At 70.5% G+C, this 43,465-nt stretch carries 44 protein-coding genes and 1 pseudogene; 26 read left to right on the top strand and 19 right to left on the bottom strand.

The window, feature by feature from the left end; all coding sequences use genetic code 11:
* From QMK34_RS32655 to QMK34_RS32675, 5 genes and pseudogenes are all read left to right on the top strand, one after another.
* Positions 1-250, top strand: a pseudogene (locus QMK34_RS32655) (polyprenyl synthetase family protein); the annotation flags it as partial.
* 2 nt (positions 251-252) lie between these two features.
* Positions 253-1,731 (top strand): phytoene desaturase family protein, encoded by a 1,479-nt coding sequence (crtI, locus tag QMK34_RS32660; RefSeq protein WP_326418504.1) that lies wholly within the window; start codon positions 253-255, stop codon positions 1,729-1,731.
* Positions 1,728-2,657 (top strand): phytoene/squalene synthase family protein, encoded by a 930-nt coding sequence (locus QMK34_RS32665; RefSeq protein ID WP_326418505.1) that lies wholly within the window; start codon positions 1,728-1,730, stop codon positions 2,655-2,657. The genes crtI and QMK34_RS32665 overlap by 4 nt, the downstream gene beginning before the upstream one ends.
* The gene (locus tag QMK34_RS32670; protein WP_326418507.1) at positions 2,654-3,433 is read left to right on the top strand and encodes an LLM class F420-dependent oxidoreductase; all 780 of its coding nucleotides are present in this window, start codon (positions 2,654-2,656) and stop codon (positions 3,431-3,433) included. The genes QMK34_RS32665 and QMK34_RS32670 overlap by 4 nt, the downstream gene beginning before the upstream one ends.
* Positions 3,434-3,554: 121 nt before the next feature.
* Positions 3,555-3,959: a hypothetical protein gene (locus tag QMK34_RS32675; protein ID WP_326418508.1), complete on the top strand. Its 405-nt coding sequence runs from the start codon at positions 3,555-3,557 to the stop codon at positions 3,957-3,959.
* On the opposite strand, the gene QMK34_RS32680 is transcribed toward QMK34_RS32675, so the two are convergent.
* The gene (locus QMK34_RS32680; protein ID WP_326418509.1) at positions 3,928-4,296 is read right to left on the bottom strand and encodes an Rv2175c family DNA-binding protein; all 369 of its coding nucleotides are present in this window, start codon (positions 4,294-4,296) and stop codon (positions 3,928-3,930) included. The genes QMK34_RS32675 and QMK34_RS32680 overlap by 32 nt on opposite strands.
* A gap of 133 nt (positions 4,297-4,429) precedes the next feature.
* Between QMK34_RS32680 and QMK34_RS32685 the strand changes: the two genes are divergently transcribed.
* The 5 genes from QMK34_RS32685 to QMK34_RS32705 all read left to right on the top strand — a co-directional run bounded on the left by QMK34_RS32685 (position 4,430) and on the right by QMK34_RS32705 (position 10,605).
* Positions 4,430-6,445: a Stk1 family PASTA domain-containing Ser/Thr kinase gene (locus tag QMK34_RS32685; RefSeq protein ID WP_326418510.1), complete on the top strand. Its 2,016-nt coding sequence runs from the start codon at positions 4,430-4,432 to the stop codon at positions 6,443-6,445.
* On the top strand, positions 6,442-6,651 hold the full coding sequence (locus QMK34_RS32690) for a hypothetical protein (protein ID WP_326418511.1): 210 nt from the start codon (positions 6,442-6,444) through the stop codon (positions 6,649-6,651). Before QMK34_RS32685 ends, QMK34_RS32690 begins: the two co-directional genes overlap by 4 nt.
* 48 nt (positions 6,652-6,699) lie before the next feature.
* A complete protein-coding gene (locus QMK34_RS32695) occupies positions 6,700-8,211 on the top strand; it encodes an SPFH domain-containing protein (RefSeq protein ID WP_326418512.1) in 1,512 nt (503 codons plus the stop codon).
* Positions 8,212-8,421: 210 nt separating this feature from the next.
* On the top strand, positions 8,422-9,117 hold the full coding sequence (locus tag QMK34_RS32700) for a hypothetical protein (RefSeq protein ID WP_326418513.1): 696 nt from the start codon (positions 8,422-8,424) through the stop codon (positions 9,115-9,117).
* Positions 9,118-9,303: 186 nt separating this feature from the next.
* Positions 9,304-10,605: a wax ester/triacylglycerol synthase family O-acyltransferase gene (locus QMK34_RS32705; protein ID WP_326418514.1), complete on the top strand. Its 1,302-nt coding sequence runs from the start codon at positions 9,304-9,306 to the stop codon at positions 10,603-10,605.
* An 84-nt stretch (positions 10,606-10,689) separates the two neighbouring features.
* On the opposite strand, the gene QMK34_RS32710 is transcribed toward QMK34_RS32705, so the two are convergent.
* Positions 10,690-12,081 (bottom strand): class II 3-deoxy-7-phosphoheptulonate synthase, encoded by a 1,392-nt coding sequence (locus tag QMK34_RS32710; RefSeq protein WP_326418515.1) that lies wholly within the window; start codon positions 12,079-12,081, stop codon positions 10,690-10,692.
* Positions 12,082-12,351: 270 nt separating this feature from the next.
* Between QMK34_RS32710 and QMK34_RS32715 the strand changes: the two genes are divergently transcribed.
* Positions 12,352-13,032 carry a TetR/AcrR family transcriptional regulator gene (locus tag QMK34_RS32715; protein WP_326418516.1) on the top strand — a complete coding sequence of 227 codons (681 nt, stop codon included), beginning with the start codon at positions 12,352-12,354 and terminating at the stop codon, positions 13,030-13,032.
* Between the two features lie 47 nt (positions 13,033-13,079).
* Here QMK34_RS32715 and QMK34_RS32720 read toward each other — a convergent pair whose 3' ends face one another.
* Together QMK34_RS32720 and gltB are read right to left on the bottom strand one after the other, a co-directional pair.
* Positions 13,080-14,588, bottom strand: coding sequence for a glutamate synthase subunit beta (locus QMK34_RS32720; protein ID WP_326418517.1), 1,509 nt, complete (start codon positions 14,586-14,588; stop codon positions 13,080-13,082).
* Entirely contained in the window at positions 14,581-19,176 is a 4,596-nt protein-coding gene (gltB, locus tag QMK34_RS32725; protein WP_326418519.1) for a glutamate synthase large subunit, read from the bottom strand. Before gltB ends, QMK34_RS32720 begins: the two co-directional genes overlap by 8 nt.
* A 440-nt stretch (positions 19,177-19,616) precedes the next feature.
* Between gltB and QMK34_RS32730 the strand changes: the two genes are divergently transcribed.
* From QMK34_RS32730 to QMK34_RS32740, 3 genes are read left to right on the top strand one after another with little or no spacing between them, the layout of a single operon-like run.
* Entirely contained in the window at positions 19,617-20,006 is a 390-nt protein-coding gene (locus QMK34_RS32730; RefSeq protein WP_326418520.1) for a hypothetical protein, read from the top strand.
* A gap of 19 nt (positions 20,007-20,025) precedes the next feature.
* On the top strand, positions 20,026-21,009 hold the full coding sequence (locus QMK34_RS32735) for a WXG100 family type VII secretion target (RefSeq protein WP_326418521.1): 984 nt from the start codon (positions 20,026-20,028) through the stop codon (positions 21,007-21,009).
* A 10-nt stretch (positions 21,010-21,019) separates the two neighbouring features.
* Positions 21,020-21,688 (top strand): hypothetical protein, encoded by a 669-nt coding sequence (locus QMK34_RS32740; protein ID WP_326418523.1) that lies wholly within the window; start codon positions 21,020-21,022, stop codon positions 21,686-21,688.
* Positions 21,689-21,786: 98 nt separating this feature from the next.
* Here QMK34_RS32740 and lgt read toward each other — a convergent pair whose 3' ends face one another.
* A complete protein-coding gene (lgt, locus tag QMK34_RS32745) occupies positions 21,787-22,845 on the bottom strand; it encodes a prolipoprotein diacylglyceryl transferase (RefSeq protein WP_326418524.1) in 1,059 nt (352 codons plus the stop codon).
* A gap of 150 nt (positions 22,846-22,995) precedes the next feature.
* Between lgt and QMK34_RS32750 the strand changes: the two genes are divergently transcribed.
* Entirely contained in the window at positions 22,996-23,418 is a 423-nt protein-coding gene (locus QMK34_RS32750) for a VOC family protein (RefSeq protein ID WP_326418525.1), read from the top strand.
* A 42-nt stretch (positions 23,419-23,460) separates the two neighbouring features.
* On the opposite strand, the gene QMK34_RS32755 is transcribed toward QMK34_RS32750, so the two are convergent.
* The 3 genes from QMK34_RS32755 to QMK34_RS32765 all read right to left on the bottom strand — a co-directional run bounded on the left by QMK34_RS32755 (position 23,461) and on the right by QMK34_RS32765 (position 27,111).
* Positions 23,461-24,591 carry a M20 metallopeptidase family protein gene (locus QMK34_RS32755; protein WP_326418548.1) on the bottom strand — a complete coding sequence of 377 codons (1,131 nt, stop codon included), beginning with the start codon at positions 24,589-24,591 and terminating at the stop codon, positions 23,461-23,463.
* Positions 24,592-24,623: 32 nt separating this feature from the next.
* Complete coding sequence (locus QMK34_RS32760) at positions 24,624-25,760, bottom strand: amidohydrolase family protein (protein ID WP_326418526.1); 1,137 nt, start codon at positions 25,758-25,760, stop codon at positions 24,624-24,626.
* 97 nt (positions 25,761-25,857) lie between these two features.
* Positions 25,858-27,111 carry an APC family permease gene (locus QMK34_RS32765; RefSeq protein ID WP_326418527.1) on the bottom strand — a complete coding sequence of 418 codons (1,254 nt, stop codon included), beginning with the start codon at positions 27,109-27,111 and terminating at the stop codon, positions 25,858-25,860.
* Positions 27,112-27,337: 226 nt separating this feature from the next.
* Here QMK34_RS32765 and QMK34_RS32770 point away from each other — a divergent pair, with 226 nt between their 5' ends.
* Together QMK34_RS32770 and QMK34_RS32775 are read left to right on the top strand one after the other, a co-directional pair.
* A complete protein-coding gene (locus QMK34_RS32770; protein WP_326418528.1) occupies positions 27,338-28,714 on the top strand; it encodes a glutamine synthetase family protein in 1,377 nt (458 codons plus the stop codon).
* A gap of 61 nt (positions 28,715-28,775) precedes the next feature.
* Complete coding sequence (locus QMK34_RS32775) at positions 28,776-29,276, top strand: hypothetical protein (protein ID WP_326418529.1); 501 nt, start codon at positions 28,776-28,778, stop codon at positions 29,274-29,276.
* Between the two features lie 100 nt (positions 29,277-29,376).
* Here QMK34_RS32775 and QMK34_RS32780 read toward each other — a convergent pair whose 3' ends face one another.
* A complete protein-coding gene (locus tag QMK34_RS32780) occupies positions 29,377-30,033 on the bottom strand; it encodes a peptidoglycan recognition protein family protein (protein WP_326418549.1) in 657 nt (218 codons plus the stop codon).
* 138 nt (positions 30,034-30,171) lie between these two features.
* Here QMK34_RS32780 and QMK34_RS32785 point away from each other — a divergent pair, with 138 nt between their 5' ends.
* The gene (locus tag QMK34_RS32785) at positions 30,172-30,714 is read left to right on the top strand and encodes a dihydrofolate reductase family protein (RefSeq protein WP_326418530.1); all 543 of its coding nucleotides are present in this window, start codon (positions 30,172-30,174) and stop codon (positions 30,712-30,714) included.
* A gap of 58 nt (positions 30,715-30,772) precedes the next feature.
* Here QMK34_RS32785 and trpA read toward each other — a convergent pair whose 3' ends face one another.
* From trpA to QMK34_RS32810, 5 genes are all read right to left on the bottom strand, one after another.
* Positions 30,773-31,564 carry a tryptophan synthase subunit alpha gene (gene trpA, locus QMK34_RS32790; RefSeq protein ID WP_326418531.1) on the bottom strand — a complete coding sequence of 264 codons (792 nt, stop codon included), beginning with the start codon at positions 31,562-31,564 and terminating at the stop codon, positions 30,773-30,775.
* Positions 31,561-32,793, bottom strand: a complete 1,233-nt coding sequence (gene trpB, locus QMK34_RS32795) for a tryptophan synthase subunit beta (RefSeq protein WP_442785260.1) — start codon at positions 32,791-32,793, stop codon at positions 31,561-31,563. The genes trpA and trpB overlap by 4 nt, the downstream gene beginning before the upstream one ends.
* Complete coding sequence (trpC, locus tag QMK34_RS32800; RefSeq protein WP_326418532.1) at positions 32,790-33,599, bottom strand: indole-3-glycerol phosphate synthase TrpC; 810 nt, start codon at positions 33,597-33,599, stop codon at positions 32,790-32,792. Before trpC ends, trpB begins: the two co-directional genes overlap by 4 nt.
* A 154-nt stretch (positions 33,600-33,753) precedes the next feature.
* Positions 33,754-34,266, bottom strand: coding sequence for a Trp biosynthesis-associated membrane protein (locus QMK34_RS32805; RefSeq protein WP_326418552.1), 513 nt, complete (start codon positions 34,264-34,266; stop codon positions 33,754-33,756).
* Between the two features lie 52 nt (positions 34,267-34,318).
* Entirely contained in the window at positions 34,319-35,881 is a 1,563-nt protein-coding gene (locus tag QMK34_RS32810) for an anthranilate synthase component I (protein WP_326418533.1), read from the bottom strand.
* A gap of 98 nt (positions 35,882-35,979) precedes the next feature.
* Between QMK34_RS32810 and QMK34_RS32815 the strand changes: the two genes are divergently transcribed.
* The gene (locus QMK34_RS32815) at positions 35,980-36,585 is read left to right on the top strand and encodes a TetR/AcrR family transcriptional regulator (protein WP_326418535.1); all 606 of its coding nucleotides are present in this window, start codon (positions 35,980-35,982) and stop codon (positions 36,583-36,585) included.
* Here QMK34_RS32815 and QMK34_RS32820 read toward each other — a convergent pair.
* The 5 genes from QMK34_RS32820 to hisF are packed head-to-tail and all read right to left on the bottom strand — an operon-like array spanning position 36,561 to position 39,243.
* The gene (locus tag QMK34_RS32820; RefSeq protein ID WP_326418536.1) at positions 36,561-37,370 is read right to left on the bottom strand and encodes a DUF3592 domain-containing protein; all 810 of its coding nucleotides are present in this window, start codon (positions 37,368-37,370) and stop codon (positions 36,561-36,563) included. The genes QMK34_RS32815 and QMK34_RS32820 overlap by 25 nt on opposite strands.
* Positions 37,367-37,729: a DUF1304 domain-containing protein gene (locus QMK34_RS32825; RefSeq protein WP_326418537.1), complete on the bottom strand. Its 363-nt coding sequence runs from the start codon at positions 37,727-37,729 to the stop codon at positions 37,367-37,369. The genes QMK34_RS32820 and QMK34_RS32825 overlap by 4 nt, the downstream gene beginning before the upstream one ends.
* 10 nt (positions 37,730-37,739) lie before the next feature.
* The gene (gene hisI / locus QMK34_RS32830; protein ID WP_326418538.1) at positions 37,740-38,093 is read right to left on the bottom strand and encodes a phosphoribosyl-AMP cyclohydrolase; all 354 of its coding nucleotides are present in this window, start codon (positions 38,091-38,093) and stop codon (positions 37,740-37,742) included.
* Positions 38,090-38,473 carry a hypothetical protein gene (locus QMK34_RS32835; RefSeq protein WP_326418539.1) on the bottom strand — a complete coding sequence of 128 codons (384 nt, stop codon included), beginning with the start codon at positions 38,471-38,473 and terminating at the stop codon, positions 38,090-38,092. Before QMK34_RS32835 ends, hisI begins: the two co-directional genes overlap by 4 nt.
* Positions 38,470-39,243 carry an imidazole glycerol phosphate synthase subunit HisF gene (gene hisF / locus QMK34_RS32840; protein ID WP_326418540.1) on the bottom strand — a complete coding sequence of 258 codons (774 nt, stop codon included), beginning with the start codon at positions 39,241-39,243 and terminating at the stop codon, positions 38,470-38,472. The genes QMK34_RS32835 and hisF overlap by 4 nt, the downstream gene beginning before the upstream one ends.
* Positions 39,244-39,573: 330 nt before the next feature.
* On the opposite strand from hisF, the gene QMK34_RS32845 reads away from it, so the two are divergent.
* The 7 genes from QMK34_RS32845 to QMK34_RS32875 all read left to right on the top strand — a co-directional run.
* Positions 39,574-40,158 (top strand): TetR/AcrR family transcriptional regulator, encoded by a 585-nt coding sequence (locus tag QMK34_RS32845; protein ID WP_326418541.1) that lies wholly within the window; start codon positions 39,574-39,576, stop codon positions 40,156-40,158.
* Positions 40,159-40,363: 205 nt separating this feature from the next.
* Positions 40,364-40,534 carry a hypothetical protein gene (locus QMK34_RS32850; protein WP_326418542.1) on the top strand — a complete coding sequence of 57 codons (171 nt, stop codon included), beginning with the start codon at positions 40,364-40,366 and terminating at the stop codon, positions 40,532-40,534.
* A complete protein-coding gene (locus QMK34_RS32855) occupies positions 40,510-40,869 on the top strand; it encodes a hypothetical protein (protein WP_326418543.1) in 360 nt (119 codons plus the stop codon). Before QMK34_RS32850 ends, QMK34_RS32855 begins: the two co-directional genes overlap by 25 nt.
* Positions 40,860-41,309, top strand: a complete 450-nt coding sequence (locus tag QMK34_RS32860) for a phytase (RefSeq protein ID WP_326418544.1) — start codon at positions 40,860-40,862, stop codon at positions 41,307-41,309. The genes QMK34_RS32855 and QMK34_RS32860 overlap by 10 nt, the downstream gene beginning before the upstream one ends.
* 34 nt (positions 41,310-41,343) lie before the next feature.
* Positions 41,344-41,970, top strand: coding sequence for a hypothetical protein (locus QMK34_RS32865; RefSeq protein ID WP_326418545.1), 627 nt, complete (start codon positions 41,344-41,346; stop codon positions 41,968-41,970).
* 92 nt (positions 41,971-42,062) lie between these two features.
* Complete coding sequence (locus QMK34_RS32870; RefSeq protein ID WP_326418546.1) at positions 42,063-42,575, top strand: SigE family RNA polymerase sigma factor; 513 nt, start codon at positions 42,063-42,065, stop codon at positions 42,573-42,575.
* Positions 42,572-43,465 (top strand): hypothetical protein (locus QMK34_RS32875; protein WP_326418547.1); only part of this gene is annotated, 894 nt, incomplete at its 3' end. The genes QMK34_RS32870 and QMK34_RS32875, both read left to right, overlap by 4 nt.

The following is a 43,465-nucleotide window of genomic DNA, read 5'->3' on the forward strand; positions in this document are numbered from 1 at the left end:
GGCGGAGCAGGGCAAGGACGCCGCCGCCGCGGTCATCGCGGAGGCGATCGGCGACGCGGACCTGTCCGACCTCGCCGTGGGCACCGTCCGCGAGGCGCTCTCCGACGTCGGCGCGGTCGACGCCGTCGAGCTCCGCATCGTCGAGCTGACCGCCACCTCGATGGCCGCACTGGAGCGTGCGCACCTGGTGGGTTCCGCGACCGCCGCGCTCACGGAACTGGTGGTCAAGGCCACCCAGCGGACCTACTAGCCATGCGGACCGTCACCGGGCGCAGCGATCACGTGGTGGTGATCGGCGCCGGGCTCGCCGGGCTGTCGGCCACGCTGCACCTGCTCGGCGCGGGCCGCCGGGTGACCCTGCTGGAACAGGACGAGACCCCGGGCGGCCGGGCCGGGCAGCGGGACCTCGGCGGGCACACCGTCGACACCCGGGCCAGCGTCCTGACCATGCCCGAGCTGCTCGATGAGGCGTTCGCGGCGGTCGGCGAGTCGCTGGCGGGCAATCTGAAGCTCACCCGGCTCGACCCGGCGTACCGCGCGCATTTCGCCGACGGCAGCACGATCGCGGTGCACACCGAAGCGGCGGCCATGGAGGCCGAGATCCGGGCGGTCGCCGGGCCCGCCGAGGCGGACGGCTACCGCAGGCTGCGGCGCTGGCTGACCGAGCTGTACGAGGTGCAGAAGGACCGGTTCATCGGCGCCAACTTCGACTCGCCGCTCGACCTGGCCCGCCCGGAGCTGCTGCGGCTGCTGAAACTCGGCGGATTCGGCAGGCTCGGCCCGCGTATCGACGGTTTCCTGCGTGACGAGCGAGTCCGCCGCCTGTTCTCGTTCCAGTCGCTCTACGCCGGACTCGACCCGGCGCGCGCGATCGGCGCGTACGGCGTCATCTCGTACATGGACACCGTCGGCGGCGTCTACTACCCGGCGGGCGGCATGGGCGAGATCGCCCGCACGATGGCGGCCGCCGCGGGCCGGGCGGGCGCGGACGTCCGGTTCGGCACCGAGGCGGCGTGGCTCGAACGGGTGTCCTCGCGGGTCCACGCCGTGCGCACCCGCTCGGGTGAACGCATCCCGTGCGACGCGGTCGTGCTGGCGACCGAGCTGACGACCTCGTACCAGCTGCTCGGCGCCCGGCCCCGGCGTCCGCTGCCCCTGCGGTTCTCACCCTCGGCCGTGGTGCTGCACGGGCACGCCAAGCGCGACTGGCCGCTGCTGGACCACCACACGATCTTCTTCGGCGACGCCTGGCGGCGGACGTTCGCCGAGATCATCCGCGAGGGAAAGCTGATGAGCGACCCCTCCCTGCTCGTCACCAGGCCGACGGCGACCGAACCCGGTCTCGCCGCCACGGCGGGCACGCAGGTCATCTCCGTGCTCGCGCCGGCGCCGAACCTGCGCCGCGGGCCGATCGACTGGGGCCGGATCGGCGGCCGCTACCAGGACGAGCTGCTGCGGACGCTCGAAGCTCGCGGGCTCAGCGACTTCGGCGCCGAGTTCACCGTCGGCGAACGGATCACCCCGGCGGACTGGGCGGCGCGCGGGCTGGCCGCGGGCACCCCGTTCTCCCTGGCCCACACCTTCGCCCAGACCGGCCCGTTCCGGCCGGGGAACCTGGTGCGCGCCGCGGGGAACGCGGTCCTCGCGGGCTGCGGCACCACCCCCGGCGTTGGCATCCCGCCGGTGCTGATCTCGGGACGGCTCGCGGCGGCGAGGATCACCGGCCGATGAGCGACCGCGAACTGGACGCGGCGGGCATCACCGACCCCGCGCTGCGGGCCGCCTATGTGCGGTGCCGCCGGATCAACGCGCACCACGGCAGGACGTTCTTCCTCGCGACGAGGCTCCTGCCCGCCCACGCCCGCCCCGCCGCGCACGCCCTCTACGGCTTCGCCCGCGCAGCCGACGAACTGGTCGACAACCCCGAGCCCGGCACGGATCCGGCCGTCGCGCTGGACAAGGTCGGGGACCTCGTCGGCGAGGTCTTCGAGGGCCGCGCGCCCGCCGACCCGGTGCTGGCGGCGCTGGCCGACACGGTCAGGACGCACGCGCTCGAACGGTCGTTGTTCGACGACTTCCTGCGCTCGATGCGCATGGACCTGACGGTGACCCAGTACGCGACCTACGCCGAACTCGGCGAGTACATCCACGGCTCCGCGGCCGTGATCGGCCTTCAGCTGCTGCCGGTGTTCGGCACCGTGGTGCCGCGCGAAGAGGCCGCGCCGAGCGCGGCGGCGCTGGGCGAAGCCTTCCAGTTGACCAATTTCCTGCGCGATGTCGGGGAGGACCTCGACCGCGGGCGGCTGTACCTGCCGACCGCGGAACTGGCGGCGTTCGGGGTGGACCGCGAGCTGCTCACCTGGTCCCGCGCACGCGGCCTGCCCGATCGCCGGGTGCGCCGCGCGCTGGCCTTCGCGGTCAGCAGGACACGCGCGGTCTACCGTCGCGCTGACGCCGGAATCCCCTTGCTGCACAAGGGATCCCGGCCGTGTGTGCGCACCGCGAGCACGCTGTACGAGGGTATCCTTGACCAGATCGAGGCCCGGGGTTACGACATCCTGAACGACCGGGCGACGGTCCCCCGCCGACGTCGGCTGGCGGTCGCGCTGCCTGAGCTCGTGCGCGTGTGGGCGGGCGGGCATAGGCTCGGATCATGACGACTGCGAACAGGCCGATTCGGATCGGTGTGCAGATCCAGCCCCAGCACGCCGATTACGCCTCGATCCGCCGGACGGCTTCGGAAGCCGAAGACCTCGGCGTCGACATCGTGTTCAACTGGGACCACTTCTATCCGCTCTACGGCGAGCCCGAGGGCCAGCACTTCGAGTGCTGGACGATGCTCGGCGCCTGGGCGGAGTCCACTTCGCGCGTCGAGATCGGCGCGCTGGTGACCTGCAACAGCTACCGCAACCCCGAGCTGCTGGCCGACATGGCCCGCACGGTGGACCACATCAGCGGCGGCAGGCTGATCCTCGGCATCGGCTCCGGCTGGTTCGAGAAGGACTACGACGGGTACGGCTACGAGTTCGGCACCGCGGGCGGGCGGCTCGACGACCTCGCCGAGTCGCTCCCGCGCATCGAGTCGCGGCTGGCCAAGCTGAACCCGGCGCCGACCCGCAAGATCCCGGTCCTGATCGGCGGCGGCGGCGAGAAGAAGACGCTCCGCCTCGTGGCGAAGCACGCCGACATCTGGCACGGCTTCGGCGACCCGGAGGTCGTCGAGCGCAAGGTCGGCATCCTCGACTCGCACTGCAGGGAGATCGACCGCGACCCGGCCGAGATCGAGCGTTCGTGCGGCGTCCAGGGCGAGCCCGGCGAGCTCGGCCCCAAGCTCCTGGAGCTGGGCGTCTCGACGTTCACCGTCGGCATCGGCGGGCCCGACTACGACCTGAGCGCGGTCAAAGCCTGGACCGAATGGCGCGACAAGCAGTAACAGCAAGACCCTGAAGGCCACCATGACGGCGTTTAACGCCGTCATGGTGGCCTTCAGGGGCAGTCAAAGTGCTTTGCGGCGGTGAGCTGCGACGCGTTCCCGGGTCGCGCAGCGGGACGCCGTGCTCTCCCGCCGGACCTCGCCGCTCACCCCGGACGCGACCGTGTGCGCGAGCACCCTGTTACTGGCGGTGAGTTTCCTGGCCACCGCGGTGCTGCCGGGCGCGATGGTGCTGTTCGCGGCCACGGCCTTCGCGGGGCTCGGCGAGGGGCCGCAGCTGACGGCGTTGTTCACCATCCGGCACCGCGAAGCCCCGCCGGAGGTGCGGGCGCAGGTGTTCACTACCGCGGCGAGCGTGAAGGTCCTCGGGCTCGCGCTGGGTGCGGGGCTGGCCGGGCCGTTGACCGGCGTCTCGGTCTACGCCTGCCTTCTGGCGGCGACCGGCGCGCAGCTGCTCGCCGCGCTGATCTACCTGCTCTTCTCGATCAGCCGGGTCAGAACGCCATCGCCTGCGCGCGGCGCTTGACCTCGGTGCCGTGGCTGGTGCGCAGCGCGTGGACCGGGGTGCCGCCGGGCAGCGTCTCGTCCTCGGCGAACAGCCAGCGCAGCATCTCGGTGCGGGTGAAGCCGGAGTCGTCGAGCACGGTGATCGTGCCGGAGAGCCCCTTGAGCACGCCGTCCTTGACGAAGAACGCCTTCGGGACGTGCAGTTCGCCCTTGCGGCGGACGGCGATCAGCAGGCCGTCGCGCAGCATTTGCCGGACCTTGTTGGTCGAGGTCCCGAGCTCGTCCGCCACCTCCGAAAGGGAGAGGACGGGTACATCGGCATCAAGGACGTCGTCGGCGACAGGAAGACCACTCACAGGTGACACTGTGCCACATCCACCCCCCGCACCCAGCAGCGTCGCACCAAAGGCGTAACGAAAAACGGTCACTGGCACCCCGGACAGCAGGTCGCGTCCCAAGCGCATGGGCATATCCGTACGATCCCTACCTGTGACACGCACGGACACCAGCCTGGTCGGCACGCTGCTCGAGCGGCGGTACCGAGTCGACCGGCTGCTCGCGCGCGGTGGCATGTCCTCGGTCTACCGGGGCACCGACACGCGGCTCGATCGTCAGGTCGCCATCAAGATCATGGATCCGCGCTTCGCGGACGACCGTTCCTTCGTGGAGCGGTTCGAGCGCGAGGCCCGCTCCGCCGCCCGGCTGCACCACCCGCATGTGGTCGCCGTGCACGACCAGGGCTTCGACACCCCCGGTGGCGAGGAGTCCGGCCGTGCCTTCCTGGTGATGGAGCTCGTCGACGGCGGCACGCTGCGCGACCTGATGGACGAGCAGGGCCCGCTGGACATCGCGCTCGCGCTGAGCGTCGCCGAGCCGGTGCTCTCCGCCCTCGCCGCCGCCCACCACGCAGGCCTGGTGCACCGCGACGTCAAACCCGAGAACGTGCTGATCGGCCGCGGCGGCACGGTGGGCGCGGGCGGCGTGGTCAAGGTCGCCGACTTCGGCCTGGTCCGCGCGGTGGCCAGTGCCGGGACCACCAGTTCGAGCGTCATCCTCGGCACGGTCGCCTACCTCTCACCCGAACAGGTGACCACCGGCGAGACCGGCTCGAGCGGCGACGTCTACTCTGCCGGGATCCTGCTCTACGAGATGCTCACCGGCCGAGCGCCCTACACCGGGGACACCGCGCTTTCCGTCGCGTACCGCCACGTCAACGACGACGTCCCGCGCCCGAGCGAGCTGCGGCCGGGCGTCCCGCCCGCGCTCGACGAGCTGATCCTGCGGGCCACCCGCCGCGACGCCACGCTGCGCCCCGCCGACGCGGGGATCTTCCTGCAGGAGCTGAGCCGGGTGCGCACCGAGCTGGGCATCCCGCTGGTGGCGGTGCCCGTGCCGCCGCCACCGGACGTCGACGGCGAGTCCGACGTCGAACGCACGCTGCCCCGGATCCCGGTGGTCGAGCAGACCGCCCCGGTCTCCGGCCCGCGCGGCACGAGGGCGTTGACCAGGGCCGTTCCGCTCATGACGCCGCCGCAGCAGCAGCACAACCAGCAGCCGCCACGCCAGCAGCCGCCGACACCGCCTTCGGGCAACCAGGCCGCCGGGCAGCGGAAGCGCAAGCGGGTCATCGCGCTGGCGGTGGCCGGGGTGCTGATCCTCGGCGGGCTGATCGGCGCGCTCGCCTTCATCTTCACCGACAGCGCCACCACCGGCGCCTCGACCGTCCCGCAGCTCGCGGGGCTGAACCAGGCCGCGGCCGGTGACTCGCTGCGCCAGGTGAAGCTGACGCCGAAGTACGTCGAGGAGTACAGCAACACCGTCCAGGCCCACGTCGTCATCCGGAGCGACCCGGCGGCGGGCGCCTCGCTGCAGCCCGGCTCGACGGTGACGGTCCTGCTCTCCAAGGGCAAGCCCGTGGTGCCCGACATCCAGGTCGGCTCCCGGCCGGAGGACGCCGAAAAGGCCATCCAGGACGCTCAGCTCGTCCCCCAGCGCAGCGGCGAGGAGTACAGCGCCGACGCGCCGCAGGGGACCGTGCTGCGGGTCGATCCGAAGCCGGGCACCCAGGTGGACCTCAATTCGCCGGTGACGCTGGTGCTCTCGAAGGGGCCCGAACCGCTGCCGCCGGTGCCCGACGTCCGTGGCCAGCCGAAGGACCAGGCGTTCAACACCCTCAAGGCGGCCGGGTTCGAGCCGTTCCAGGCCGGCGAGGAGTTCGCCCAGGACGTCGAGGCCGGGAGCGTCACGCGGACGAGCCCCGAGGGCGGGGCCAAGGCGGGCACCAAGAAGGTCGGCGTGTTCGTCTCGAACGCCGTCACGGTGCCGGACGTGCGGTACAAGTCGTTCGACGACGCGGAGAAGATCCTCACCGACGCCGGGCTCAAGGCCGACCGGGACGGGCACGGACGCGGGCACGGCGGGTTCTCCTTCGTGCTGCAGCAGGATCCCGAGCCGGGGACGAAGGTCCAGAAGGACAGCAAGGTCAAGCTGAAGGGCGTCGGATGATCGGCAGCCGCGGCCGGGTCACCGGCGCGATCGGACCGGGCCTGATCGGCGAGGTACTGCTCAGCGTCCGCGGGGGCACCGAGGCTTTTTACGCCTATCCGCTGAACCCGGAAGAGAGCTTCCCGAGCGGCTCGCAGGTCCTCGTGGTCGATTTCGAATCGCCCCGTACGGTCTACGTCGAACGCTGGCAACCGCTCGGCGGCTAGCGGCGTATCAATGCTACAAGTTCATCGGATCGTGGGGGTAATGAGGGTATGAACATCCTGTGGATCGTCGGCGGCGTGGTGGTCGTCCTGATCTTCGTGTTCGTTCTGTTGCGGGTGCTCTACAAGGTGGCCGAGCCGAACGAGGCGCTGATCATCTCGGGCTGGGGCGTCCGGGTCGACCGCGCGGACACCGCGGACAGCCTCGGCTTCAAGATCATCACCGGTCGTGGCGTCAACGTCATCCCCGGTTTCCAGACCGCCCGGCGGCTTTCGCTGGACACGCGCGGGGTCAACCTGCAGGTTTCGTGCGTGACCAGGCAGGGCCTGCCGGTGACGGTGCGCGCCGTGGTCATCTACAAGGTCGGCGATGACTTCGCCTCGATCGCCAACGCCGCCCGCCGGTTCCTGGACCAGCAGAAGGGCATGAACGACACGATCCACGAGCTCTTCTCCGGGCACCTGCGCTCGATCGTCGGCGGGCTGACCATTGAGGAGATGATCCACAACCGCGACGCGCTCACCGGTGAGGTACGCCAGTCCTCGTCGACCGAGATGATCAAGCTCGGGCTGATCGTGGACTCGCTGCAGATCCAGGAGATCGACGACGAGTCGGGCTACATCCTGAACCTGGGCAAGCCGTACGCCGCCGCGATCGCCGCTTCGGCCAGGATCGCCGAGGCGCAGCGCGACCAGGAGGCCACCGAGGCCGAGCAGATCGCCGCCGCCAAGCGGGCGGGCGCGATGCGGGAAAGCCAGATCAAGCAGGCCGGGTACCAGGCCGAGGTCGACCAGGCCAAGGCGAAGGCCAGCCAGTCCGGCCCGCTGGCCGAGGCGACCGCGCGCCAGGAGGTCGTCGTCCAGGAGACCCGCGCCGCCGAGCTCGAGGCGGACTTGGCCGAGCAACGCCTGCAGTCCCAGGTCCGCAAGCCCGCGGACGCGAAGGCGTACGACACCCGTACGTCGGCGGACGCCGCCCGTGACGCCTCGATCGCGAAAGCCCAGGCCGAGGCGAAGGAGACCGAGCTGCGAGCCATGGCCGACGCGACCCGCGTCAAGACGGCCGCCGAGGCCGAGGCCCAGTCGACCAAGGCCCGCGCCGAGGCGAGTGCCGCCGCGACCAGGGCCACCGGTGAGGCCGAAGCGGCCTCGGCGAAGGCGCGTGGTCTCGCGGAGGCCGAGGCCGCCAGGGCGAAGGGTCTGGCCGAGGCGGAGTCCGCCAAGGCGAAGGGCCTCGCGGAGGCGGACGCGATCAAGGCGAGGGCGCTGGCGCTCGCCGAGAACACCGAAGCCGTCGTCGCGCAGCAGCTGGCCGAGAGGTGGCCGGAGATCGTCGCGGCGGGCGCCCAGGCGTTCGGCAACGTCGACCACATGGTCGTGCTGAACGGCGCGGACGGCCTGTCCGACATGTTCGCCAAGGCGCTCTCGCTTGGCGGCACCGGCCTCGGGCTGGCCAGGCAGCTGATGGACTCGATGGGCAAGCCCGCGAGCTCCCCGGCCGCCGAGCCGGTCAAACTCGAGGACAAGCTCCCGAAGAACGGCGACTTCTCGAAGCTCGACTGACGATGCTCGCGACTCGTCGACGAGTCGTGGTCTCTCAGTCGCTGAGAGACCACAACTCGTCGACGAGTTGTGCGCGTGGCGTACAGCTCGCGCGCAGGCGCTACGCAAGGCTTAGGCCAGCAGCGGGAATGTGGCCGGAATTCTCGGGGCAGAGGGCCGCCGGTTCGGTAGCCTGTGCGCCATGGTGGTGCTGAACTGCGCGGACGGGCGATGAGCTTCTTCACCGACGTCCCCCGTGAACGACCCCTGTTCCCCGTGCCGGAGCAGGAACTGTTCGCCTACAACGGGCGCGGCTGGACCGAGGCTCCCCGTGAGTACATCGTCCCGGCGATCCTGCCGTGGGCGGTCCCGCTGGGGCGCTCGGAACGGACCGTGGTCGCGTTGCGGACCGCCGAGGTCTGGCCGGAGGCGGTGACGCTGCGGCTCTCGGTGTACTCGCGCGACAGCCTGCTCGACGAGCCCGGCGAGGGGCTCATCGACCACCGCCGGGTGCCCGACTACAACGCCTTGCTGGTCGGAGTGCTCTTCGCCGACGGGACCCGGGCCAGCTCGGAGACCATTTCGGTGCCGTCGGCGGCCCAGCCGGGCGGCCCGGTGCTGCGCGCCAAGGGTCTCGGCGGGACGCAGTTCCAGGTCGAGCACGAGATCTTCCTCTGGCCGCTGCCGCCGGAGGGGCCGCTGACAGTGATCGTCCAGTGGCTGCATCGCGGCATCGCCGAGACGCACACCGAGCTGGACGGCGCGGCGATCCGGGCGGCCGCCAAGGACGCCGGCGAGATCTGGCCGGGCCTGCCGAAGCGCCAGACCCACGGCCTCCCGGTGCGGCGCGTCGGCAAGCAGGTGGCCATCACCCCCGAATGGGGCCCGCCCCTGCCCGTGCGCGGCCGGTCCCCCAAGGCCGAATAGGCGCGCGAGTGTGACGGACTCGTTCGGGTGACCGTGTCGGCAGTTTGCCTCGACGAAACACGGTGACCACCCGCTCGTCATGTCAGGCTGGTGTGGTGGGGCTCTTCTCCCCTTTCGACGCACAGAGCCGTGCAGTCCCCAAGACCCGGACCGCAGCACGCGCCGCCCGCACCAGGAAGGTCGAAGATGGCCGGTATTCCCCTCAGCGCCCTCGATGTCGCTTTCCTTTGCCTGGAAAGCGAAACCGCCCCAATGCACATGGGCGCGGTGGTCACCTTCCGTCCCCGCGGCGACGTCGACCCCCGGCAGCTGACCAGGCTGCTCGCCGAACGCGCGGCGAGGATCCCGAAACTGCGGCAGCGAGTCAAGGCCGCGCTGTTCCCCCCGGGCTCGGCGAACTGGTCCGAGGACCCGGATTTCCTTGCCGCGAACCACATCCACCACCACCGGGTGAGCGGACTGTACGAACCGGACCCCTTGAGCGCCTACGCCTCGCGCTGGATCGCGCGGCCGCTCAACACCAGGAAACCCTTGTGGGACCTGCATCTCGTGACCGGCCTGCCCGGCGGAGAGTTCGCCCTGCTGCTGAAACTGCACCACGCGCTCACCGACGGCGCGGGCGCGTACGCCATCGCAGCGGGCTTGCTCGACGACGTCACGGCGGCGGAACGCCCGAAGGCCGCCGCCGGAACCTCGCCGCGTTCGCCGGTGGACGCGGTGAAGGACACCTGGAACCAGGCCGGTGAAGCGGCTGGGATCGCGTCGTCGGTGGTCCGGGCCGCCCGCACCCCGGTCTCCCCGCTTTCGGCACCCGCCTCGGCCGAACGAAAGCTCGGGTTCGCCAGGGTCGGCATGGCCGACATCCGCCGGATCCGCCGTTCGCACGGCGGGACCACGAACGACGTCATCCTCGCCGTCCTGGCCGGCGCGCTGCGGGGCTGGATGGTCAACCGGGGCCAGCGCGCCGACGGCCGGACGCTGCGCGCGCTCATCCCGGTCAGCGTGCGCGGCCGGGCGAAGGAGCAGCTCGGGGGCAACAAACTGTCGGGCTACCTGTGCGATCTGCCGGTCGGCACGGAGGACCCGGTGGAGCGGCTGCGCCAGGTCCGCCAGGAGATGAACCGCAACAAGGCGGCGGGGCCGGGCCGGGGCGCGGGCGCGTTCCCGCTGCTCGCCGACCGGCTGCCCTCGGTGCTGCACCGGCTCGGCGGCAAGGCCACCGGGCTGGCGGCGCCGCTGCTGTTCGATCTGGTGGTGACCACCGTGCCGGTCCCCGGCGCCAGGCTGAGCCTGGACGGCGCGCGGCTGACGTCGGTCTTCCCGTTCGTCCCGCTCGCACCGCGCCAGGCCGTCGGCATCGCCGTCGCCGTGCACCGCGACTCCGTCCATATCGGACTGCAGGTGAACGGCGAAGCCGCGGGGGACATCGGTTCCCTGCACGACGCGGTCCTCAAGTCCGCCGCCGAGCTCTACTCGGCCGCCGACTGACCCAAGGCCAGCTGAAGGTCGCCTTTGCTGCGTTCAACGCACCAAGGGCGACCTTCAGCTGGCCTGACGCACCAAGGGCGACCTTCAGCCGCGCAGCATTTCGGCGACCAGGAACGCCAGTTCCAGGGACTGCTGGGTGTTCAGGCGCGGGTCGCAGGCGGTCTCGTACCGGCCGGACAGGTCGATGTCGGAGATCTCCTGTGCGCCGCCGAGGCATTCGGTGACGTCCTCGCCGGTCAGCTCGACGTGGATGCCGCCGGGGTAGCTGCCGATCTTGCGGTGCACCTCGAAGAAGCCCTGGACCTCGTCCACGATGCGGTCGAAGTGGCGGGTCTTGTAGCCGGTCGACGACTCGTGCGTGTTGCCGTGCATCGGGTCGCACTGCCAGATGACCTTGTGCCCGGACTCCTCGACCTTCTCCACGATGGCGGGCAGCACCTCGCGGACCTTGCCGTTGCCCATCCGCGCGATCAGCGTGAGCCTGCCTGGCTCGTTGCGCGGGTCGAGCCGCTCGACGTACTCGAGCGCCTGCTCCGGCGTCGTGGTCGGGCCGATCTTGAGCCCGATCGGGTTGGCCAGCAGCTCGGCGAACGCGATGTGCGCGCCGTCGAGCTGGCGGGTGCGCTCGCCGACCCACAGGAAGTGCGAGGAGAGGTTGTAGAGCTTCGGGTTGGTCGAGTCGGCGTTGTCCATGCGCAGCATGGAGCGCTCGTAGTCGAGCAGCAGCGCCTCGTGGCTGGCAAAGATCTCGGTGGACTCCAGCGAGGAGTCGGTGACACCGCAGGCGGCCATGAACCGCAGCCCGCGGTCGATCTCCGCGGCCAGCGCCTCGTACCGCTCGCCGGCGGGCGAGGTCAGCACGAAGTCCTTGTTCCAGTCGTGCACCTGGGTGAGCCCGGCCATCCCGGCGCCGGTCAGCGCGCGGACGAGGTTCATCGCGGCGCCCGCGTTCGCGTAGGCGCGGATCATCCGGCCGGGGTCCGGCACCCGCAGCTCCGGCTTGGCGACCAGGGAGTTGATGATGTCGCCGCGGTACACCGGCAGGCCGAGCGCGTCGGTGCCCGAGGAGCGCGGCTTCGCGTACTGGCCGGCGATGCGGCCGACCTTCACCACCGGCAGGCTCGCGCCGTAGGTGAGCACCACGGCCATCTGCAGCAGCGCGCGCAGGTTGGCGCGGATGTGCGGCTCGGTGTTGGACTCGAACGTCTCGGCGCAGTCACCGCCCTGCAGCAGGAACGCCTCGCCACGCGCGACCATGGCCAGCCGCTGCTGCAGCCGGTCGATCTCGTTGGGCACGGTGATCGGGGGGACGCTCTCCAGCAGCGCGCGCACCCGCTGGGTGAGTGCCGGGTCGGGCCACTCGGGCTGCTGGGCCGCCGGGCGCGAAAGCGCGTCGTCGAGCCGGTGCCGCAGTTCCGGCGGCAGCGGGGGCAGTTCGGGGAGCGTGTCTACGGGAACGTCCACTGTCCAGTTCACCCGTCCAGGATAGGCGGGCCCGCTCGACCCGGAGGAGTGCGGTCACCGGACCGCAGGGCAACCGGCTTCGGCCGGTGACGGGCGCCACCGGTGACAGAGAAGTGACAGCCGATTCCGTATCCTGGGAAAATTATGACAATTTGTCACTAAATTATCGATCTTGGCTCTACTATTTGTCTGGAGAAATCCAGCACGCCACGCTGTGTAGGTGGCGGAATGAGGCTAGGTTCTGGGGCTTAGCAGCCTTGCCATTCAGGAGCGTGAACACCGGTGTCCGATCATCTTCCGGAAGACCCTGTCCAGGCGGTGCGCACCGCGCCCCGCAAGGGCCGTCCGCCGATCCTGGACCGCACCGGCATCACCGAGGCCGCCATCGCGATCGGCTTCGAAGAGCTCAGCATGTCGCGGGTGGCCGCCGTGCTCAAGGTGCGGCATTCCGCACTGTACCGCTACTTTCCGTCACGGGACCTGCTCGTGGCCGCGGCGATCGACCGCATCGCCGCGGGCGTCGATTGGCCGGAACCGGTGACCGCGGAGCAGTTCCGGCCGCGGCTGCACGCGACGTTCCACACATTGTGGACAGTGCTCGGCGCGCACCCGGGTCTCGCCAAGGAAACCAGTGCCGCGCGGTTCAGCACCAACAAACTGCTGAGCCGGTTCGACGTCCTGCCACTGGAACTGGTCGAGATCGGTTTCGGCCCGACGGACGCGTTGTACGCGGTGTACAGCACCCTGCATTTCACCCTGGGCAGCGCGATCATGTCCGAGGACGCGAGGACGCTCGGACCCGAAAGCGGCAGCAGGCGGCCGCTCGCCGAGAATTCCGCGGCGTGGACTGACGCGCGGACCCACGACGCGTTCGCCACCATGATCGGCCAGTCCGCCGAATCCTGGTTCGCCACCCAGCTCGACCTCGTTCTCGACGGCGTCTGCGCCCGCCTGCGCTCCTGACCCCGCGCCCAGCCCACAACTCGTCGCCGGTGAAAAAACGGGACGGGCTAGACGACTGCGAGCGGCAGGGCGGTCGGGTGCACCGGGGCGGGCAGGTCCGAGGCGCCGGTGAGGAAGGCGTCGACGGCGTGGGCCACCGAGCGGCCCTCCGCGATCGCCCAGACGACCAGTGAGGCACCGCGATGCGCGTCCCCGCAGACGAAGACGCCGGGCGTCGAGGTCTGCCAGTCCGCGCCACAGGACAACGTGCCGCGCTTGGTCAGGGAAAGGCCGAGCCCGTCGAGCAGCGCCATCTCCTCGACGCCCTCGAACCCGATCGCGAACAGCACCAGGTCGGCGGGCAGCTCCTCGACCTCGTCGTTGACCGGCACGACCTCGCGGCGGCCCGTCGACAGGTCCTTGGTCACCCGCACCCGCTGCAGTTCGACCCCGCGCACGTTCCCTTTCTCGTCACCGACGAACCGCTTCACCGCGACCGCGAACCTCCGCTCGCCCGCCTCCTCGTGCGCGGGATAGGTGCGCAGGAGGTACGGCCAGGTCGGCCACGGCGACCGCTCGTCGTCCCTTGTGGACGGAGGGGTCGGGTACTGGTCCAGCTGGGTCACCGAAAGCGCGCCCTGGCGGGTCGCGGTGCCGTACGAGTCGGCGCCGGTGTCCCCGCCGCCGATGATGATCACGTGCTTGCCCCGCGCGTCGAGCGACGACGGCCCGTCGCCCTCGACCTGCCGGTTGGCGGGCACGAGGTGCTCCATCGCGAGGTGCACACCCGCCAGCTCACGTCCCGGCGTGGTGGTGTCGTCGCGTCCGCGCAGCGCGCCGACGGCCAGTACCACCGCGTCGTAGCGGGCATTCAGCTCGTCCACACTCAGGTCGACACCGACCTCGCAGCCGGTGACGAACTTCGTGCCCTCCTTCTGCAGCTGGGCGAGCCGCCGGTCGAGGACCTTCTTCTCCATCTTGAACTCGGGGATGCCGTAGCGCAGCAGCCCGCCGAGCCGGTCGTCCCGCTCGAAGACGGTGACCTCGTGCCCCGCCCGCGAGAGCTGCTGGGCGGCGGCGAGCCCGGCCGGGCCGGACCCGACCACGGCGACCCGCTGCCCCGAGGACACGGCCGCGATCTGGGGCTGCACGTACCCGGCTTCCCAGGACACGTCGGCGATGGTCTGCTCGACCCGTTTGATGGCCACCGGCCCGCCGGACTCCGGCGAGATCGACAGCACACAACCCGCTTCGCACGGCGCCGGGCACAGCTTCCCGGTGAACTCGGGGAAGTTGTTGGTGGAGTGCAGCCGATCACTCGCCGCCGCCCAGTCGCCGCGGCGCACCAGGTCGTTCCACTCGGGGATCAGGTTGCCCAGCGGGCAGCCCGACCCGCCGGAGTGACAGAACGGGATGCCGCAGTCCATGCACCGCGAAGCCTGCTTGCGCACGGTTTCGTTGCGTGCGACTGAATCGACCTCGGCGTAGACCTCGCCCCAGGAACCGAGACGGTCCTGCGTGGACTTCTTCTCCGGCTCTTCGCGGGCGAACTTCATGAAACCGCCTGCGTCAGCCACGAGCTGCCTCCATGATCGCCTCGTCGACGTCGCGGCCGGCGGCGCGTGCCGCCTTCGCCGCGTCCAGGACCCGCTGGTAGTCCCGGGGCATCACCTTGGTGAACGCCGCCGAGCGCCGGGGCCAGTCGCCGAGCAGCGACGCGGCCACCGCGGAGCGGGTGAAATCGTAGTGCTTCTGCACGGCCTGCTTGAGCCACACCAGGTCCTCGGAACTGGGGGCCTGCAGGTCCACCATGTCGCGGTTGACCTTCTTGCGGTCCAGCTCCAGCACGTAGGCCTGGCCGCCCGACATCCCGGCGGCGAGGTTGCGCCCGGTCTGGCCGAGCACGATCGCGTGGCCGCCGGTCATGTACTCGAAGGCGTGGTCGCCGACGCCCTCGGCGACCACCAGCGCGCCCGAGTTCCGCACGCAGAACCGTTCGCCGACCTGGCCGCGCAGGAACAGTTCGCCGCCGGTGGCACCGTAGGCGATCGTGTTGCCCGCGATGGTCTGCCGCTCCGCCGCGAACTTGGCATCGGGATGCGGGCGGACGATGATCCGGCCGCCGGACAGGCCCTTGCCGACGTAGTCGTTGGCGTCGCCGACCATGTCCAGGGTGATCCCGCGCGGGAGGAACGCGCCCAGCGACTGCCCTGCCGAACCGGTGAGCAGCACGTGGATCGTGTCCTCCGGCAGGCCTTCACCGCCGTAGCGCCGGGTGATCTCGGAGCCGAGCAACGTGCCGACGGTCCGGTTCACGTTGCGCACCGGCAGTTCCAGCCGCACCGGGTGAGCGTCCTCAAGGGACGCTTCGGCGAGCTGGATCAGCGTCCGGTCCAGCGCGTGCTCGAGGCCGTGGTCCTGCCCGCGGGTGCGCCGCCTGGCGCCGCCGTACGGCGTCTCCGTGGGCATGTCGAAGATCGGCCGCAGGTCAAGGCCGGACGACTTCCAGTGCGCGACGGCCTTGTCGGTGTCGAGCACCTCCGCGTGCCCGATGGCCTCGTCCAGGGTCCGGAAACCCAGGTCCGCCAGCGTTTCCCGGACCTCCTGCGCGACGAACCGGAAAAAGTTCACCACGTGCTCGACTTCGCCGGTGTAGCGCTTACGCAGTTCAGGACTCTGCGTGGCGACCCCCACCGGGCAGGTGTCGAGGTGGCACACGCGCATCATGATGCAGCCCGCGACGACCAGCGGCGCCGTCGCGAAGCCGTATTCCTCAGCACCGAGCAGCGCGGCGATGACCACGTCCCGGCCGGTCTTCATCGCGCCGTCGACCTGCACAGTGATGCGATCGCGCAAACCGTTGAGCAGCAACGTCTGCTGGGTCTCGGCGAGGCCGATCTCCCACGGCGTGCCCGCGTGCTTGAGCGAGTTCATCGGCGAGGCGCCGGTGCCGCCGTCGTGGCCCGAGATGAGCACGACGTCGGCGTGTGCCTTGGACACGCCCGCCGCGACCGTGCCGACGCCGAGCGAGGACACCAGCTTCACGTGGATGCGGGCGTTCTCGTTGGTGTTCTTGAGATCGTGGATCAGCTGGGCGAGATCCTCGATCGAGTAGATGTCGTGGTGCGGCGGCGGGGAAATGAGCCCGACCCCCGGCGTGGAGTGCCGGGTCCGCGCGATCCATGGGTACACCTTGTTCGGCGGCAGCTGGCCGCCCTCGCCGGGTTTCGCGCCCTGCGCCATCTTGATCTGAATGTCGTCGGCGTTGACGAGGTATTCGCTCGTCACCCCGAACCGTCCACTTGCGACCTGCTTGATCGCACTGCGACGCTCCGGATCGTACAGCCGCTCCGGATCTTCGCCGCCTTCACCGGTGTTCGACTTGCCGCCGAGCCGGTTCATCGCGATCGCGAGGGTCTGGTGCGCCTCCATCGAGATGGAGCCGTACGACATCGCGCCGGTGTTGAAGCGCTTGAAGATCGCCTCGGCAGGCTCGACCTCGTCGAGCGGGACGGGCTCGCGGTCGGACCGGAAGGCGAACATCCCGCGCAGCGTGCCGCCCTCGCGGTAGAGACGGTGCACTTCGTCGCTGTACTTGCGGTAGACCTCTTCGCGGCCGGTCTTTCCCGCGTGCTGCAACAGGAACACGGTCTCGGGCGTGAACAGATGCAGCTCGCCCTCACGCCGGTACGCGTACTCGCCGCCGGTGTCGAGTCCACGGTGGACGCGGTCGGTCGGGTTGTCCGGGTACGCGCGGCGGTGCCTGACGGCGACCTCCTCGGCCAGCACGTCGAGCCCGACGCCGCCGAGCTTCGAGCTGGTGCCGGTGAAGTACTCGTCGAGCATCTCCTGCGCCAGGCCGAACGACTCGAACACCTGCGCCGCGGTGTACGCGCCGACGGTCGAGATGCCCATCTTGGACATGATCTTGAGGACGCCCTTGACCAGCGCCTGGACGTAGTTGCGGATCGCCTTCGCCGGTTCGATGCCGGTGATCGCGCCGGTGGCGATCTGGTCCTCGATGGTCTCGAAGGCGAGGTACGGGTTCACCGCGGCGGCGCCGTAACCGAGCAGCACCGCGATGTGGTGCACCTCGCGGGCGTCACCGCTCTCGACGACCAGCGCGACGCGCAGCCTTTCCTTGGTGCGCACCAGATGGTGGTGCACCGAGGAGACCAGCAGCAGCGACGGGATCGGCGCCATCCGGTGGTCGGAGTCCCGATCGGACAGCACCAGCGTGCGGGCGCCCGACGCGATGGCCTCCGACGCCTCGCGGCGGACCCGCTCGATCGCGCTCGCCAGCGCGTCCGCGCCGCCGTCCACTTCGTACAGTCCGGAAAGGACACTGCAGGAGAAGCCGGGGAGGTCGCCGTCGTCGTTGATGTGGATGAGCTTCGCGAGCTCGTCGTTGTCGATCACCGGGTACGGCAGCTGCACGTGACGACACGACGCCGGGCCGGGCGCGAGCAAGTTGCGCTCGGGACCCATGATGCGGCTCATCGAGGTGACGAGCTCTTCGCGGATCGCGTCCAGCGGCGGGTTGGTGACCTGCGCGAAGCCCTGCTTGAAGTACTCGTAGAGCAGCCGGGATCGCTGGGACAGCACGGCGGGCGGGGTGTCGGTGCCCATCGAACCGAGCGGCTCGCCACCTTTCTCGGCCATCGGCGCGAGCAGGATCTTGAGCTCTTCGTCGGTGTAGCCGAAGGAAAGCTGGCGGCGCAGCACCGAGTCGTGGCTCTGCACGATGTGGTCGCGGTCGGGCAGGTCGGCGATCTGCAGGAGACCGGCGTGCAGCCAGCCCTCGTACGGCAGTTTCTTGCCCAGCGCGGACTTGACCTCTTCGTCGTCCACGATCCGGCCCGCGACGGTGTCCACCAGGAACATCCGGCCCGGCTTCAGCCTGCCCTTGGCGACGACGTCCTGCGGCGCGACGTCGAGGACACCGGCCTCGCTGGCCAGCACGACGCGGCCGTCCGCGGTCTGCCACCAGCGGGCGGGACGCAGGCCGTTGCGGTCGAGCACCGCGCCGACGAGCGTGCCGTCGGTGAAGGTGACACAGGCCGGCCCGTCCCAGGGCTCCATCAGGCTCGCGTGGTACTGGTAGAACGCCCGGAGTTCAGACGTCATGGTGGCTGAAGTCTGATTCCCGTCTCCGACGGGGGTGTTCTCCCACGCCTCCGGGATCATCATCAGCACCGCGTGCGGCAGCGAGCGGCCGCCCAGGTGCAGCAGCTCGAGGACCTCGTCGAACGAGGCCGAGTCCGAGGCATCCGGGGAACAGATCGGGTAGAGCCTGCTCAGGTCGCCGCCGAACAGGTCCGATTCCAGCAGCGCCTCGCGGGCGCGCATCCGGTTGCGGTTGCCGCGGATCGTGTTGATCTCGCCGTTGTGCGCGACGAACCGGAACGGGTGCGCCAGCGGCCACGACGGGAAGGTGTTGGTGGAGAAGCGGGAGTGGACCAGCGCGATGGCGCTGGCGAGGCGCGGGTCCCGCAGGTCGGCGAAGAACAGCGGCAGCTGCCCCGGCGTGACCATGCCTTTGTAGACGATCGTGCGTGCTGACAGCGAAGGGAAGTACGTGCCGCAGCCCGCTGTCGAGCTCTCGTGCTCGACCCGCTTGCGGAGGCAGAAGGCCAGCCTGTCGAGCTCCAGCCCGGCCGGGCGGTCACCGGCGGCGTCGGCTTTCGCGGCGACGAACAGCATGGCGAAGTGGGGCATCACCGAGCGGGCGGTGGGGCCGACATCGGCGGCGTCCGCGTCGACGGGGACCGCGCGCCAGCCGAGAACGTCGAGGCTCTCCTCTTCCGCGATCCGCTCGATCAGCTCGACGGCCTTGCCACGCTCTTCTTCGTTGAAGGGCAGGAAAGCGATGCCGGCCGCGTAGTGGTGGTGCCCGTCCTTGCCTGGCTCGGGCAGTGCGAAGTCCGTGTCCTCGCGGAGCAGTTCGTCGGGCAACTGCAGGAGGATTCCGGCGCCGTCGCCGCTGGTGGGTTCGGCGCCCGCGGCGCCGCGGTGGTCGAGGTTCGTCAGCGCTGTCAGGCCGTCGGTGACGATGCCGTGGGAACGACGCCCGCGGATGTCGGCCACCATGGCCACGCCGCAGGAGTCCTGTTCGGTCTCCGGATCGTAAAGTCCCTGTTTGCCTGGAGTGGCGGAGAAGATCATGAAGGGACCCCCTTCGTCGTCGTCGTGCTCAGTGGCCGGTGACCCGGCCAGGGGATGCGCACGGGACGACGATGGCCCGTTCGTTAGCGCGACTTTAACACCTGGGAAACATGCCAGCATCCGCTCAGTGCTGCCCGAAGCTGATCGAAAGGTAACGATCTGGATGAGCGGAACGACAGAGTTCCTGATGGGGTCACATTAGTTCGCTCTGCTAAGTATACGCGGCGAACCGATCCGTCAAGTCTGGGTGCGCCGGTCGAAGATACCCATCCCGGCGCCCGCGCGCAGCGTGGGACCGGCGGAAATCACACTGACCGGGTGTAGCCGGGGTTTCACCTTGCGCACTTTCCCGATCTCGCCACCAACGGTGATCAGTTGGTGTCATAGTGTCCGCACGCGGGAGCACCCGCGATGGGTGGAACAGGCGACGAGGGGGACCTATGGCCGATCTCGAGACGAGTCCGGCGGCCTTGACGGCGTACGCGCAGAACCTGGACGGGCTGCACGGCGCCATCGACAAGATCAACGAGTACATGCGCACCCAGGGCTGTGACACCTCGGGGTTCACCGGGCTGTTCGTGGTGCTGCGCCCGGTGGTCGACATGGTCGGCTCACTGTACGACGAGACGCTGAAGTTCGGGCACAACAGGCTGAACTCGATGAGCGCCGGCATCAAAGCCGCCTCCGAGCACTACGCCACCGTCGACGCCACCGCGGCGAAGCGGCTGGCGGACCTGATGCGCGAGCTCGACGAACCGTCCGGGATGCCGACCGGGGTGGCGCCGCCGGGCATCGGCGGCTCACGTTCGCAGTCGGAACCGGTCTACTGAACTTCACGAGGGGGAACACATGAGTGCGCCGATTACGCTGTCCGACGGCAGCGAGATCGTCGAGCTGCTCGAGCCACCGGAGCTGGACAGCGCCGAGGACATCCAGGACCTGATCAACGACGCGGGCGTCGAGGTCATGGCGGTCGACTGGGTGTTCCAGCAGATCGCCGGGCGGAGCCTGGTCGAGGCCGTGATCATGCCGATCACCGGCGACTTCACCAAGATCGCGGGCAACGCCGAGGCCTGGCGGACCATCGCCGAGGCGATGAAGCAGTTCGGCAAGACGATGACGGAGAACGCGAGCGCCGTCGGCGAGCAGTGGACGGGTGCCGCGTCGCTCGCCCACGAGGCCTATGTGGACATCGGCTGGCGCGCCGGGCTCGCGGCAGAGGCCGGGATCGCCACCGCGATCGCCAAGGGCTTCGACGCGCTTTCCGACGCTTCCAAGAAGCTGGCCGCGAAAGCACTGGACCTGCTGAAGAAGCTCGTCGACAAGCTGATCGAAATCGCCGTCAAGGCCTGCATCCCGGTGGCGGGCTGGGCGCTCGAGGCGACGACCATCCTCGACGCCATCGAGATCTTCAACATGATCCTCGAGATCATCGAGATGATCAAGGACATCATCGAGAAGGTCGGCGACCTGTGGGACTCGGTTAAGGACATCGGTTCGCAGCTGGCGAAGATCAAGGACGTCAAGGGACTCGGTGACCTGACGAAGATCGTCACCGACGTCGCGGGGGACGTCAAGGACATCAAGGGCGACGTCAAGGGGATCAAGGACAAGGCCAAGGAGATCGGCACCACCGCCGCCGAATCCGGGCACGACAAGAAGGACAGCGGTTCCTCCTCACACGAGAAGAGCCACAGCGACTCGTCCTCCCACGAGAAGCCCGCTTCGCACGAGAAGCCGGACAGCGGCCCGCCCGCGCACGAGCCGCCTGCCACCCACGACAAGCCCAAGACGCACCGGTCGCGATCCGGCCGCATCTCCGGCCACATCTAGGAGCACCACCATGAACGAGGATGCCTGGAAGACCCCCGAGGTCCGCGAGGCCGAGTCCTCTTTGGACCGTTCGCTGACCAAATCGCGGGAACTGCTCAAGAAGCTGGACAAGGTCAAGCTCCGTCCCGCGGATCTGCGCGCGTCGGGCGAGCAGGTCGCCGCGCTCGAGAACGCCGCCAAACGGCCGGACGCGCCCGCGGAGATGCGGCTGCTCAAGCGCAAGGTCGACGCCGGGGAACTGTCCTGGAAGGACGTGGCCGAGGGACGGGCCTTCGCCGATCCCGACTTCCGGCAGCTGGCCGCGACCAAGCTCGGCCCGGCGCGTGAGGCCTACCAGGACTTCGAAGAAGGCGCGACGCTCGACGACGTCATCGAAGCGGGCGGCGGTTCGACGGGCCCGCTCAGCGACTCGTCGAGCTCCGCGCCGCCCGCGGCTCCCCTGCCGCCGACTCCCCCGCCGCCCATTCCCCCGGCACCCGAGCCGCCCGAGGATCCGCCCCCGCCCGCCCGGCACCGCCGCGACGAGGTCGACGACGACGCCTTCACCGACCCGCTCGCCACGACCGACAAGGACGACACACCACCGCCCCCGCCGCGGAGCAAGCCCGAACCGAACCAGCGCGGCTCAGGCCCCGCCGACGATGACGACTACTTCGGCAACGGCCAATGGCGCGGCTGACCTGACCCCGCCCGTCCCTGGGTGAAACGACCGCACGTCGAAACCCGCGACTCGTCGACGAGTCGCGGGTTTCGAGGTGTTTGGCGCGTGACTGAGGGTCAGGAGGCCGGGGCGTCGGGCTTGGGCTCGTCGCTCGCGGTGGCTTTGTCGACCGCGGTGTCGCGGACCGTGTCCGGCGCCGCGCCGACCTCGGCGTGTGTTTCCGCGCTCTCGGGCTCAGCCTCGGTGGCGTCGGCCGGGGCAACATCGGCAGAGACAGGCTCGGCCTCGAAATCCTTGCCGCGCAAGGTTTCCGGCGCTTCGCGCGGGCCGCGGTTGCGGGTCAGTACGAAGGCGATGACAGCGCCGAGGAACACCAGGATCGAGGTCCAGACGTTCACCCGCAGGCCCAGGATGTGGTTCGCGTCGTCGGTCCGCATCAGCTCGATCCAGAACCGGCCCGCGGTGTAGCCCGCGACGTAGAGCGCGAACACACGGCCGTGCCCGAGCTTGAACTTCCGGTCCGCCCAGACCACCAGCGCCGCGACGGCGAAGTTCCACAGGAGCTCGTAGAGGAAGGTCGGGTGCACGGGGCTGTTCGGCAGCGGGATGTGCCCGGTGGCGACGCCGTTGAGCAGGTTGTTCGGGTCATCGGGGTTGAAGCGCTGGTAGATCTCCAGCCCCCACGGCAGGTCGGTGTGCGCGCCGTAGAGCTCCTGGTTGAAGTAGTTGCCGAGACGGCCGATACCCTGCGCCACCACGATGCCGGGGGCGAGCGTGTCCGCCATCGCGGGCAGCGGGATGCCCTTGCGGCGGCACGCGATCAGCGCGCCCACCCCGCCCAGCGCGATCGCGCCCCAGATGCCGAGGCCACCGTCCCAGATCTTCAGCGCGTCCAGCGGGTTCTTGCCGGGGCCGAAGTAGAGCTGGTTGTCGGTGATGACGTGGTAGAGCCGCCCGCCGACCAGGCCGAACGGCACCGCGAACACAGCGACGTCGACGACGGTGCCCTTGGTACCGCCGCGGGCGACCCAGCGGCGCTCACCCCACCAGAGCGCGACGATGATGCCGGCGATGATGCACAGCGCGTAGGCCCGGATCGGGATGAACCCGAGGTGCCAGACGCCGCGGTCAGGGCTGGGGATGGTCGCGAGGAAGGCGGCCGACGCGGAATACACGCCGCCACCGTAGCGCGTCCGCGGCCCGGCCCGGCGAGGAGCCGCCGCAGACGGTCCTGAGGCCGGGTTCGCGGTCCCCCTCCAGTGGTCCGGCGCCGCTTCGGTGGTCATCGCACTGCGACGGTCCGGAGTACATGCAAGGCTTCGCATATGAGCATTCCTGTAACCGGCTACGCCCACGTTCGCCTCACCGTGACCGACATCGCCCGCTCACGGGAGTTCTACGACTCGGTCTTCGGCTTCGACGTGGCCTTCGAGGTGCCGGACGACGCCGACGACGCCACCAGGGAGCAGCTCGCCTTCCTCTTCGGCGGCGTGATCTACCAGGTGCCGGGCGGCCTGTTCGGCCTCCGCCCGGTCGCCTCGCCGCGCGACGGCTTCAACGAGGACCGGACCGGGCTCGACCACCTCAGCTTCTCCGTCGCCTCCCGCGCCGACCTCGACCAGGCGGCGGGGCGGCTCGACGAGCTGGGCGTCGGGCACGAGCCGGTGAAGGACATCGGCGCCGGGTTCCTGCTGGAGTTCCGGGACCCGGACAACATCGCGCTGGAACTGTTCGCGCCCGCTTCCTGACGGCCCACCGCGTGATCGAGCCGTGCGGGAGGACAAGCTGGGCTAGGACTCCATGGCGGCCAGGTAGCCCGCGATCAGGGCGTTCGCGACCAGCCCGACGGCGGTGTCCTGGGGCAGGAACCGCTCGTCGTGCAGGCTCGGCGCGCCCGCGGAGTCGCCGAGGCCGACGAACATCATCAGGCCCCTGGTCGCGCCGCAGTAGTGCGCGAAGTCGTCGGCGCCGAACGAGCGAAACTCGGTGTCGACGTCGATCCGGGGGGTGCGCGCCAGCCAGGCCTGCGCGCGGGTCGCGAGGCCGGGATCGTTGTGCAGCACCGGTTCGCACGGGCTGATCCGCAGTTCGGCGGTGCAGCCGTGTGCCTTCGCGGTGCCCTGGACGATCTCGGCGAGCGCGTCGAGGGCGACGTCCCGGTCGGCGGCGCGCATGAGCCGCAGCGAGCCGAACGCGCTCGCGTGGTTCGGCACGACGTTGGCCGCGGCCCCGGCCTGGATCCGCCCGATCGAGCACACCGCGCCGAAGATCGGGTCGATCCGGCGGCTGGCGAGCTGCTGGAGGCTGACCACGACCTGGCTCAGCGCGAGGATCGGATCACGCAGCAGATGCGGGTAACCGGCGTGCCCGCCCTGGCCGTGCACGATCACCTCGAACTCGTCGGTGGACGCGTTGACCGGGCCGGGCGCGGCCGAGACCACGCCCTGGGTCAGCCGCGGCTGGACGTGCGCGCCGATGACGGCGTCGACGTCGTGCTCGGCGAGCACCCCGGACCCGACGACGTCGAACGCGCCGGACGGCGAAGTCTCCTCACGTGGCTGCAACAGCGCGAGGATCGGCTTGGGCACGCCGATCTCCACCGCCGACCGGCACACCGCGACCAGCGCCGCGAGGTGCACGTCGTGCCCGCAGGCGTGCATCAGGTCCGACTGCGACGCCCACGCCACCCCGGTGCGCTCGGTCACCGGCAGCGCGTCCAGCTCGGACCGCAGCGCGACAGCGGGCCCGCCCGCGGACCCTGGCAGCAGCACCGCGCGCCCGGTCTTGGCCACCTGGACGCCTTCGCCCGCGCCCAGCGCCTCGACGACCAACGCCGCGGTGTCCTCCTCGTCGCCAGAGGCCCGCGGGTCGGCGTGCGCCCGGTGCCGCAGCTCGATCGCCGCCGGGAGTTCGGTGGCCATCGCCCGCCGCCAGTCCTGCCACAACGCTTCCGTCACCGAACCTCCAGCCGGTAGACGCGCTCGGCGTTCTCGTGCCCGGCCAGTGCCGCGAGCCGCTGAGCGTCCACTTCGGACATTACGTCCCCGGCAAGCGCGGCGCTGAGAAAGTCCGAAAGCCCCTGGCGGAACAGCGTGCTCCCCAGGTGGTAGAGCTCGGCGAGGCCGAACGCGTCGGTGGAGAACAGCAGCTTCCCGAACGGCACGATCTCGAGGGTCTCGGCGAGGATCGCGGGCGCGCGGTGCCCGGCGTTGTGCGTGGCGAGGCCGACGTCGACGAACACGTGCTCGAAGACCTGCGCCAGGTACGCCGCGTTGCGGTGGAAGGGATAGTTGTGCAGCAGCAGGATCGGCACCCCGCTCGCGCGCGTCGCCCGCAGCAGGCCGGTCAGCAGCAGCGGGTCGCAGCGGTGCAGGTCGACGTCGGAATCGCCGAACCCGACGTGGAACTGGACCGGCAGTCCCAGGTCGATCCCGGTCCACACCAGGAAACGGTGCAGCACCTCGTCCGCCAGCCGCACCGGGTCCCCCCGCCCGGCCCGCGCCAGCCAGCGCCCGGCGGCGTCGGCGACCGCACGCTCCGACGGCCGCTCACCGGACAGCTCCAGCCCGACCCGGTAGGCCGCGATCGACTTGAACCCGACCGCGGTCGCGGCCCGCTTCGCCAGCTCCCCGGCGAAGTCCGCGGCGAACCCGGCCGCGGTGGTCCCGGCCCGCAGGACGTCCTCGGCCACGAGCTCGAGCCGGACGACGTCGTGCGCCCGCGCCCCCGCCAGCTCGGCGAACTCGCCGGTGCCGGTCAGCGACTCGGGCAGGAAACCGCCGTCGAGCAGGAAGTCCGAGGTGCCGGTCCCCCGCAGGAAACGCCGGTTTACCTCGGCGGCACCCAGCTCGGCACGCCGCGCCAAATACTCGCCGACCGGCGCGTGGGCGGGCAGGTCCAACACCGGCGCGCATCGTTTGCGGACAGCGAGGCCGATCAGCGAGTCGAAGAGACTGGTGCCGAGCGGCGAGACGGTGTCGGCCTCGGTGAGCATCACCTCGAACCCGGCCCGGTCCACCTCCCTGGTCACCACCCCGTGGCAGTGGTGATCGACCAGCCGCAGATCGGCCACGAACGGCAGCAACGTCATGCATCCTCCCTCTTCGGCGCCCGGTCCCTGAAGGCCACCTTCACGGCGTTTTACGCTGTGAAGGTGGCCTTCAGGGACCACTGAATCCGGTTGGCTGTCAGGTGTTCTCGCTTGCCGGTGACAGTCGCTCACCCACCCGGCGAGCGTAGGCGGGGACGGCGAAGACGAACGCCACCGCCAGCAGCAGGACCACCGCCGCCACCACCGGGAACCACCGCGCCGGGCCGGAATCCGGGTAGGGGATCACGTTGACGTACACCGTGTAGCCGAGCAGCGCGAGCGCGCCGAGCGGGAACACCAGCTGCCACCTCGGGACGGCCATCCGGCGGCGGACGAACACCAGCCGGATCGCCCCGATCGTGGTGAGCAGGTAGATCACCAGCAGGATCAGCGTCCCGACGGCACCGGCCCAGGCGAACGTGTCGACCGCCGCGGCCCCGAAGAACACCGCGCAGACCACGATGACCAGTGCGGCCAGCACGGCCACCACGGTCGGGGCGCCCTGCGCGGAGGTCTTGCCGATGCCACGCTCCCCCACCGCGTCGCGCCCGAGCGCGAACAGCAGCCGCGAACCGCCCGCAACGCAGGCCAGGCAGCAGCCGAACGCGCTGATCGCCGCGCCGAGGCTGATCACGTCGCCCACCCACGGGCTGACGAACCGGCTGCCCAGGTCGCCGAGCAGCGACGGCGAGTCGTGGAACGCGGCCGCGTCGCCGTTGAAGGCCATCATCTCGATCGCGGTGATCACGACGAAGAACAGGCCGCCGAAGATCGCGGTGCCGAGGATCGCCCGCGGGATGTTGCGCTTCGGCTCGAGCGTCTCCTCACCGAGGGTCGCCGCCGCTTCGAACCCGGCGAACGACAGGAACCCGAACACCGCGCCGAGGAACACCCCGGACAGGCCCGCGTCCGGGGTGAACGTGAAGACGTCGAGGGTGAACCGGCCGCCGCCCGGTGCCGAACCGGACACCAGCCGGACCGTGATCACGACGGTGATCAGCAGGATCAGCGTGATCGTCGCGCCTTCGACGAGCAGCAGCAGGCTCGTCCCGCGCCGGGCGGGCACGACGGCGAGCAGCCACGCGCCGAGCAGCGCGACGCCGGTGAGCACGTACGCGCCCCAGACCGGCGGGTTCGGCCAGATGCCGGTTTGGGTCAGGAACGCGGTGCCCAGGCTGCCCGCCGCGCAGCCGGTGCCGACGGCGTAGAACGTGTACGTGCCGAGCAGGCCGATGCCCGAGACGACCCCGGCGCGCGGGCCGAGTGTCGCCCCGACGAAGGCGTAGACCGAGCCCGCGTGCTGGTAAGTACTGGCAAAGCCGGACGAAGCCGTACGCGACCAGCAGCACACCGACGGCGGAGAGCAGGAACGCGAGCGGGACGGCGCGGCCGGCGGCGGGCGCCGTCTGCTGCGGGTTGATGTTCGCGGCCATGCTGGGGGCCATCAGGGCCACGGACAGCCCGACGGCCTGCCACACGGACAGCGAGCGGCGGAGTCCTGGACGGACTTCGGCGACGTCTGACACGATGCGCACCTCGATTCCTCGAAGTCTTCAGTCAACCTTGCCGGGAGTGTGATGAGCCAGCTCGATCGGGCGGCGCTTTCCGCGCGTGCCGGCCAGCTCGCAGGCGAGCTCGGCGCCCGCGGGGTCGACCTCGTGGCCCTGACCTTTGTGGACAACAGCGGGATAGCGCGGACCAAGGCGGTGCCGCTGGCCCGGTTCGCCGCCGCGGCCGCCTGGGGTGTCGGCGCGTCGAACTCGTTCGACTTCTTCGGCTTCAACGACGAGATCGTACCCGGCGAGCACTCGCTCGGCCCGGTCGGCGACCTGCGGCTGCATCCCGACCTCGACGCGGTCACCGTGCTCGCGGCGCAGCCGGGGTGGGCATGGGCGCCGGTCACGAAGTACGACCAGGAGGGTGCGCCGCACCCGCAGGACCAGCGCGGACTCGCGCTGAAGGCCACGGCCCGGCTGGCGGAGCGCGGGTACACCGCGCTGCTGAGTTTCGAGCTCGAATGGGTGGTCACCGCCGAGGACTCGCCCGACGACCTCGGGGGCGTCCGGGGCCCGGCGTACGGCTTCGCGCGGCTTTCACGGCACGCGGCGTACCTGCGCGCGATCGTGTCCACTTTGGACGCCCAGGGCGTCGGGGTCGAGCAGATCCACCCCGAGTACGCGGCCGGGCAGTTCGAGCTTTCGGTGGCGGCGGCCGATCCGGTGCGCGCGGCCGACGTCGCCGTGCTGGCCCGCGAGACGATCCGGGTGGTCAGCGAGCAGCACGGGCTGCGCGCGTCGTTCACGCCCAAGTTCGCGCCGTCCGGCGTCGGCAACGGCGGACACGTGCACGTGAGCGTGTGGGAGGGCGAACGGAACCTGTTCGCCGGTGGCGACGGGCCGTTCGGGCTGACCTCGGCGGCGGCGGCGTTCGCGGGCGGGATCCTGCGGCGGCTGCCCGCGCTGCTGGCGATCGGGGCGCCGTCGGTGGTCAGCTACCTGCGCCTGGAGCCGCATCACTGGGCCGGGGTCTACCAGGGCTGGGGCCTGGAAAACCGCGAGACGCCGCTGCGGCTGATCCGCGGGGTCGCCGGGAACCGGGACACCGCGGCGAACCTCGAGGTCAAATGCTTCGACCTGACGGCGAACCCGTACCTGGTGGTGGCCGCGCTGCTGGCCGCCGGGCTGGGCGGCGTCGACGAGCGGGCCGGGCTGCCGGAGCCGGTCGACGTCGATCCCGGCGTGCTCACCGAGGCCGAGCGCCAGGCGCGCGGGCTCACCCGGCTGCCACAGAGCCTGACCGAGTCCGTCGTGGCGTTCGAGGCCGACGCAGTGCTCACCGGGGCGTTCGGGGCCGAACTGGCCACGACGCTGATGGAGCTGCGCCGGGCCGAGATCGAGCTGTTCGCCGGGACGAGCGCGAAGGAGATCACCGAGACGATGCGCTGGACCCACTAGGCGCTGTCCTGTGCGTGCCAGGCTTGGCTGAAGTCGCCGGACCGGGTTTATCGTGTCCGGCATGATCCTGGTCCCGCCGCCGGTCCGAGCGGTCGCCGCCGAGCGCGGCCTAGGTACCTGTGAGGCCCGGTTCCGGTTCCGGCCAGGTGCACCCGGAGTATTGGGTTTCACGGGTCTGCTCGTGGTGGCGTTCCTGTCGGTGCGGACCGACCCGACGCAGACGCTGGGGGTCCTGCTGTTCGCCTGGGCCCCGTTCACCCTCGGCTGGGCCTGGTTCACGGCGAAGCGCCTTCGCAGCGGGCTCTACGTGTTCACCGGTGGCCTGATCTACGCGTACGGCGAGAAGATCAAGGCCGCGGTGCCGTGGGCCGACGTCGTCGAGATCGACTACCGCGCCACCCTCTACCTGCTGAACTTCATCCCGTACCGGTCGTCCCGGTACTGCCGGATCTCCCTGCACGGCCGGAGCGAGCTCCTGTTCGACAGCACCTGCGTCAACCTGTCCCGAGCGGTGTTCCTACTGCGTGTGCACACCCGCACCCGCCCCGCCGACGAGCCCTGAACTCGCAACTCGTCGACGAGTTGCGGTCTCGTGGCACCGGACGCCAAGGTCACGGAACGCCTGTCCGATCGCCCTTTTCATCCCGCCGTGACTCGCCTGGTCAGGACTTCAGGGCGGCGGCGACTTCCTTGCGCAGCTGCGGGAGCTTGGCGTACAGGCGCTCACCGGGGCACTCGGTGTTGTAGAAGTCCCGGTGGCCCTTGATCTCCGCGACGTCGATGCCGTACTGGCGGCAGGCGTAAGCGCAGAACACGACCAGCGAGTTCCACTGGGCCGCGGGCGGCTCGACGGTGCTGTAGAGACCTTCGTTCTCGATGCCGATGGCGTTGTCGTTCTGGCCAGGACAGTGCGCGCCGCGGATCATCCGCGTGCCGGACTTCAGGCCGTCGAGGCTGCCGTGGCGCCCTTCGAGCCGGTAGCCGCCGCGGCTGACGGTGAAGTGCTGGCCGGTGTCGGACCAGCCGTTGTTGTCGATGTGGTCGGCCTGGTCGTCGCGGGCGACCTGGAAGGCGTGGGCCAGCGAGTAGTCGGTGCTGTTGGCGCTGGCGATGTGGTGGATGAGGATCCGGTCGGCCTTGTGGTCGAGCGTGACCAGCGGATCCGCGGGCGAGCGGGCGCCCCACTCGGCGCAGCTGTAGATCCGCGGTGCGGTGGCGGCTCCCGCCGTACCCGGCAGGAGCAGGCCCGCGGCGCCCACACCAGTCACCAGCGCGGCGCCACGGAGGAAGGATCGGCGGTCCAGGTGTCCGAGGTCGATATCCATGCGGGCAGCCTGCGCGAATGACGTACAGGATCCGTACAAACACCCCGCGTCAGAGCGCGAAGGTGTACGCCTCTGCCGCGGCAGTGGTTGCCCTACCTTGAGTGAACCGGTTGCACATCGCAGGAGGCGACGATGAACGACACCGAACCGCAGACGGCCGACGGGAAGGTGCTCTGGCACTTCTCGATGTCCCTGGACGGTTTCGTGGCGGGGCCGAACCACGAGATGAACTGGATGACCGGGTTCTCGAGCCGTCCCGGCCTGCTCGACGAGTACCTCCAGACCACGGGCGCCGTGCTGGGCGGCCGAGACGGCTGGGACGTCATGAACGACAGCCGCCCGTACGGCGGCGCCTGGGAGGGGCCGATCTTCGTGCTCACCCACCACCCTGAGGACGCGAAACCCGCCGACGGGGTCACGTTCCTGAACTGCGGGCCCGCCGAGGCGGTGCGGATCGGGCTGGCAGCGGCCGGGGGCAAGAACCTGGAGGTGCTCTCGCCGGACATCGGCCGTCAGCTGCTCGAACTGGGGCTGATCGACGAGATCGACCTGCACCTCGCGCCGATCCTGCTCGGCGACGGCATCCGGCTGTACGACAACCCCGGCGGCTCGCCGATCCGCCTGGACCCGGCTTCGGCCGTCAACGTGCGGTACCGGCCCGTGGTGAGTCCCTGAAGGCCACCATCACGGCGTAAAACGCCGTGATGGTGGCCGTCAGGGGCAATCAAACAGGTCAGGCGGGGGTGACGGCCTTGCGGACGCCCTCGGCGAGCTCGGCGGTCAGCGCGTGGACCGCGTCGACGCCGCTCGCGGCGGCCGTGACCAGTGCCGAGCCGACGATCACCGCGTCGGCGAAACCGGCGACCTCGGCCGCCTGCGCGCCAGAGCGGACGCCGAGACCGACGCCGATCGGCAGGTCGGTGTGCGCGCGGGTGCGGCGGACGAGCTCCTCGGCACCGGCGCCGACGGCGTCACGGGCGCCGGTCACGCCCATCACCGCCGTCGCGTAGACGAAGCCCGACGAGACGGCGACGGTCTTGGCGATGCGCTCCTCCGAGGAGGACGGCGCGACCAGGAAGATCCGGTCGAGACCGTGCTGCTCCGAAGCCGCGATCCACTCGTCGGCCTCGTCCGGGATCAGGTCCGGGGTAATCATCCCGAGCCCGCCGGCGGCCGCGAGGTCGCGCGCGAACGCGTCGACGCCGTAGCGGTGCACCGGGTTCCAGTACGTCATGACCACGGCCTTGCCGCCGCGCGAGGACACCGCCTCGACGACCTCGAACAGCCGCTTCAGCTTGAACCCACCGGCCAGCGCGGACTCGGCCGCCGCCTGGATCGTCGGGCCGTCCATCACCGGGTCGGAGTACGGGACGCCGACCTCGAGCAGATCCGCGCCGCCGTCGACCATGGCGTTGAGCAGGTCTTTCGACCCGTCGACGGTCGGGAATCCGGCGGGCAGGTAGCCGGCCAGGGCCGCACGGCCCTCGGCACGGGTCTGGGAGAAGAGGTCCTGCAGGCCGCTCACTGGTCTTCCTCCACGAGCCCGAAGTACTTCGCCGCGGTGTCCATGTCCTTGTCGCCGCGACCGGAGAGGTTGACCACGATCAGGCCGTCCGGGCCCAGCTCCTTGCCAAGGACCAGGGCCCCGGCCAGGGCGTGGGCCGACTCGATCGCCGGGATGATGCCCTCGGTCCGCGACAGCAGCCGGAGCGCGTCCATCGCCTCGGCGTCGGTGACCGGCCAGTACTCCGCGCGCCCGCTGTCCTTGAGCCACGCGTGCTCGGGACCGACGCCCGGGTAGTCCAGGCCCGCCGAGATCGAGTGCGACTCGACCGTCTGGCCGTCCTCGTCCTGCAGCAGGTACGACATCGCGCCGTGCAGGTTGCCCGGGGTGCCCTTGGTCAGCGTGGCGCCGTGGCGGTTGCCCTCGATGCCCTCGCCGCCCGGCTCCAGGCCGACCAGCCGCACGGACTCGTCGTCGATGAACCCGTGGAAGATGCCGATCGCGTTGGAGCCACCGCCGACGCACGCGGCGACGACGTCGGGCAGGCGCCCGGCCTGCTCCAGGATCTGCGCGCGGGCCTCTTCGCCGATGATCTTGTGGAAGTTCCGCACCATCATCGGGAACGGGTACGGCCCCGCGGCGGTGCCGAACAGGTAGTGCGTGGTGTCGGCGTTGGTCACCCAGTCGCGCAGGGCCTCGTTGATGGCGTCCTTGAGCGTCCGGGAACCGGTCTTCACCGTGATGACCTCGGCGCCGAGCAGCCGCATCCTGGCGACGTTGAGCGACTGGCGCTCGGTGTCGACCTCGCCCATGTAGACGATGCAGTCCAGGTCGAGCAACGCGCACGCGGTGGCCGTGGCCACGCCGTGCTGGCCGGCGCCGGTCTCGGCGATGACCCGCTTCTTGCCCATCCGCTTCGTCAGCAACGCCTGGCCCAGCACGTTGTTGATCTTGTGCGAACCGGTGTGGTTCAGATCCTCGCGCTTGAGGAAGATCCGGGCGCCGCCCGCGTGCTCGGCGAAGCGCTTGGCCTCGGTGAGCAGCGAGGGACGGCCCGCGTAGTCCTTGAGCAGCCGTTTGAACTCCGCGACGAACTCAGGATCCCGGCGGGCCTTCTCGTACTCGGCGGCGACCTCGTCGACTACGCCGATCAGCGCCTCCGGCATGAACCGGCCGCCGTACGGGCCGTAGTAGCCGCGCTCGTCGGGATCGTGCTTGCCGTGGAACTCGTCGAACTGCGTAGTACTCACCTCGACGGCCTCGGGCAGGCGGGATGCGAACCGGCTGTCACCAGCTTGACCAGGGCGCCCTTGGGGTCGCCGGAGGCCACGAGGCCCTCGCCGACCAGCACGGCGTCCGCGCCGTGACCGGCGTAGGACATCAGGTCACCCGGCCCGCGGACCCCGGATTCGGCGATCTTGAACACGTCCATCGGCAGGCCGGGGGCCAGCCGCGAGAACACGTCACGATCGACCTCGAGGTTGTGCAGGTTGCGCGCGTTGACACCGATGACCTGGGCGCCCGCCTCGAGCGCGCGGTCCGCCTCCTCGGCGTTGTGGATCTCGACCAGCGCCGTCATCCCGAGGGACTCGACCCGGTCGAGCAGCGACACCAGCGCGTTCTGCTCCAAGGCCGCGACGATCAGCAGCACCATGTCAGCGCCGTGCAGCCGTGCCTCGTGCACCTGGTACGGGCCGACGATGAAGTCCTTGCGCAGCACCGGAATGCGCACGGCCTCCCGAACCGCGTCCAGGTCGGCGAGGGAACCGCCGAACCGGCGCTGCTCGGTGAGCACACTGATCACCCTGGCGCCGCCGTCGGCGTAGTCCTTGGCCAGCGTGGCGGGGTCGGGAATGTCGGCCAGCTCGCCCTTGGAAGGGCTGCGGCGCTTGACCTCGGCGATGACGCCGATGCCGGACTCCTTGAGAGCCGACATGACGTCGAGGGCGGGCGCGGTCTGGGCCGCGCGCTTCTTCAGCTCGTCGAACGGGAGTGCGGCCTCACGCTCGGCGAGGTCTTCACGCACACCCTCGATGATGTCTTCGAGAACAGTCACCGGGCGTCCTCACCGACTGCCGTGTTCACAGGTTCACTCGCAAGGTCGCTCACAAAAACCTTCCCCTTCCCGCCGAAATGATGCTAACCCGCGGCCGTGCGGACCCAGGTTCCGGGTGTGCGCGTTGCTCCGAATGCCCGAACCGGGCGGCCGCTCAGCGTGCTGTGGTGGGGTCCTCCCCCTCGGAAAGCGCCTCCCATAGCTCGGTGTCCGGGTCGCGGGCGGCCCGCTTCGCCCCGGGCGCCGAATAGCGCGCCCCGAGCTTGGGCATCCGCCCGGCGCCCTTGACGGCTGCCAACCCGCCGACGGCCAGCAGAATTCCCCCGAGCACCGCCAGCCCCCGGCTGAGCAGCAACTGCGTGACCGGGAGGCCGTCCGCGAAACCGCTGATCCTGGCGCCGTCGACACCGGTCCAGACGGCCGCCACCCCGGCCAGCGCGAGCACCGCGCCGAGCACCCGGCGGGGCCAGCCGCCGGTGGCGATCAGCCCGGCTATCCCGGCCAGCGCGAGGATCGCCAGCGGCACGAGCGCCCCGGCCCGATCGGCGCCCTTCACCTGATCGAGGACGACACCGCGGACACCCGCAGTGCGGAACTCGGCGAACCACACGAGCCGCGACGCGCCCCACAGCGCCGCGGAGCCGAGCAGCAGTGCCACCGTGACCATCCACAGTGGACGTCGCGGGTTCGGCTCCTGGGCCGGGGTCTCCTCCGTGTGGTCAGACATGGGTGGAGTCGGCGGCCGGGTCGAGCTCCGCCGCCGGGGCCATCGTCTGCGCGGCGGCGACCGCGGAGAGCACCGTGCGAGCCTTGTTCAGCGACTCGTTGTCCTCGTACTCGCCGACGGAGTCGGCCACCACACCGCCACCGGCCTGCACGTACGCGACGCCGTCGCGCATCAACGCCGTCCGGATCGCGATGGCGGTGTCGGCGTCGCCCGCGAAGTCGAGGTAGCCCACCACGCCGCCGTACAGCGCGCGCCGGGTCGGTTCGAGCTCCTCGATGAGCTGCATGGCGCGCACCTTGGGGGCCCCGGACAGCGTCCCGGCCGGGAAACAGGCGGCGACCGCGTCGAAGGCCGTCTTGTCGTCGGCCAGCTCACCGGTGACCGTGGACACGATGTGCATGACGTGGCTGTAGCGCTCGATCTCGAAGAAGCCGACCACGCGCACGGTGCCGGGCTTGCAGACCTTGCCGAGGTCGTTGCGGCCGAGGTCCACGAGCATCAGGTGCTCGGCGCGTTCCTTCTCGTCGGCCAGCAGGTCCTTGCCCAGCTGGGCGTCCTCTTCGGGGTCCGCACCACGCCACCGGGTGCCCGCGATCGGGTGCGTGGTCGCGCGGCCGTCACGAACGGTGACCAGCGACTCGGGGCTGGAGCCGACGATGTCGAACCCGTCAAGCCGCAGCAGGTACATGTACGGGCTCGGGTTGGACGTGCGCAGCACGCGGTAGACGTCGAGCGCGTCGGCCGCGGTCTCGATCTCGAACCGTTGCGAAGGCACCACCTGGAACGCTTCGCCCGCCTTGATCGCCTCGACGGCCTTGTCGACCGCGGCGCAGTAGTCCTCGGACGAACGACGCCGGACGAACTCGGGCACGGGCCGGTCGAACACCGCCGCGGTGGCCGGGGCAGGCACCTGGAGCTGGGTAGTCATCGCGCTCAGCCGCCGGACGGCGTCGTCGTAGGCGGCGTCGACCCTGTCGACGGAGTCGTCCCAGTTGACCGCGTTCGCGATCAGCGTGATCGTGCCCTCGTGGTGGTCGAAGGCGGCCAGGTCGGTGGCGAGCAGCATGGTCAGCTCGGGGATGTCGATGTCGCGCTCGGCGAGTTCCGGGAGCCGCTCGAGCCAGCGCACGGCGTCGTAGCCGATGTACCCGACCATGCCGCCGGTCAGCGGCGGCAGTCCCGGTAGCGGCTCGGAGTGCAGCGCGGCGACGGTCTCACGCAGCACGTTCAGGGGGTCGCCGTCGCTGGGCAGCCCGGTGGGCGGGGTGCCGGTCCACACGGCTTGGCCGTCACGGACGGTGAGCGCGGCCGGGCTGTGGACGCCGATGAAGGACCATCGGGTCCACGAAGCGCCGTTCTCGGCGGACTCGAACAGGAACGTGCCGGGCCGGTCGGCGGCGAGTTTGCGGTAGATCCCCACCGGCGTTTCGCCGTCGGCGAGGACGCGGCGGACCACGGGGATGACGCGGCGGCCCTCGGCGAGCGCGCGGAATTCCTCGCGCGAGGGACTGACCGAGCCGAGCCCGGCTGAGCTGGCGTGTGAGGCGCTGACCATGTGCCCATTGTGCTTCAACCGCTCGGGCGGCCGCGACCGGCCGTCCCCGTAATTCACTCAACGTTGAATTTGTGGTGGCGGGGGTTCATGATGGGGCGGTGAGTACCGAAGACACTACCGGGAAACGACGCGGCCGCAGGCCGGCAGGCCAGGACACGCGCACGGCGTTGCTCGAGGCCGCGCGGGTGGTGTTCGGGGAATCGGGCTACGACAACGCGACGGTCCGCGCCATCGCCACCCGCGCGGGGGTGGACGCCGCCATGGTCAACCACTGGTTCGGCAGCAAGGAAGGCCTCTTCGCGCAGGCCGTGCTCAAGCTGCCGTTCCAGCCCACCGAGCTGCTCGACACGCTCACCGGCGGCTCCGCGGACGACCTCGGCGAGCGCATCGTGCGCACCTTCCTCACCCGCTGGGACGGCGCGGGCGGCGACGTCTTCCAGGCGCTCATCCGCAGCATCACGGGCCACGAGGAAGCCAGCCACGTGCTGCGGGACTTCTTCGTGCGATTCTTCGGTGAACTGGTCGGTTCGGTCGGCAGCGACCGCATCGAACTGCGCACCACGCTCTGCGCGTCACAACTGGTCGGCATGGGCATGATCCGGTACGTGGCGAAGTTCGAGCCGATGGCCTCGACGGAGGTCGAGACCCTGGTCGCGGTGGTCGGGCCGACCATCCAGCGCTACCTCGGCGGCGACTTGGGCTGACGCTCGGGTTTGACGGGGATCAGGACCCGGGCCCGGACGAACACCACCACGAGCGCGCGCCCGTCACCGCCGACCCAGACGCGCAGCTTCGACGCCTTCACCAGCTTGCGCGGGACGGCGGCCATCGTGGTCCTGAGCGCCACGAAGGACGCGTCGTCGCCGGTGTCGAACCGCACGCGGATCTCGACGGGCTCCCGCTTGTTCCACCGATCGGTCCTGGCCACGCCCCGTCGCCAGCCCGCGCGGCGGATGGCCACCCGGCGGCGCCGCCAGTTCACGACGGCGAGCGTCAGGAAAGGCAACGCGAGCAGGAACAGGAGGATCGAGCCACCGACGACCAGGTTGGGGAACCCCGGCTCGTTGCGCTCACGATCGGTCCGCAGCCGGGCAGGATCGGCGGGGTCGTAGACGACGACCACCGGGTCACCGGTCCGGTAGCCGCCGTCGTAGGTGTCGAGCGTGACGTCCGCGGTGCGCTCGACCCCGCTCGCGCGATAACGGACTTCGATGTACCAGTCGCTCTTGGACGGCTTGTGGACGTCGACGACCGTGCCCGGCACCCGGGTGCCGATCCGCAGCAGCTCCCCGGCCTGCTCGTCCAGCCGGGCCGACAGGGCGGACGCGCCGCCGATACCGAGCAGGCAGAGCAAGATCAGGACGAGATTGCGCGACACCAGCCGCGACGGCAGCCGGGCGAACAGGTCCAGGTCGACCTTCGGGTCGGGACCCGAGACGACGTCGTCCGAGCGGAGCCGCCAGAACCGGATCGGCCGGAACTCGCTCATCTGGCGAGCAGGACCGCGATCAGCGCGAGGGTGCCCGGCAGCACCTGGACGAACAGGATGCGCTTGTTCGCGGTCGCCGCGCCGTAGAGCCCGGCGATGATCACGCAGACCAGGCCGTAGAGCTTGAGCTGGAACCCGCTCGGGTCGGTCGCGATCAGGCCCCACACCAGCGCGGCGGCCAGGAAACCGTTGTAGAGCCCCTGATTCGCCGCCAGCGGGGCGCTCTCCTTCGCGAACTCCTCCGTGGTGCCGAAAGCGGCGCGCGCCCGCGGCGTGGTCCAGAGGAACATCTCGAGCACGACGATGTAGACGTGGATCAGGGCCACGAGCCCGACCAGGATGTTCGCCACGATGGTCACGGGAGGGTTCTCACTTCTCTTGGGCGAGGAGCAGGCGCTCATCGGTGTCGAAACAGCTGTGGGTGCCCGTGTGGCACGCCGGGCCAGTCTGATCCACGCGCAGCAGGACCGTGTCCCCGTCGCAGTCGATCCTGACCTCGCGTACCCGCTGAACGTGCCCGGAAGTCTCTCCCTTGACCCACAACTCCTGGCGGCTGCGCGAAAAGTACGTGCCGCGGCGGGTGGTGAGGGTGAGTTCGAGGGCTTCGTCGTTCATCCAGGCCATCATCAGCACGTCCGAAGTGGCGTGCTCGACCACGACGGCGGCTATCAGGCCGTCCGCGTTGCGCTTGAGCTTCGCCGACAGGGCGGGTTCGAGGCTCATGCCTTCACTCCCAGGACGTGGCGCTTGAGCGGCATCGAGTTGAGCAGCACGAACGAATAGCCGTACGCGAAGAAGGCCAGGCCCGAGGCGACCTTGATGAACCAGAGTTCGGCGCCGAGCAGAATGAACGCGTGCAGCAGGGCGAAGACCACGGTCACGACGAACCCGGCGAGGCGCGAGGACGGCATCTTCAGCGCCAGGCCCGCGACCACCAGCCCGCCGAGGACCAGCGCTGTCACCGGCAGCAGGAAGGTGCGGGTGGACGCGCCGGCGCCGATCACCGGGATGAGCCAGACCAGACCCCAGACCAACGCGATGCCGAGCAGCATCGCGGAGACGATCTTGACCTCGATCGGTGCCTTCCAGGCTTTCGGCATCATCGGACGACCACTCCCCCGGCCCGCAGCGTGGCCTTGACCTCACTGATCTTCAACTGTCCGAAGTGGAACACGCTGGCCGCGAGGACCGCGTCCGCCCCGGCCTCGACCGCGGGCAGGAAGTGTTCGAGCGCGCCCGCGCCGCCGCTGGCGATGACCGGCACGCGCACGGCCTTGCGCACGAGCGTGAGCAGTTCGAGGTCGAAACCGCTCTTGGTGCCGTCCGCGTCCATCGAGTTCAGCAGGATCTCGCCGACCCCGAGCTCCTCGCCGCGCGCGGCCCACTCGACCGCGTCGATCCCGGTGCCGCGACGGCCGCCGTGGGTGGTGACCTCGAAGCCGGACGGCGTGGGCTCGGTGCCTTCCGGCACGCGCCGGGCGTCGACCGAGAGCACGATGCACTGCGCGCCGAACCGCCGGGACGCCTCGCTGAGGAACTCCGGCCGCGCGATGGCGGCGGTGTTGATGCTGACCTTGTCCGCGCCGGTGCGGAGCAGCCTGTTGACGTCCTCGTTCGAGCGGATGCCGCCGCCGACGGTGAGCGGGATGAACACCTGCTCGGCCGTGCGGCGGACCACGTCGAACGTCGTCTCCCGGTTGCCGGAGGACGCCGTGACGTCGAGGAACGTGAGCTCGTCGGCGCCCTCGGCGTCGTAGGCACGTGCCAGCTCGACCGGGTCACCGGCGTCACGCAGGTCGGCGAAGTTGACACCCTTCACCACCCGGCCCGCGTCGACGTCGAGACACGGGATCACCCTCACCGCGACAGACATGCCGCCAGCCTAGTAGCCGGGTCCGACGCTCTCCCGCGCCCCGGTCACCGCGATTGTCCCTGAAGGCCACCATGACGGCGTTTAACGCCGTCATGGTGGCCTTCAGGGACAGTCGAATAGTTGAGGGCGGTTAGGAGGGCACGCCGGGCCGGGGCGGGGAAGGGGAGCCTGGTCCCCATCGCTGTTCTCATCCCGTCGCCCAGCGTGCGGCTGCGGACGGTGGTCTCACGATCACGCATGGCCCGCCGGGTTTCCGTTGCGACACGAAGGATCCACACCAAAGACGCACGGATTGCCGGACGGCACGGAACGCGGGACTACGCTCGGGTGATGGCACAGGCGGGGCGGCGACCGGGGCAGACCGAGACCAGGGAGAAGATCCTGGACGCGGCGCGGCGACGGTTCGCCGAGCTCGGTTACGACGGCGCGACCGTGCGCGGGATCGCCGCCGACGCCGGGGTCAACGCCGCGCTGCTGCACCATTTTTTCGGGACCAAACAACAGCTTTTCACCGCCACGATGAATCTGCCGGTGGATCCGGCGGTGCTCGTCGGCGTCATCCTGGACGGCCCGGAGGAGCTGCTCGGCGAGCGGCTCGTCCGGGCTTTCCTGGGGATCTGGGGCGAGGCGGCGAGCCGGGAGCCGTTCCTGGCGATGATCCGCTCGGCGACCACCAACGAACAGGTCGCGACGATGATGCGGCAGTTCATCGACAAGGCCGTCTTCCAGCAGGTCGCCGCCGCGCGCGGAGTGCCGAAGGTCCGCGTCGCCGGGGTCGGCGCGCAGCTGATCGGCTTCGCGCTGCTGCGGTACGTCATCCGCCTGCCGCCGCTGGTCGAGGCCTCCGACGAGGAGCTCGTCGCGATGCTGGCGCCGGTCGCGCAGTACTACCTGGCACCCGGTTCGTTCACCTGACAGCCATCTGGGCCGGTTAGCTTCCACGAGTGCTTATTGCCCGATTCCTCCCGGTCCCCGTCTCGCCGCCACTCCGCTCGGCGCTGCCCCCGCCGAGGCCGCCTGTCCGCCACTCACCGTCCGCCCGATCGCTCAGACCAGGGCTTTCGTCGACGACGGCGCCGCGTCGCCCGCCAACGCCGACGCGGACGACCCGGCGATCTGGGTGCACCCGCGCCGTCCCGAACAGAGCGTCGTGCTCGGTGCCCTCAAGGAGGGCGGGCTCGCCGCCTTCGACCTGAACGCGCGCCAGCTCGCGCTCCCCCTGCGCCCGGCCCGGACGCCGCGCCGGGGCGGTTCAACAACGTCGACGTGGTCGGCGACCTGGCCGTGGTGAGCGACCGGATCCGCGTCTACCGGATCGACCCGGCGGGCGCGGCGGCGGGTTCGCACGTGCTCACCGACCTCACGGATCCCCTGGCGGGTACCGTTTTCTCCGCGACGGAGTCCGCTGTGGACGATCAGCGCACGGCCTACGGGCTGGCCGCGGGCGTCGACCGGCGGACCGGCACGCGGCTGGTCGTCACGACCCAGCGGCACGAAGCGCGCGTGGCTGGTCACCCTGCGAGGACCCCGGCGAGGGCCCGCAGCTGGAGGGCTCGGTCTTCGACTCGGCCCGCGGCCTGCTCTACACCGCGCAGGAGGACGTCGGGATCTGGCGGGTGCCGCTGAGCACGGCCGGTTTCGGAAAGCCGGACCTCATCGACAAGGTTCGCTCGTTCGGGGTACCGCAGCGGTATGAGGACGCGACCGAGCAGTGCGTCGCCGCCGGGGCCGACCCCGGGTTCGGCGGGCGCTGGCTGACCGCCGACGCCGAAGGGCTCGCGCTGGCTGGGGACACGCTGCTCGCGTCGAGCCAGGGCGACTCGCGGTTCGTCGTCTACGGCCGTCAGACGCGGAACTTCCGGGTCGTCGCGGGACGTGGTTTCGACTCTGTCGAGCACTCGGACGGCTCGGCGGTCAGCACCGCGTACCTCGGCGCGCGGTTCCCGCGCGGCCTGCTCGTGGTGCACGACGGCGAGTGCCGCCCGGCGGCGCAGGACCCGTCCGGCGGCGAGCAGGCGACCACCGGCTTCGCGTTCGTCCGGCTCGACAATGTCCTCCAACGATGAGACGTCCTCCAACGATAAGGAGGACGATGGGCGGATGGAGGGACGCGCCTACCTCGAGAAGCTGATCGCGGACTCGCTGCGGACGGACCGCGGTCAGGGCCTGAACCTGTACGAGCTCAGCGGGATCGCCATCGGCCTGGTGGCCGCGGGGAAGCTGGACCAGGCCGAAGCCGACCAGCTGGTGGCCGATCTGAAAGCGACCCTGGTGAGCACCGGGCGGCTGCACGTGCGCACCGTCGGGGCTTCGGCGGCCGGTGAGATCGTCGTCGGACGGGCGGAGGGCGAGTCGCGGCCGGACTGGCGCTCGGCGATGGAGAACCCGCCGCCGCCGTTCCTGCGCAAGGTCATCGCTTTGGACGGGCGTGAACACCGGATCGCCGACCGGACGCTGACCCTCGTCAGCCTGGAGGTCTGGTCGACGTTCGTGCTGCTCAGGGTCGCTTTCCCCGGTCCGGCAGACCGGCGCGAACAGACGCGGTGGCGCGGCTGGGACGACGTCGGCACGCAGTACCGGGGCGGCGGTGGCACCTCGTCCGGCGCGCGGGGCTGGATCTTCGAGCAGGTGACCCTCCACCCGGCGCCGACCGACGAGGCCCGGCTGCTGACGTTGGCAGTCGAACAGGACGAAGACCAGGTCAGGCTGCCGATACGGCTACGGTGAGCCACGCCGCACAAGAAATTTCCGCCGCGGACGCATCAGGACGGCGGGGTCGCGCGTCCCTAGGACGACACCCGCCACCCGAAGGGAGCCCCGTGCCAGGGAGCTTCGACGAGTTCGTCGCGGAGCGCCTCGACGGACTCCTGCGCTACGCGACTGTTCTCACCGCCGATCCGCACCTGGCACAGGACATCGTCCAGGAGGTGCTGCTGCGCGCGCAGCAGCGGTGGGACCGGATCGGCGCCCCGCCGACCTACGTGCGGCGGATGATCACCAACGAGTACCTGTCCTGGCGCCGCCGCTGGGCGACGCGGTCGGTCACCACGTCCTCGCCGGAGATCCTGGAGGCGCTGAGCCCGCCGGTCGCCGATCCGAGCCACGGCTACGACGAGCGCGACGCGATGATGTCCCGGCTCTCGGCGCTGCCCCGCAAGCAACGGGCCGCGATCGTGTTGCGGTACTACGAGAACTACAGCGACGAAGAGATCGGCGCGGTGCTGCGGTGCGGCACGTCCACCGTGCGCAGCCAGATCTCCCGCGCGCTGGCGGCCCTGCGCGAAGCCGAGTCCCCGCGCCCCACCGTCCTTTTCACGGGAGCACGACGATGAACCAGCTCGGCGAGCACGAAACCGAAACCCTGCTCCGCGAGAGCATGGACCGCCTGGCCGCCCGTGCCCCGGACGGCTACGAAATCCGCGCCGCGCTGGCCGACGCGCGGCCCGTCCGCGCCCGGCCCCGGCTGGCGCTGGTGGGCGTCGCCGCGGCGGTCATCGCGGTCGCGGTGGGCGCGAGCGTCGGCATCACCGCCCTGAACAGCGCTCCTTCGCCGGAGCCGCTCACCGCTGCCGCGCCGAGCGCTGAAGGCGTGCTGCAGTACGCACCGGGCCGGCTGCCCGACGGCTTTACCGAGCAGTACCGCGAGGCCGGTGTCCGGACAGCCCCGCAGATCCGCCGCTGGCTGGCCGACGGCGGCACGCGGGAGATCACGCTGTCGGCGTACTCGACGGCCGACCCGCAGTGGTCGCAGACGGCGTTGCGGATCGCGTCGCTGCCGGACCAGATCCTCGTGCGCGGCCGCGTCGGGATGGTCACCGGAGGTGGCGCCGACAGCGCGTTGCTCACCTGGATGGCGGACCCGGCAAGGGTTTTGACCCTCAAACTGACCCACGTGCCCGACGCGCGCGAGACCGGCCAGCAGATCGCCGACTCGGTGAGCACGGGCGTGGACACGCGGCTGAGCGGCGAAATCCGCTTCGGCCACCTGCCAGACGGCCTGCACGCGCTGTCGGAGTCCGCACGGGGCACGTCGCCGCAGGACGGGAGCAGCGAGGTCAAGGCGGCCACCGGCGGCGAGCCGACGATCCCGGCCCTGCGCGCGGGCGTCGGCCCCGGCTCGCCCGACCTGACCGGGGCTTCGACGGCCCGCGTGCGCGGCACGAGCGGCTTCTACCGCGCCCCCGCCCAGGGCGCCGACGGCTTGGCCGCCGTCCGGCTCCCC

This window comes from Amycolatopsis sp. H20-H5 (assembly GCF_035828755.1).
Lineage (GTDB): Bacteria > Actinomycetota > Actinomycetes > Mycobacteriales > Pseudonocardiaceae > Amycolatopsis.

What these genes read in the sequence shown, in the direction of transcription:
- crtI (WP_326418504.1), top strand. Translation starts at nt 253, where the DNA reads ATGCGGACCGTCACCGGGCGCAGCGATCACGTGGTGGTGATCGGCGCC.
- QMK34_RS32665 (WP_326418505.1), top strand. Translation starts at nt 1,728, where the DNA reads ATGAGCGACCGCGAACTGGACGCGGCGGGCATCACCGACCCCGCGCTG.
- QMK34_RS32670 (WP_326418507.1), top strand. Translation starts at nt 2,654, where the DNA reads ATGACGACTGCGAACAGGCCGATTCGGATCGGTGTGCAGATCCAGCCC.
- QMK34_RS32690 (WP_326418511.1), top strand. Translation starts at nt 6,442, where the DNA reads ATGATCGGCAGCCGCGGCCGGGTCACCGGCGCGATCGGACCGGGCCTG.
- QMK34_RS32695 (WP_326418512.1), top strand. Translation starts at nt 6,700, where the DNA reads ATGAACATCCTGTGGATCGTCGGCGGCGTGGTGGTCGTCCTGATCTTC.
- QMK34_RS32700 (WP_326418513.1), top strand. Translation starts at nt 8,422, where the DNA reads ATGAGCTTCTTCACCGACGTCCCCCGTGAACGACCCCTGTTCCCCGTG.
- QMK34_RS32705 (WP_326418514.1), top strand. Translation starts at nt 9,304, where the DNA reads ATGGCCGGTATTCCCCTCAGCGCCCTCGATGTCGCTTTCCTTTGCCTG.
- gltB (WP_326418519.1), bottom strand. Translation starts at nt 19,176, where the DNA reads ATGATCTTCTCCGCCACTCCAGGCAAACAGGGACTTTACGATCCGGAG.
- QMK34_RS32730 (WP_326418520.1), top strand. Translation starts at nt 19,617, where the DNA reads ATGGCCGATCTCGAGACGAGTCCGGCGGCCTTGACGGCGTACGCGCAG.
- QMK34_RS32735 (WP_326418521.1), top strand. Translation starts at nt 20,026, where the DNA reads ATGAGTGCGCCGATTACGCTGTCCGACGGCAGCGAGATCGTCGAGCTG.
- QMK34_RS32740 (WP_326418523.1), top strand. Translation starts at nt 21,020, where the DNA reads ATGAACGAGGATGCCTGGAAGACCCCCGAGGTCCGCGAGGCCGAGTCC.
- QMK34_RS32750 (WP_326418525.1), top strand. Translation starts at nt 22,996, where the DNA reads ATGAGCATTCCTGTAACCGGCTACGCCCACGTTCGCCTCACCGTGACC.
- QMK34_RS32755 (WP_326418548.1), bottom strand. Translation starts at nt 24,591, where the DNA reads ATGGCCACCGAACTCCCGGCGGCGATCGAGCTGCGGCACCGGGCGCAC.
- QMK34_RS32760 (WP_326418526.1), bottom strand. Translation starts at nt 25,760, where the DNA reads ATGACGTTGCTGCCGTTCGTGGCCGATCTGCGGCTGGTCGATCACCAC.
- QMK34_RS32770 (WP_326418528.1), top strand. Translation starts at nt 27,338, where the DNA reads ATGAGCCAGCTCGATCGGGCGGCGCTTTCCGCGCGTGCCGGCCAGCTC.
- QMK34_RS32775 (WP_326418529.1), top strand. Translation starts at nt 28,776, where the DNA reads ATGATCCTGGTCCCGCCGCCGGTCCGAGCGGTCGCCGCCGAGCGCGGC.
- QMK34_RS32785 (WP_326418530.1), top strand. Translation starts at nt 30,172, where the DNA reads ATGAACGACACCGAACCGCAGACGGCCGACGGGAAGGTGCTCTGGCAC.
- QMK34_RS32805 (WP_326418552.1), bottom strand. Translation starts at nt 34,266, where the DNA reads ATGGTCACGGTGGCACTGCTGCTCGGCTCCGCGGCGCTGTGGGGCGCG.
- QMK34_RS32810 (WP_326418533.1), bottom strand. Translation starts at nt 35,881, where the DNA reads ATGGTCAGCGCCTCACACGCCAGCTCAGCCGGGCTCGGCTCGGTCAGT.
- QMK34_RS32820 (WP_326418536.1), bottom strand. Translation starts at nt 37,370, where the DNA reads ATGAGCGAGTTCCGGCCGATCCGGTTCTGGCGGCTCCGCTCGGACGAC.
- hisI (WP_326418538.1), bottom strand. Translation starts at nt 38,093, where the DNA reads ATGAGCCTCGAACCCGCCCTGTCGGCGAAGCTCAAGCGCAACGCGGAC.
- QMK34_RS32835 (WP_326418539.1), bottom strand. Translation starts at nt 38,473, where the DNA reads ATGATGCCGAAAGCCTGGAAGGCACCGATCGAGGTCAAGATCGTCTCC.
- hisF (WP_326418540.1), bottom strand. Translation starts at nt 39,243, where the DNA reads ATGTCTGTCGCGGTGAGGGTGATCCCGTGTCTCGACGTCGACGCGGGC.
- QMK34_RS32845 (WP_326418541.1), top strand. Translation starts at nt 39,574, where the DNA reads ATGGCACAGGCGGGGCGGCGACCGGGGCAGACCGAGACCAGGGAGAAG.
- QMK34_RS32865 (WP_326418545.1), top strand. Translation starts at nt 41,344, where the DNA reads ATGGAGGGACGCGCCTACCTCGAGAAGCTGATCGCGGACTCGCTGCGG.